Origin of the sequence: Streptomyces sp. NPDC048612, assembly GCF_043199295.1 — a bacterium.
Lineage (GTDB): Bacteria > Actinomycetota > Actinomycetes > Streptomycetales > Streptomycetaceae > Streptomyces.
In genome coordinates this window covers 1-54,471 of sequence record NZ_JBICVV010000033.1, presented here as the reverse complement: position 1 = coordinate 54,471, position 54,471 = coordinate 1, and the positions used below count along the sequence as shown (strand labels likewise).

Annotated in this window: 57 protein-coding genes (1 of these 57 only partly in view); 33 read left to right on the top strand and 24 right to left on the bottom strand. The window is 72.6% G+C overall.

Translation table 11 applies throughout. The features are described from left to right. Together ACGFN2_RS33185 and ACGFN2_RS33180 are read left to right on the top strand one after the other, a co-directional pair. Positions 1–83, top strand: the final stretch of a protein-coding gene (locus ACGFN2_RS33185; protein ID WP_176604217.1) for a helix-turn-helix domain-containing protein. The gene continues 139 nt to the left of window position 1, outside the view; only the last 83 of its 222 coding nucleotides appear in the window; its start codon lies off the left edge, out of view; the stop codon is at positions 81–83. Positions 84–196: 113 nt separating this feature from the next. After that, a complete protein-coding gene (locus ACGFN2_RS33180; RefSeq protein WP_362610236.1) occupies positions 197–976 on the top strand; it encodes an enoyl-CoA hydratase/isomerase family protein in 780 nt (259 codons plus the stop codon). Positions 977–1,045: 69 nt separating this feature from the next. On the opposite strand, the gene ACGFN2_RS33175 is transcribed toward ACGFN2_RS33180, so the two are convergent. After that, positions 1,046–1,771, bottom strand: a complete 726-nt coding sequence (locus ACGFN2_RS33175; RefSeq protein WP_362610239.1) for a hypothetical protein — start codon at positions 1,769–1,771, stop codon at positions 1,046–1,048. 220 nt (positions 1,772–1,991) lie between these two features. Between ACGFN2_RS33175 and ACGFN2_RS33170 the strand changes: the two genes are divergently transcribed. Genes ACGFN2_RS33170 through amaP form a run of 5 tightly spaced genes read left to right on the top strand, consistent with a single transcriptional unit; the run spans position 1,992 to position 4,382 of the window. Then, on the top strand, positions 1,992–2,450 hold the full coding sequence (locus tag ACGFN2_RS33170) for an Asp23/Gls24 family envelope stress response protein (protein ID WP_362610242.1): 459 nt from the start codon (positions 1,992–1,994) through the stop codon (positions 2,448–2,450). 36 nt (positions 2,451–2,486) lie between these two features. Next, positions 2,487–2,681 (top strand): hypothetical protein, encoded by a 195-nt coding sequence (locus ACGFN2_RS33165; RefSeq protein WP_362610244.1) that lies wholly within the window; start codon positions 2,487–2,489, stop codon positions 2,679–2,681. A 6-nt stretch (positions 2,682–2,687) separates the two neighbouring features. Further along, on the top strand, positions 2,688–3,080 hold the full coding sequence (locus ACGFN2_RS33160) for a hypothetical protein (RefSeq protein ID WP_362610246.1): 393 nt from the start codon (positions 2,688–2,690) through the stop codon (positions 3,078–3,080). Beyond that, the gene (locus ACGFN2_RS33155; RefSeq protein ID WP_393366485.1) at positions 3,077–3,769 is read left to right on the top strand and encodes a DUF6286 domain-containing protein; all 693 of its coding nucleotides are present in this window, start codon (positions 3,077–3,079) and stop codon (positions 3,767–3,769) included. The genes ACGFN2_RS33160 and ACGFN2_RS33155 overlap by 4 nt, the downstream gene beginning before the upstream one ends. 7 nt (positions 3,770–3,776) lie before the next feature. Then, the gene (gene amaP, locus ACGFN2_RS33150) at positions 3,777–4,382 is read left to right on the top strand and encodes an alkaline shock response membrane anchor protein AmaP (protein ID WP_362610250.1); all 606 of its coding nucleotides are present in this window, start codon (positions 3,777–3,779) and stop codon (positions 4,380–4,382) included. Between the two features lie 43 nt (positions 4,383–4,425). Here the strand turns inward: amaP and ACGFN2_RS33145 are convergent, their stop codons facing one another. The 6 genes from ACGFN2_RS33145 to ACGFN2_RS33120 form a co-directional block, all read right to left on the bottom strand. Further along, positions 4,426–5,181 (bottom strand): SDR family oxidoreductase, encoded by a 756-nt coding sequence (locus tag ACGFN2_RS33145; protein WP_362610252.1) that lies wholly within the window; start codon positions 5,179–5,181, stop codon positions 4,426–4,428. A 5-nt stretch (positions 5,182–5,186) separates the two neighbouring features. Beyond that, complete coding sequence (locus ACGFN2_RS33140) at positions 5,187–6,971, bottom strand: glycoside hydrolase family 15 protein (RefSeq protein ID WP_362610255.1); 1,785 nt, start codon at positions 6,969–6,971, stop codon at positions 5,187–5,189. A 55-nt stretch (positions 6,972–7,026) separates the two neighbouring features. Continuing rightward, positions 7,027–7,923: an SURF1 family protein gene (locus tag ACGFN2_RS33135; protein WP_393366482.1), complete on the bottom strand. Its 897-nt coding sequence runs from the start codon at positions 7,921–7,923 to the stop codon at positions 7,027–7,029. Positions 7,924–8,051: 128 nt separating this feature from the next. After that, on the bottom strand, positions 8,052–8,285 hold the full coding sequence (locus tag ACGFN2_RS33130) for a hypothetical protein (protein ID WP_006606380.1): 234 nt from the start codon (positions 8,283–8,285) through the stop codon (positions 8,052–8,054). Between the two features lie 63 nt (positions 8,286–8,348). After that, positions 8,349–9,389 carry a DEDDh family exonuclease gene (locus ACGFN2_RS33125; RefSeq protein WP_362610260.1) on the bottom strand — a complete coding sequence of 347 codons (1,041 nt, stop codon included), beginning with the start codon at positions 9,387–9,389 and terminating at the stop codon, positions 8,349–8,351. 536 nt (positions 9,390–9,925) lie between these two features. Then, entirely contained in the window at positions 9,926–10,561 is a 636-nt protein-coding gene (locus ACGFN2_RS33120) for a TetR/AcrR family transcriptional regulator (RefSeq protein WP_393366480.1), read from the bottom strand. A gap of 150 nt (positions 10,562–10,711) precedes the next feature. Here ACGFN2_RS33120 and ACGFN2_RS33115 point away from each other — a divergent pair, with 150 nt between their 5' ends. The 4 genes from ACGFN2_RS33115 (at position 10,712) to ACGFN2_RS33100 (ending at position 15,049) form a co-directional block, all read left to right on the top strand. Beyond that, complete coding sequence (locus ACGFN2_RS33115) at positions 10,712–11,509, top strand: acetoacetate decarboxylase family protein (RefSeq protein WP_393366478.1); 798 nt, start codon at positions 10,712–10,714, stop codon at positions 11,507–11,509. Between the two features lie 82 nt (positions 11,510–11,591). Further along, entirely contained in the window at positions 11,592–12,485 is an 894-nt protein-coding gene (locus ACGFN2_RS33110) for an SDR family NAD(P)-dependent oxidoreductase (RefSeq protein WP_393366476.1), read from the top strand. A 12-nt stretch (positions 12,486–12,497) separates the two neighbouring features. After that, positions 12,498–13,823, top strand: coding sequence for an amidohydrolase family protein (locus tag ACGFN2_RS33105; RefSeq protein ID WP_393366474.1), 1,326 nt, complete (start codon positions 12,498–12,500; stop codon positions 13,821–13,823). After that, positions 13,820–15,049, top strand: coding sequence for an amidohydrolase family protein (locus tag ACGFN2_RS33100; protein WP_362610270.1), 1,230 nt, complete (start codon positions 13,820–13,822; stop codon positions 15,047–15,049). The genes ACGFN2_RS33105 and ACGFN2_RS33100 overlap by 4 nt, the downstream gene beginning before the upstream one ends. Positions 15,050–15,256: 207 nt before the next feature. Here the strand turns inward: ACGFN2_RS33100 and ACGFN2_RS33095 are convergent, their stop codons facing one another. Beyond that, positions 15,257–15,961, bottom strand: coding sequence for a Type 1 glutamine amidotransferase-like domain-containing protein (locus tag ACGFN2_RS33095; RefSeq protein ID WP_393366471.1), 705 nt, complete (start codon positions 15,959–15,961; stop codon positions 15,257–15,259). A 128-nt stretch (positions 15,962–16,089) separates the two neighbouring features. On the opposite strand from ACGFN2_RS33095, the gene ACGFN2_RS33090 reads away from it, so the two are divergent. The 3 genes from ACGFN2_RS33090 to ACGFN2_RS33080 all read left to right on the top strand — a co-directional run bounded on the left by ACGFN2_RS33090 (position 16,090) and on the right by ACGFN2_RS33080 (position 19,412). Then, complete coding sequence (locus ACGFN2_RS33090) at positions 16,090–17,031, top strand: sterol desaturase family protein (protein ID WP_393366469.1); 942 nt, start codon at positions 16,090–16,092, stop codon at positions 17,029–17,031. Further along, complete coding sequence (locus ACGFN2_RS33085) at positions 17,028–17,735, top strand: lysoplasmalogenase (RefSeq protein WP_393366467.1); 708 nt, start codon at positions 17,028–17,030, stop codon at positions 17,733–17,735. The genes ACGFN2_RS33090 and ACGFN2_RS33085 overlap by 4 nt, the downstream gene beginning before the upstream one ends. Before the next feature lie 96 nt (positions 17,736–17,831). Next, positions 17,832–19,412: a TIGR03086 family metal-binding protein gene (locus tag ACGFN2_RS33080; protein WP_393366466.1), complete on the top strand. Its 1,581-nt coding sequence runs from the start codon at positions 17,832–17,834 to the stop codon at positions 19,410–19,412. Between the two features lie 89 nt (positions 19,413–19,501). Here the strand turns inward: ACGFN2_RS33080 and ACGFN2_RS33075 are convergent, their stop codons facing one another. Both ACGFN2_RS33075 and ACGFN2_RS33070 read right to left on the bottom strand, forming a co-directional pair. Further along, complete coding sequence (locus tag ACGFN2_RS33075; RefSeq protein WP_393366464.1) at positions 19,502–21,016, bottom strand: S8 family serine peptidase; 1,515 nt, start codon at positions 21,014–21,016, stop codon at positions 19,502–19,504. A 158-nt stretch (positions 21,017–21,174) separates the two neighbouring features. Then, entirely contained in the window at positions 21,175–21,372 is a 198-nt protein-coding gene (locus ACGFN2_RS33070) for a hypothetical protein (RefSeq protein ID WP_393366462.1), read from the bottom strand. Between the two features lie 220 nt (positions 21,373–21,592). Between ACGFN2_RS33070 and ACGFN2_RS33065 the strand changes: the two genes are divergently transcribed. The 3 genes from ACGFN2_RS33065 (at position 21,593) to moaA (ending at position 24,765) form a co-directional block, all read left to right on the top strand. Continuing rightward, complete coding sequence (locus tag ACGFN2_RS33065) at positions 21,593–21,958, top strand: DUF485 domain-containing protein (protein ID WP_362610910.1); 366 nt, start codon at positions 21,593–21,595, stop codon at positions 21,956–21,958. Further along, complete coding sequence (locus ACGFN2_RS33060; RefSeq protein WP_393366457.1) at positions 21,955–23,592, top strand: cation acetate symporter; 1,638 nt, start codon at positions 21,955–21,957, stop codon at positions 23,590–23,592. The genes ACGFN2_RS33065 and ACGFN2_RS33060 overlap by 4 nt, the downstream gene beginning before the upstream one ends. A gap of 183 nt (positions 23,593–23,775) precedes the next feature. Beyond that, a complete protein-coding gene (moaA, locus tag ACGFN2_RS33055; RefSeq protein ID WP_393366455.1) occupies positions 23,776–24,765 on the top strand; it encodes a GTP 3',8-cyclase MoaA in 990 nt (329 codons plus the stop codon). A 12-nt stretch (positions 24,766–24,777) separates the two neighbouring features. Here moaA and ACGFN2_RS33050 read toward each other — a convergent pair whose 3' ends face one another. Together ACGFN2_RS33050 and ACGFN2_RS33045 are read right to left on the bottom strand one after the other, a co-directional pair. Beyond that, positions 24,778–25,023, bottom strand: coding sequence for a hypothetical protein (locus ACGFN2_RS33050; RefSeq protein WP_362610916.1), 246 nt, complete (start codon positions 25,021–25,023; stop codon positions 24,778–24,780). 239 nt (positions 25,024–25,262) lie between these two features. After that, entirely contained in the window at positions 25,263–25,637 is a 375-nt protein-coding gene (locus ACGFN2_RS33045) for a DUF3099 domain-containing protein (protein ID WP_362610919.1), read from the bottom strand. A gap of 222 nt (positions 25,638–25,859) precedes the next feature. On the opposite strand from ACGFN2_RS33045, the gene ACGFN2_RS33040 reads away from it, so the two are divergent. Then, positions 25,860–26,138: a GlsB/YeaQ/YmgE family stress response membrane protein gene (locus tag ACGFN2_RS33040; protein ID WP_362610921.1), complete on the top strand. Its 279-nt coding sequence runs from the start codon at positions 25,860–25,862 to the stop codon at positions 26,136–26,138. A 57-nt stretch (positions 26,139–26,195) separates the two neighbouring features. Here ACGFN2_RS33040 and tyrS read toward each other — a convergent pair whose 3' ends face one another. From tyrS to ACGFN2_RS33025, 3 genes are all read right to left on the bottom strand, one after another. After that, on the bottom strand, positions 26,196–27,599 hold the full coding sequence (gene tyrS, locus ACGFN2_RS33035) for a tyrosine--tRNA ligase (RefSeq protein ID WP_362610924.1): 1,404 nt from the start codon (positions 27,597–27,599) through the stop codon (positions 26,196–26,198). Between the two features lie 156 nt (positions 27,600–27,755). Next, complete coding sequence (locus ACGFN2_RS33030; protein ID WP_362610926.1) at positions 27,756–29,207, bottom strand: metallopeptidase TldD-related protein; 1,452 nt, start codon at positions 29,205–29,207, stop codon at positions 27,756–27,758. Further along, a complete protein-coding gene (locus ACGFN2_RS33025) occupies positions 29,204–30,733 on the bottom strand; it encodes a TldD/PmbA family protein (RefSeq protein ID WP_393366452.1) in 1,530 nt (509 codons plus the stop codon). Before ACGFN2_RS33025 ends, ACGFN2_RS33030 begins: the two co-directional genes overlap by 4 nt. A 250-nt stretch (positions 30,734–30,983) precedes the next feature. On the opposite strand from ACGFN2_RS33025, the gene fabG reads away from it, so the two are divergent. Both fabG and fabI read left to right on the top strand, forming a co-directional pair. Then, positions 30,984–31,688, top strand: a complete 705-nt coding sequence (gene fabG / locus ACGFN2_RS33020) for a 3-oxoacyl-[acyl-carrier-protein] reductase (protein WP_393366450.1) — start codon at positions 30,984–30,986, stop codon at positions 31,686–31,688. Between the two features lie 5 nt (positions 31,689–31,693). After that, entirely contained in the window at positions 31,694–32,464 is a 771-nt protein-coding gene (gene fabI, locus ACGFN2_RS33015) for an enoyl-ACP reductase FabI (protein WP_088797049.1), read from the top strand. 99 nt (positions 32,465–32,563) lie between these two features. Here the strand turns inward: fabI and ACGFN2_RS33010 are convergent, their stop codons facing one another. Next, complete coding sequence (locus ACGFN2_RS33010) at positions 32,564–33,247, bottom strand: FadR/GntR family transcriptional regulator (RefSeq protein ID WP_362610934.1); 684 nt, start codon at positions 33,245–33,247, stop codon at positions 32,564–32,566. A 144-nt stretch (positions 33,248–33,391) separates the two neighbouring features. Between ACGFN2_RS33010 and ACGFN2_RS33005 the strand changes: the two genes are divergently transcribed. The 4 genes from ACGFN2_RS33005 to ACGFN2_RS32990 all read left to right on the top strand — a co-directional run bounded on the left by ACGFN2_RS33005 (position 33,392) and on the right by ACGFN2_RS32990 (position 35,858). Then, positions 33,392–34,714, top strand: coding sequence for a CynX/NimT family MFS transporter (locus ACGFN2_RS33005; protein WP_393366447.1), 1,323 nt, complete (start codon positions 33,392–33,394; stop codon positions 34,712–34,714). Positions 34,715–34,730: 16 nt separating this feature from the next. Then, entirely contained in the window at positions 34,731–34,847 is a 117-nt protein-coding gene (locus tag ACGFN2_RS33000) for an SGM_5486 family transporter-associated protein (protein WP_362610938.1), read from the top strand. 195 nt (positions 34,848–35,042) lie between these two features. Further along, the gene (locus ACGFN2_RS32995; RefSeq protein WP_362610940.1) at positions 35,043–35,255 is read left to right on the top strand and encodes a hypothetical protein; all 213 of its coding nucleotides are present in this window, start codon (positions 35,043–35,045) and stop codon (positions 35,253–35,255) included. A gap of 84 nt (positions 35,256–35,339) precedes the next feature. Beyond that, the gene (locus ACGFN2_RS32990; RefSeq protein ID WP_362610943.1) at positions 35,340–35,858 is read left to right on the top strand and encodes a histidine phosphatase family protein; all 519 of its coding nucleotides are present in this window, start codon (positions 35,340–35,342) and stop codon (positions 35,856–35,858) included. Between the two features lie 158 nt (positions 35,859–36,016). On the opposite strand, the gene serB is transcribed toward ACGFN2_RS32990, so the two are convergent. Continuing rightward, positions 36,017–37,261 carry a phosphoserine phosphatase SerB gene (serB, locus tag ACGFN2_RS32985; RefSeq protein ID WP_393366444.1) on the bottom strand — a complete coding sequence of 415 codons (1,245 nt, stop codon included), beginning with the start codon at positions 37,259–37,261 and terminating at the stop codon, positions 36,017–36,019. A gap of 546 nt (positions 37,262–37,807) precedes the next feature. On the opposite strand from serB, the gene ACGFN2_RS32980 reads away from it, so the two are divergent. Beyond that, the gene (locus ACGFN2_RS32980) at positions 37,808–40,393 is read left to right on the top strand and encodes an FHA domain-containing protein (RefSeq protein WP_362610949.1); all 2,586 of its coding nucleotides are present in this window, start codon (positions 37,808–37,810) and stop codon (positions 40,391–40,393) included. 96 nt (positions 40,394–40,489) lie between these two features. On the opposite strand, the gene ACGFN2_RS32975 is transcribed toward ACGFN2_RS32980, so the two are convergent. From ACGFN2_RS32975 to ACGFN2_RS32965, 3 genes are all read right to left on the bottom strand, one after another. After that, complete coding sequence (locus ACGFN2_RS32975) at positions 40,490–41,248, bottom strand: transglycosylase SLT domain-containing protein (protein ID WP_362610951.1); 759 nt, start codon at positions 41,246–41,248, stop codon at positions 40,490–40,492. A 480-nt stretch (positions 41,249–41,728) separates the two neighbouring features. After that, positions 41,729–42,874 carry an S-adenosylmethionine:tRNA ribosyltransferase-isomerase gene (locus tag ACGFN2_RS32970; RefSeq protein WP_393366441.1) on the bottom strand — a complete coding sequence of 382 codons (1,146 nt, stop codon included), beginning with the start codon at positions 42,872–42,874 and terminating at the stop codon, positions 41,729–41,731. After that, positions 42,871–43,746: an SDR family NAD(P)-dependent oxidoreductase gene (locus tag ACGFN2_RS32965; RefSeq protein ID WP_393366439.1), complete on the bottom strand. Its 876-nt coding sequence runs from the start codon at positions 43,744–43,746 to the stop codon at positions 42,871–42,873. Before ACGFN2_RS32965 ends, ACGFN2_RS32970 begins: the two co-directional genes overlap by 4 nt. A gap of 186 nt (positions 43,747–43,932) precedes the next feature. On the opposite strand from ACGFN2_RS32965, the gene ACGFN2_RS32960 reads away from it, so the two are divergent. From ACGFN2_RS32960 to ACGFN2_RS32950, 3 genes are all read left to right on the top strand, one after another. Next, entirely contained in the window at positions 43,933–45,090 is a 1,158-nt protein-coding gene (locus tag ACGFN2_RS32960; protein WP_393366437.1) for a GAF domain-containing sensor histidine kinase, read from the top strand. Beyond that, positions 45,083–45,805 (top strand): response regulator transcription factor, encoded by a 723-nt coding sequence (locus ACGFN2_RS32955; RefSeq protein ID WP_362610961.1) that lies wholly within the window; start codon positions 45,083–45,085, stop codon positions 45,803–45,805. Before ACGFN2_RS32960 ends, ACGFN2_RS32955 begins: the two co-directional genes overlap by 8 nt. A 247-nt stretch (positions 45,806–46,052) precedes the next feature. Next, complete coding sequence (locus ACGFN2_RS32950) at positions 46,053–46,295, top strand: chaplin (protein WP_362610963.1); 243 nt, start codon at positions 46,053–46,055, stop codon at positions 46,293–46,295. A gap of 251 nt (positions 46,296–46,546) precedes the next feature. Here the strand turns inward: ACGFN2_RS32950 and ACGFN2_RS32945 are convergent, their stop codons facing one another. Further along, entirely contained in the window at positions 46,547–47,362 is an 816-nt protein-coding gene (locus tag ACGFN2_RS32945; RefSeq protein WP_362610966.1) for a hypothetical protein, read from the bottom strand. Positions 47,363–47,452: 90 nt separating this feature from the next. Here ACGFN2_RS32945 and ACGFN2_RS32940 point away from each other — a divergent pair, with 90 nt between their 5' ends. The 4 genes from ACGFN2_RS32940 (at position 47,453) to ACGFN2_RS32925 (ending at position 50,686) form a co-directional block, all read left to right on the top strand. Beyond that, positions 47,453–48,265, top strand: coding sequence for an ABC transporter ATP-binding protein (locus ACGFN2_RS32940; RefSeq protein WP_159490236.1), 813 nt, complete (start codon positions 47,453–47,455; stop codon positions 48,263–48,265). Positions 48,266–48,384: 119 nt separating this feature from the next. Continuing rightward, a complete protein-coding gene (locus ACGFN2_RS32935) occupies positions 48,385–48,798 on the top strand; it encodes an NfeD family protein (protein WP_362610981.1) in 414 nt (137 codons plus the stop codon). A gap of 101 nt (positions 48,799–48,899) precedes the next feature. Further along, a complete protein-coding gene (locus ACGFN2_RS32930; protein ID WP_085927205.1) occupies positions 48,900–49,835 on the top strand; it encodes an SPFH domain-containing protein in 936 nt (311 codons plus the stop codon). Positions 49,836–49,918: 83 nt separating this feature from the next. Beyond that, on the top strand, positions 49,919–50,686 hold the full coding sequence (locus tag ACGFN2_RS32925; protein WP_393366433.1) for a sulfite exporter TauE/SafE family protein: 768 nt from the start codon (positions 49,919–49,921) through the stop codon (positions 50,684–50,686). A gap of 237 nt (positions 50,687–50,923) precedes the next feature. Here the strand turns inward: ACGFN2_RS32925 and ACGFN2_RS32920 are convergent, their stop codons facing one another. From ACGFN2_RS32920 to ACGFN2_RS32910, 3 genes are all read right to left on the bottom strand, one after another. Then, positions 50,924–51,427: an HNH endonuclease gene (locus tag ACGFN2_RS32920; RefSeq protein WP_362610970.1), complete on the bottom strand. Its 504-nt coding sequence runs from the start codon at positions 51,425–51,427 to the stop codon at positions 50,924–50,926. Positions 51,428–51,817: 390 nt separating this feature from the next. Then, positions 51,818–52,357: a YbhB/YbcL family Raf kinase inhibitor-like protein gene (locus tag ACGFN2_RS32915; RefSeq protein ID WP_393366430.1), complete on the bottom strand. Its 540-nt coding sequence runs from the start codon at positions 52,355–52,357 to the stop codon at positions 51,818–51,820. Between the two features lie 42 nt (positions 52,358–52,399). Further along, the gene (locus ACGFN2_RS32910) at positions 52,400–53,182 is read right to left on the bottom strand and encodes a sporulation protein (RefSeq protein WP_362610975.1); all 783 of its coding nucleotides are present in this window, start codon (positions 53,180–53,182) and stop codon (positions 52,400–52,402) included. A gap of 169 nt (positions 53,183–53,351) precedes the next feature. Here ACGFN2_RS32910 and ACGFN2_RS32905 point away from each other — a divergent pair, with 169 nt between their 5' ends. Then, complete coding sequence (locus ACGFN2_RS32905; protein ID WP_362610976.1) at positions 53,352–54,002, top strand: DNA-3-methyladenine glycosylase; 651 nt, start codon at positions 53,352–53,354, stop codon at positions 54,000–54,002. The last annotated feature ends 469 nt before the right edge of the window (positions 54,003–54,471 follow it).

Here is a 54,471-nt window from a genome sequence, read left to right as displayed (position 1 = left end):
TGCACCGGATGCTCAGCGAATCCGGTGTGGTCCTGCGCGGTCGCGGCGGAGCCACGAGGGGCAAGAAGGCCACATCGGCCTGACGGCCGCGACTCCGGGTACAGCGGTGTCCCCCCGGTCGGCCGAGCAGTCGGCCGGGAGGTTACCGTTCAGTCACTTACGCACGCAGGTGCGGCTGGCTGACTCGGAGGCGCTCATGACTCTGCTCGACAAGGACGGCGTGCGGCTCACCGTGGACGGTGCGATCGCCACGGTGACCCTCGCCAACGCGGCCAAGCGCAACGCGCAGTCGCCGGCCATGTGGCGGGCGCTCGCCGAAGCGGGGTCGCTGCTGCCGGGAAACGTACGGATCGCGGTGCTGCGCGGTGAGGGCAAGTCCTTCTCCGCGGGCCTCGACCGTCAGGCGTTCACGCCCGAAGGCTTCGACGGCGAGCCGTCGTTCATCGATCTGGCGCGCGGCACGGACGGCGCACTGGACGCCACCATCGCCGAGTACCAGGAAGCGTTCACCTGGTGGCGGCGCAATGACCTGGTGTCCATCGCCGCCGTGCAGGGGCATGCCATCGGTGCCGGCTTCCAGCTCGCCCTCGCCTGCGATCTGCGGGTGGTCGCGCCGGACGTCCAGTTCGCCATGCGCGAGACCAGCCTGGGACTCGTACCGGACCTGACCGGTACCCACCCCCTGGTCGGGCTGGTGGGCTATGCCCGGGCGCTGGAGATCTGCGCCACCGGGCGCTTCGTGCACGCCGAGGAGGCCGAGCGGACCGGGCTCGCCAACCTCGTGGTGCCAGGGGACCAACTCGACGCCACCGTGGCCGACTTGGCGGCTGCGCTCACCGCCGCGCCGCGTGATGCCGTCATCGAGACCAAGGCCCTGCTGGCCGGTGCCGCGGGCCGTACCTACGAGGAGCAGCGCCGCGCCGAGCGGGCCGCCCAGGCGCGCCGGCTGCGCGACCTCGCGGGTGTGGGGGAGTAGCACCGCACCGTTTCACGCCTTCCCGAGCCGCCCGGCGGGTACCACCACGGTGCTTCGCCGGGCGGTTCGTCAGCTCTGCTCCACCGCCGTGACCAGCACGGCCACCGTCGAGGCCGCGGGCGGCCCGGCGGCCACCGCCCGCCGTACGGCGCAGGCGACGTCCAGCGCCCGGTGGCCGGGCGCGGTCGCCAGCTGGATCAGCGCGTGGCCCTCCGTGAGGCGCACCGGACGGGAACCGCCGAGCACCGGCGCCAGCCGGGCCACCCCCGCGACGCCCCGGGCGACCGCGGCGATGCCCGCCGCGCCCTCCTGCGTCGCACCGGTCCGCTCCTGCGCTGCGGGCGGCACGTCCCCCGGGGCAGCGGAACGGGGCGACGCGGTGTCCGCCGTGGCCTCCGCCGCCTCCAGCAGACCGCTGACCCGCAGATCGACCACGCCGACCACCAGCCCCAGCTCCCGGACCGAGGCCTCCAGCAGCGCCGCGCGCACCTCGTCGGCCAGCGTGGGCAGCGGCCGGTCGGCGACCGCGGCGAACTCCGCCTCGATCCGCAGCGGGCCGGGCGGCAGGGCACTCGGCGGCGCCGGCACCGCCGGTTCCGGGGCGTTGTCCGGGTCGGCGACGGACAGCCGCAGCGTGCCGACGCGGACCCCGGCCGGTGTTCCGGCCGCCGCCCGCAGCGCCCCGGCGGCCGCCTGCTCGGTGATCCACGAGCCGTCCGCCGGGCCGCCGAGCGGCAGCACCCGGCCGATGCCGAGCTGCGCCCGGACCGTCCGCGCCAACTGGTTCACGGCCACCGCGTCACCCCTTTCCCGGAAGGCCCACGGACCGATTCCCCGAGCGTCCCGGACCACGCCCCCAGCCTGCCGCAGACCGGCCCGTGCGGCAGGGCGGTGCGCCCGGCGGCGCCGGGTGGAGCACTCGCCTGCCGCATCCCCGGAGCGGCCCGGTGGCACCCGGCCTACTGTGGGGACCGGAGCGGGCGGACCGCTTCTCCCCGCGGAAAGGGACACGTCGATGAGCGAGAGCCAGCAGCACGCAGAGCCCAGGACGCCCGCCAAACGGGGCGGCGGCGACCCCGCGACCCGGGGGCGGACCACCATCGCCGACGGTGTCGTGGAGAAGATCGCCGGTCTCGCGGCCCGGGACGTCGTCGGCGTGCATGCCATGGGCAGCGGCCTCGCCCGTACCCTCGGCGCCGTCCGGGACAAGGTGCCCGGTGGCGGCAGGTCCGCGACCGCGACCAGGGGCGTCAAGGCCGAGGTCGGCGAGGTGCAGACCGCGCTGGACCTGGAGATCGTGGTCGACTACGGCGTCGCCATCGCCGAGGTCGCCCGGTCGGTCCGGGAGAACGTCATCTCCGCCGTGGAGCGGATGACGGGCCTGGAGGTCGTCGAGGTCAACATCGCGGTCAGCGACGTCAAGCTGCCCGACGAGGCAGACGAAGAAGAGGAATCGGAGCAGCGGCTCCAGTAACCGGACCCGTCCGGCGTGGCAGCGAAGGAGCGCACGATGAGCATGGCCGTGGCCGGTCTCTTGGCCGGTATGGCGCTGGGCTTCGCCGGGTACTTCGGTGGCTTCGGCGCCTTCGTCCTGGTGGCGGCGCTGGGCGCCGTCGGGTTCGTGGCCGGCAGGTTCCTCGACGGGGACCTGGAGGCCGGCGAGTTCTTCCGTCCGCGCGGCGGCGACCGCGACCGGCGGCGGTGAGGCCGGGTGGCGACGGTGTCCCCGGCCGCCGCCGCGACCGCCGTACCGGCGGGTGAGCGGGGCGCGACCAGAATCGCGGACCGGGTGGTGGCGAAGATCGCCGCACGGGTCGCCCGGGAGGCGCTGCGCGCGGAGTCCCCGCGCGCCCGTACCGACGCCCATGCGACGGTCACCGTGCACCGGCGCGACGACCGGCAGAACTTCGGTGAGGCGCGGCTGCGGATCGCCGTGGAGCTGGGCTACCCCTCCGACATCGGCGGACAGTGCCGGCTGGTGCGCCGTCAGGTCACCGAGCGGGTCACGGCGCTGGCGAACATGACCGTGCCCGAGGTCGCGGTGGAGGTCGAGCGGCTGCACTCCCCGCTGCTGGACCGTACGGACCGCGGGAGGGTCCGATGAGCGACGAGGACAGGGAGCCGTCCGGCACCCGGCGGCTGCCCACGCTCGACAAGACACCGGACACGGCCGACGGCTCGGACCCCGGCGCGGCGGACGGCTCGACCCCGTCCACCGCGGACCCCACGGCCACGGACTCCGCCGGCCACGACCGGGTACGCCGCTTCTGGTCGGCCCGCCGGGTACCGGCCGCCCTGGTGGCGCTGGTGCTGCTGGCCGCGGCCGGCCTGCTGCTCTACGACGCGGCCGCGGTGCGCGCCAACCGCCCCGCGATGGCCTGGCGCCGGCGGCTCGCCCGCGAACTGGCCACCCGTCACCTCGACAACCCCTGGGTCCTGGGCGCCGCCGCGGTCGCCGTGGTGCTCGGCATCTGGCTGTTCGTGGCGGCCGTGACCCCCGGACTGCGCCAGGTGCTGCCGATGCGGCCGGCGGCGCCGGACCTGCGGGCCGGGCTGGACCGGGCGGCCGCCGCGCTGGTGCTGCGCGACCGTGCCATGGAGGTCGCCGGTGTCCAGTCCGTACGGATGAAGGTCGGCCGCCGCAAGGCGAAAGCGCACGCCGTCGCGCACTTCCGTGAGCTGGACGAGGTCCGCGCCGACCTCGACACCTCGCTCGCCGAGGGACTGCGGCAGCTGGGACTGGCCCGTGAACTCCGCCTGACCGTGGACGTCCGGCGCCCGAAGAAGAGGTGAGCGAGCGATGCGCAGGGTCCGCGGAACGGTCAACCGGGTGCTGCTCGGCCTGAGTGGTGTGGTGCTGTTCGGCGCGGGCGGCCTGGTGCTGCTCGGCGGCCTCGGCCTGCCCGAGAAATGGCATCTCGGCCTGCCCGCCGGCTGGCCCTGGTCCCGCCCCGGCCAGGTGCTGCTCCCCGCACGGCAGCGCACCCGGTGGACGGACCAGGGCTGGTGGTGGCCCGTCGCCATCGCCGCGCTGGCCGTCGTCGTGCTGCTGATGCTGTGGTGGCTGCTGACCCAGCTGCGGCGCCGCCGGCTGCAGACGATCCTCGTCGACAGCGGCGACGGCGAGGGCGCCGTGCTGCGCGGCCGGGCGCTGGAGGCGGCCCTCACGGCCGAGTCGGAGGCGCTGGACGGCGTCGACGGGGCCGGTGTGCTGCTGACCGGCCGCCGGAGCGAACCGCGGGTGCGGGCCGTGCTGGCGCTCGCCCCGCACGCCGACCCGGGGACCGTCGTGCGGCGGCTGTCGGACGAGGCGGTGGCGCACGCCCGCCGCTCGGCCGGGCTCGACCGGCTGCCGGGCGAGGTCCGGCTGCGCGCGGTCAAGCACCGCCCCGAGCGGGTCAGTTAGGCCGGTACGGGCGGCGCGCCCCGGGCCCGCCGCCCGTACGGGGTCAGAACCCGCGCCGGGCCCCGCCGTCCACCGGCACCATCACCCCGGTGACGTACGACGCGGCGGGCGACAGCAGGAAGGCCGCGGTCCGGCCGAACTCCTCCGGCGTCCCGTAACGGCCCAGCGGGATCGACGCGCAGTTACGGGCGCGGGACCCCTCCGGGTCACCGGAGAGCGCGTCGAGCTGGGTCATCCGGTCGGTGGCGATCCGGCCGGGCAGCACGCCGAGGACGCGGATGCCGCGCGGGCCCAGTTCGTTGGCGAGCGACTTGGCGAAACCGGCGAGACCGGGGCGGAGCCCGTTGGAGAGGGTCAGTCCGCCGATCGGCTCGTGCACCGAGCCGGACAGCACGAAGCCGATCACCCCGCCCTCCGGCAGCTCGGCGGCGGCCGCGCGGGCCAGCCGCACCGCGCCGAGGAAGACCGACTCGAAGGCCTCCTGCCACTGGGCGTCGGTGTTGTCGGCGGCGGTGCCGGGCGCCGGGCCGCCCACGCTGATGAGCACCCCGTCCAGCCGGCCGAAGCGCTCGCGGGCCGCCGCCACCAGACGGCCGGGGGTGTCCGCGTCGGCGTTGTCGGCGGCCACTCCCAGGGCCCGTTCGCCCAGTGAGGCGGCCGCCGCGGACGCGCTCTCCTCGGTGCGTCCGGTGATCACGACATGGGCGCCGTCGGCGACCAGTTCACGGGCGGTGGCGAAGCCGAGGCCGCGGGTCGCCCCGGTGACGAGGTACGTCCGGTCAGTGAGTCCGAGATCCATGGCCCCTAGTGTGCCCGTGCCCCGTCCTGGAGGCCGAAGGCGGTCCCCACCAGGCCGATGTGGCTGAAGGCCTGCGGGAAGTTGCCCAGCTGGCGCCGGGCGGCCGGGTCGTACTCCTCGGAGAGCAGCCCCAGGTCGTTGCGCAGCCCCAGCAGCCGTTCGAACAGCTCCTGGGCCTCGGCCCGCCGGCCGCTCAGCTGGAGCGCGTCGGCGAGCCAGAACGAGCAGACCAGGAAGGTGCCTTCGCCGCCCGGCAGCCCGTCGACCGCGCTCCCCTCGGTGCTGTAACGGCGTACCAGACCGTCGTGCGACAGCTCCCGGAACACCGTGTCGATGGTGCCGAGGACCCGGGGGTCGTCGCCCGGCAGAAAGCCGACGCGGGGGATCAGCAGGGTCGCGGCGTCCAGTTCCCCGGAGCCGTAGAACTGGGTGAAGGTGCCGCGGTCGGCGTCGTAGCCCTGCTCGCACACCTCGCGGTGGACCTCGTCGCGCATCGCCCGCCAGCGGTCGACGTCCCCGCCGAACCGCGGAAACCCCTCGATCGCCCGCACCACCCGGTCGGCCGCGACCCAGGCCATGACCTTGGAGTGCACGAAGTGCCGGCGCGGCCCGCGGATCTCCCACAGCCCCTCGTCGGGGTCGCGCCAGGTGGACTCCAGGTAGTCCATCAGCGCCCGCTGGATGTTCCAGGCGTGCGGCTCGGCCGGCAGCCCGGCCGCGCGGGCGATGTGGAAGGAGTCCAGGACCTCGCCGTAGACGTCGAGCTGACGCTGTTCGACGGCGGCGTTGCCGATGCGGACGGGCGCGGAGCCGCAGTAGCCGGTCAGCCACGGCAGCTCGGCCTCCGGCAGCCGCCGCTCACCCGCCAGCCCGTACATGATCTGCAGGTCGTCGGGGGCGCCGGCCACCGCGCGCAGCAGCCAGTCCCGCCAGGCGCCGGCCTCGTCCAGATATCCGGCGGAGAGCAGGGAGTTCAGGGTGAGGCTGGCGTCGCGCAGCCAGCAGTAGCGGTAGTCCCAGTTGCGGACTCCGCCCAGCTCCTCGGGCAGCGAGGTGGTCGGGGCCGCCACGATGCCGCCGGTGGGCCCGTAGGTGAGGGCCTTGAGAGTGATCAGCGAGCGGATCACGGCCTCGCGGTAGGGCCCGGTGTAGCGGCAGCGCGCTGACCAGGCGTGCCAGTCGTCCAGGGTGTCCTGGAGCGCGGTGAACGGGTCGATCTGGGTCGGCCGGGGCTCGTGGGAGGGGTGCCAGGTCAGCACGAACGCGGCGCGCTCGCCCGCGGCGACGGTGAAGTCCGAGCGGGTGCTGAAGTCCTGGCCGTAGGTGGTGCTCCGGTCCGGGGTGCGCAGCCAGACGGAGTCCGGTCCGGCGATCGCCACCCGGCAGCCCTCGGTGGCGCGCACCCAGGGCACCACCCGCCCGTAGTCGAACCGCAGCCGCAGCACCCCGCGCATCTCGACGCTGCCGCTGAGGCCCTCGACGATCCGTACGAGGTCGGGCACCTGGTCGCGCTGCGGCATGAAGTCGGTGACCCGGACGCTGCCGGTGGGGGTCTCCCAGACGGTGTCGAGGATCAGCGAGTCGCCGCGGTAGGAGCGCTGGGCGCGGGCGTCGGGAGAGCAGGGGGCGAGGCCCCAGTGGCCGTTCTCCTTGCCGCCGAGGAGGGCGGCGAAGCAGGCGCCGGAGTCGAAGCGCGGCAGGCACAGCCAGTCGATGGACCCGTCGCGGCCGACGAGTGCGGCGGTCTGGAGATCGCCGATGAGCGCATAGTCCTCGATACGTGGGTGCACTCAGCGCCTTTTCCCGCCCGGGGGAGACGCTACGCCGTGGTGACGGCCGTCCGGGCTACGGCTTGGCCGGGGCGGGTGCCGGTGCCGCGTGGTCGCCGGCCGCCCCGGCGTCCCCGGCACCGGCGGGTTCCGTGGTCGGCCCGCCGTCCGGTTCGTCCTCCGGCGCGGCTCCGGCGGCCCCGGCTTCCTCGGCCGCCTTGGCGGCGGCCGCCCGGTCACGGCGCTCGCGGCGGACCAGGACGACCCACCCGACGGGCACCGCCGCGGCGAACAGCCACCACTGGATCGCATACGCCATGTGCGGGCCGATCGAGTCGTGGTCCGGCTCGGGGACCAGCTCCGGCTTGCCGCCGGCCGGCTCGGGGCCGGTCTGCTCGATGTAGCCGCCGAGCATCGGCCGGCCGGCCCGCTTCGCCTGCTCCGTGCTGTTGATCAGCATGACCTGGCGGGCGGGCAGGCCCTTGGTGTCCTTGATGCCGCTGGCGGCGGTGGTCTCGTCGGCCATCATCCGGCCGGTCACGGTGACCTTGCCCCGGGGGGCGGCCGGCACGTCGGGGAACTTGGTGAGGTCGTTGCCGGCCGAGATCCAGCCGCGGTTGACCAGCACGGCCCGGCCGTTGCCGAGGACCAGCGGGGTGACCACGTAGTAGCCGATGCTCTGCTCGTCGGCGGCGGTGCGCTGGCGGACCACGACCTCGTGCGCGGTGTCGTAGGTGCCGGTCGCGGTGACCGTGCGCCACATGTCGCGCCGGGGCAGCTCGCGGCCGGGGGCGGCGAGCGTGGTGACCGGAACCGGGTCGGCGGCCAGGCTGCGCGCGATCAGCTGGTTCTGCGCCACCTTGTGCTCATGGCGGTGGAGCTGCCAGTAGCCCAGCTTGATCATGACGGGGATCAGCACAAGACCCACGAGGGTGAGGATCACCCACTGCCGGGACAACAGGAAGCGGTACACGGCCTTGACGGTACCTGGGGCGCCGGGACCACCGAGCCGGGGGTCCCCGGTGGGGGCCGGGGGACGGCCCGGCGGTGGCCGCCCGCGCCCGGTGGCTCTCCGCGCCGCCCTGGTGGGCGGCTCCCGGGTCAGACCCGGTCGACGATGCCCACCCGGCCGTCCGAGCGGGCGCAGTGCGCACCGCAGTACCACTTCTGGTCGGCCTCGACGCCCTGCCCGATGATCTGGCACCGGCAGTGCTCACAGATCGGTGCCATGCGGTGGATGGCGCAGGCGAAGCAGTCGAAGACATGCACCGCGCCCTGCGCGTGCACCTCGAACGTCATGCCGTATTCGTTTCCGCAGACCTCACAACGTGCCATGCGCCACAGAGTGCGGGCGCCGCCCGTGCGCGGCGCGGTGCCGGCGGGTGTGTTGGGCGGGCTTCACCCGGACGCAGGCGCCGGGTCTGCCGGCTCGACGTCCCGCAGTAGCTGCATGAAGGCCGCCTCGTCGATCACGACCGTGCCGAACGAGGCGGCCTTGGCGGTCTTGGAAGTCCGGGAGTCGGGGTCGTTGGTCACCAGCAGGCTGGTCAGCCGGGACACGCTCGTCGCGACGTGCAGCCCCGCCTCGATCGCCCGGTCCTCCAGCAGCTCGCGGTCCACGGACGTGTCACCCGAGAAGGCGACCCGCATCCCCTGGACGAGCTGTCCGCCGGACTCGTAGCGCCCCGGGTTGGGGTACGGGCATGCCGGGCGCTTACGGGACGGCCGCCAGGACGTGGGGCGGTAGGCCGCTGCGGTGGCGCGCTCGCGGGGCGCGGGGGCGTCGGACCACTCCGTCAGCGGCTGGCAGCTCAGCAGCGGGAGCCGCAGATTCTCCTGCGCGGCCCGCCGCAGGCTGGGCCGGAACGCCTCGGCCAGCACCCGGGCGTCGTCCAGGGCGTGGTGGGCGCGCTCCTGCACCACGCCGTAATGGGCGGCGAGGGACTCCAGCTTGTGGTTGGGCAGCGGCAGCCGCAGCTCCTTGGACAGCGCGATGGTGCACAGCCGCTGCTGCACGGGCGCGGTCGCCGCGGCGCGGGCGTACTCGCGGGCGATCATCGACCAGTCGAACATCGCGTTGTGCGCGACCAGCACCCGGTCCGCCAGACGCCGGGACAGCTCCGGGACGATCTCCGGGAAGAGCGGGGCGTCGGCGAGCACGGCGCTCGTGAGCCCGTGAATCCAGACCGGCCCCGGGTCCCGCTGCGGGTTGACGAGGGTGTACCAGCGGTCCTGGACCTCGCCCTGGGCGTCGAGTTGGTACACGGCCGCCGAGATGATCCGGTCGTCGCGGGCCAGGCCCGTGGTCTCCACGTCGACCACCGCGTACCCCTGGGGATACGCGGACGGCCAGGGGGCCGGCGGCGTCTGCGGGCCCGGCTGCTGCCCGATCTTCGGCGCGATCGGGTCGGCGGCTGCTGCCATGCGGTCTTCGAGCATGGTCCCTGAGGATACGGGCCACCACTGACAGCCACCGAACCGCATGGGGGGTTGTGGGGGGTTTGCGCTTCTGGGGGTTGGGTGGGTGGGGTGGTGTGGGGGTGGTTGGAGGGCGGGGTGGGGGAGTTGACGGGGTGTTGGGGTGGGGGCCGGCGGGGGCGGAGGGTGGTTGGGGGCTGGCCTTGGCGGGGCGGCCGGCGGCTGAGGGGCGGTCTTGGCGGGGGTGGGCAACGGCGGGGGCGGACGGCGGCCGGGGGTGCTGTCCTGACCCGCCCACCCCCCGAAGGGGGGTGGGCGGCGGGGAAAAAACGCAGGTGCGCCTGCCCGAAGGGGGAATTCCGCATGCCCCAGGAAGGCGGCGAACAGCCGCCCCGGAAAGGCGGAGCAGCGGAACAACCACCTCCGGATGAACGGAACATACCGAACTCCCGGAAGGAACCGGGCAAAGCGGCCTGCCCCGGCTCAGGTGCCAGCGCTCAGGGGCCAGGCGCGCAGGCACCAGCACTCGCGAGCCGGACACTCGCGACCGTAGACGCTCACAAGCCGGCTGCCGCCCCCGCCGCCAGCAGCGACGTCACCAGCGCCTCCAGGGAGACCATGAACAGCCGCCCGGTGTCGACCGGGCCGGCCAGCGCGCGGGCCAGTGCCGGATCGTGTCCGGCGGTGGGGGAGTCCCACAGCTCGCCCTCGCTCGGGTGCTGCGCGGGGGACCGTTCCCGGTTGCGCTCGACCAGGACGAAGCCGACGACCTGGAACTGGACCGCCCGCACCGCCTCGGCGGCCGTCTCGCCGCGCAGCCCGGCGGCGTGCATCTCATGGACCAGCGCCTGCTGCGCCGGCAGGAACATCCGCTCCGTCAGGCCGCGTTCGTGCACCATCGCGATCAGCTGCGGGCGCTCGCGCAGCGCCGAGTGCAGCGCGCGGGCGACCGACACGACGCGGGCGTGCGGGGTGTCCCCGGTGGGGTGGATCTCGCCCATCTCCCGGACGGTGCGCTCGACGAGGGCGTCCAGCAGCGACTCGCGGTTGCCCACGTGCCAGTAGATGGAGGTGACGGCGGTGCCCAGTTCCGTGGCGAGGCGGCGCATGGTCAGCGCGCCGGGACCGTCCGCCCGCACCAGCCGGGCGGCGGCCGCCAGTACCTCATCGCCGGTCAGCGCGGTACGTGTCATGTTCCCCCCACTTTCCCTACCTTCCCCTCCCCACGGCCCCTCAACTCCCGTGCGTACGAGGCTCTTTACCCTTCATCCCGCTCGGTGTAACAGTGTTACAGGCGCCTCGCACGACCCCCGCAAGTCACCGACGACGAAGGGTGGTACGCCATGGCCCGCATACGCTACGGAGCGCGCAGCGCGACGGAGATCACCGCGGCACGCACCGCGAGTTCCCGGTTACCCGAGATCTGGTCCACCGGTGTCACCGCCGTGTGGGAGACCGACCCGGACGCGGTCGCCGCCGTACTGCCGCCGCCCCTCGAACCCACCGGCCGCCCCCTGGTCCGGGTCAGCATCTCCACCGTCCGGCTGACCGGATATCCCCTGGGCGCGGGCTCGGTCGCCGTCGCGGCCGCACACCGCGGCGTCGAGGGCTGGTATCCGCTCGTGATGCCGATGACCCACGAGCGGGCGCTGACCGGCGGGCGGGAGGTCTTCGGCGAACCCAAGAAGCTCGGCGAGGTCACCGTCGAGCGCGACGGCCCGGTCGTCCGCGCCGCGCTCGCCCGGCACGGCATCGCCTTCGTCGAGGTGCGCGGTGCGGTCAGCGGACCGCTGCCGGTCCCCGAGCCGGCCCGCAAGACCGACTTCTACTTCAAGTTCCTGCCCGCCGTGGACGGTTCGGGGTTCGACCTCGACCCGGTGCTGGTGCACTGCCAGCGCCACGAGAAGGTCCGTGTACTGGAGCGGATCACCGGTGATGTCGTCCTCCGCGAGTCGATGTACGACCCGGTCGCCGATCTCCCCGTCCGCACCCTCGTCGAGCTCACCCTCGGCGAGAAGACCAGCGACCAGCGGGGCCGGGTCGTCGAGCGGGTCGCCACAGCGTCCCTGCTGCCGTACATCCACCAGCGCTACGACGATCCGCAGCAGATCCTCGACGGGCCGCCCGAGGGGAGTGCCTGATGCCGAGCGCCCCCACAGGACGAGTCCGCGGTTCCCGGCCCCGGAGGCGGCCGGACCGGGCGGCAGGGAAAAGGGAGCGGGCATGGAGCTGACGGCGGGACAGGTCGCGGTCGTCACCGGCGCCGCGAGCGGTGTCGGCCTGGCCATGGCGCGCCGGTTCGCCGCGGAGGGGCTCCGGGTGGTCCTCGCGGACGTGGAGGCGGAGCCGCTGCGGGCCGCCGCCGACGAGCTGGCCGCGGACGGCGCCCGGGTGCTGGCGCACACCGTGGACGTCGGGGTGCGCGAGGAGGTCGCCGGCCTCGCCGACGCCGCGTACGAGGCCTTCGGCGCCGTCCATCTGCTGTGCAACAACGCGGGGGTGGGCTCCGGCGCCGAGGGGCGGATGTGGGAGCACGAGCCCAACGACTGGGCATGGGCGTTCGCGGTGAACGTCTGGGGCGTCTTCCACGGCATCCAGTGCTTTCTGCCCCGGATGCTGGCGGCGGGCGAACCCGGCCATGTCGTCAACACCTCCTCGGCGGACGGCGGTGTCGCGCCGCTGCCCACCGCGTCCGTCTACGCCGTCACCAAGGCGGCCGTGGTGACCATGACCGAATCGCTCCACGCCCACCTCCGGGCCGAGCACGCCCCCATCGGCGCCTCGGTGCTCTTCCCCGGCCCGCACATGCTCCGCACCGGCCTGTGGGAGTCGCACCGCAACCGGCCCGTGCGCTACGCCAAGACCCGGCCGCGCCGGACGCCGTACCGCAGCCTGGCGCAGTGGGAGGCGGCGATGCGGGAGGCCGGGCAGGAGGTCGCCTTCACCCCCGTCGAGGAGGTCGCGGCGCAGGTCGTGGACGGCGTCCGGGCCGGCCGCTTCTGGCTGCTGCCGCCCAGCGCGCACACCGACGCGCAGATCCGGGCCCGGTCCGCCTCGATGCTCGACCGCTCGGCGCCCGCCTATCTGGAGCACTTCATCCTCGACCCGGAAGACTGAGGGAGGTTCGCCATGACGGACCCACAGGACCGAACGGACCGGCCGGACAGCCGTACCGGCCCGCACGAGCCGTACCTGATCATCTCCTCCGACTGCCACGCCGGGCTCCCCACCGAGGAGTACCGCCCCTATCTGGAGGCCCGGTTCCACCGCGACTTCGACGCGTTCCTCGGCGAGCGGGACGCCCGCCGCGCGGAGGCCACCCGCCTCGGCATCCGCAACGAGGCCTTCGCCGCCCGGTGGTTCCGGGACCACGAGGAGGGCCTGCGCGGCGGCTGGGACCCGGCCCAGCGGGCGAAGGAACTCGACGGCGACGGGGTGGCGGCGGAGGTCGTCTTCCCGGACGCGGACGCCGTCGACAGCGGCACCGCGGCCCCCTTCGGCGTCGGGCTCGGCCTCTCCGGCGACCAGGACCCGGACCTCGGCATGGCGGGTGCCCAGGCGCACAACCGCTGGCTCGCCGACTTCGTCTCCGCGCACCCCGAACGGCACTGCGGTGTGGCGCTGTTACCGGTCACCGCCGACACGGACCGGGTCGTGGCCGAGATACACCGCGCCAAGGAGTCCGGCCTCGGCGCCCTGATGATCCCGTCGATGTGGGTCGACAAGGAGCCCTACCACGACCGCCGTTACGACCCGGTGTGGGCGGCGGCCGCCGAGTGTGCGATGCCGGTGCTGACCCACTCCGGGGCCGCGCCCCGCCACGAGTACGGCGACCACCTCGGGATCTACGTCTCCGAGGTGACCTGGTGGCCCGCGCGCCCCCTGTGGTTCCTGCTCTGGTCCGGGGTCTTCGAACGCCACCCGGGACTGCGGTTCGGCATCGCCGAGTCCGGCTGCTGGTGGCTGCCCAACCTCCTGTGGTTCATGGACCGCCTCTACCTGGGCGCGCACGGCGGCAAGAAGCTCTCCCCGTTCGCCGCCCTCACCCGGCCCCCGCACGAGTACCTGGACCGGCAGGTCTTCGTCTGCGCCACCAACACCAAGCGCAGGGAACTCGCCCAGCGGTACGAGACCGGCGTCGACAACATCCTCTGGGGCAGCGACTTCCCGCACCCCGAGGGCACCTGGCCCGACACCCGCGGCTGGCTGCGGAAGACCTTCCACGACATCCCGGTCGCCGAGACCCGCCGCATGCTCGGCCTGTCCGCCGCCGAGGTCTTCGGCTTCGACACCGCGCGGCTGGCCCCGCTGGCCCGCCGTATCGGCCCCACCCCGGCCGACCTGGGCCAGAGCGCCGACCAGGCGGCGGTCGAGGCCTCCTGGGCGCGCTCCCGCGAGGTGGGGCGCCACTGGCTGACCGACCACGACTTCCCGGTACTGGGGGCCGAGCGATGACCGACGACCGCTACACCGTGATCTCCGCCGACTGCCACGCCGGCGCCGACCTCCTCGACTACCGGCCGTATCTGGAGTCCCGGTACCACGACGACTTCGACGCCTGGGCCGCTTCCTACGTCAATCCGCACGAGGACCTGCTCGCCGACACCGCCGACCGCAACTGGAACTCCGCCCGCCGTCTGGCCGAGCTGGAGGCCGACGGCATCGTCGCCGAGGTGATCTTCCCCAACACCATCCCGCCGTTCTTCCCCAGCGCCTCCCTCATGGCCCCCGCGCCCACCCGCACGGAGTTCGAGCAGCGCTGGGCCGGCCTGCGCGCCCACAACCGCTGGCTCGCCGACTTCTGCGCCGAGGCTCCCGGCCGCCGGGCCGGCGTCGCCCAGATCCTCCTCCACGACGTCGACCGGGCCGTACGGGAAGTCCGCCGCACCAAGGAGGCCGGGCTCACCGGCGGCGTCATGCTCCCCGGTACGCCGCCCGGCTCCGGTCTCCCCGAACTCCACTCCAGCGGCTACGACCCGCTCTGGGCGGTCTGCGCGGAACTCGACGTCCCGGTCAACCACCACGGCGGGTCGGCCTCCCCGCCGCTCGGCGACGAGCCCGCCGCCCGCGCCGTCTTCATGGTCGAGACGACCTGGTTCTCCCACCGCGCCCTGTGGCACCTGATCTTCGGCGGCGTCTTCCGCCGCCACCCTGGCCTCCGCCTGGTCCTCACCGAGCAGGGCTCCGGCTGGATTCCCGGTGTCCTGGACATGCTGGACTACTACCACGGGCGGATGGTGGCGGCCGCGACCGAAGCCGCCACCGCCGAGGCCAAGTTCGGCGCCGGCCTGGCCGACGCCATGGGCGGCTCCCCGTCCGGCGTCTGGCGCGACCACTGCTTCGTGGGCGCCAGCTTCATGCGCCCGCACGAGGTCCCGCTCCGCCACCGCATCGGCCTCGACAAGCTCATGTGGGGCAGCGACTATCCCCACGACGAGGGCACCCACCCGCACTCCCGCGAAGCCCTCCGCCTCGCCTACGCCGGCGTCCCGGCCGACGAGACCGCCGCCATGCTCGGCACCAACGCCGCCCGCGTCTACGGCTTCGACCTCACCCACCTCGCCCCCCTGGCCGCCCGCGTGGGCCCCAGGATCACCGACATCTCCGAACCCCTCCACACCATCCCCCCGAACGCCACCAGCCCGGCGTTCGCACGGGGCGGGTCGGTACGGGTGTGGTGAGGCGCGGGCCGGGGACGGCCGGGGCTGTCCCCTAGGGCCTGTCGTCAAACTCCCGTCGTTCGCCCGAAGGGCGGCCCCGCGGCGTCTGGTGCGTGCGATCGCAAGGCGGAGGGTCGCCCCGATACTGGGTGTATCGGGGCGAACCCGACAACGCAGCGAGCGTGCGTGCCAGGCGCCGCGGGGCAGGCGGGAGTTTGACGACAGGCCCTAAGGCCCCAGCAGCCGCGCCGTCTCTGCCACCTCCCGCACCGCGCCGTCGCCGCCGGTGCTCACCCGGTGGAGGGTGGCGCCCGGTTTCCGGGTGACCACGTCCGTGAGGCGGCCGTCGGTGAACAGGGCGGCGGCGCCGTCGTCGAGGGCCCAGCCGCCGGGGAGCGCGCGGTCGTCGACCGCGGACAGGTAGCCGGGGCGGCGCTCCGGCTCGCTGTCGTAGTGGGGGCACAGGCTGCCCGGCAGCAGGCCCAGCCCGTCGGTGAGCGGTACCGGCGGGCCGAAGGAGTCGGAGAACGCGGAGGCGAACCAGCAGCAGGCCCCGGCGCTGACGCCGCACAGCAGGACCCCGGCCGCGTACGCCTCGCGCAGGACCGTGTCCAGGCCGTGGACCCGCCAGACGGCGAGCATGTTGGCGGTGTTGCCGCCGCCGACGTAGACGATGTCCTGGGCGAGGACGAAGGACCGCAGATCGGTCACGGTGCGGCGGAACAGCTCCAGGTGGCTCGGTTCGCAGTCCCGTGCCCCGAAGGCCGTGTGGAAGCCCTCGATGTAGCCCGGTGCGTCGCCGCTGGCGGTCGGCAGGAAGCAGACCTTCGGCCTGGCCCGCCCCACGGTGTCCAGCAGGTAGTCGTCCAGCAGGGCGTCGGGGTCGTCGGAGAAGCCGCCGCCGAGAAGGGCGAGGGTGGGTGCGCCGGTCATGGGCCTCTTTCCGGGCGTCGCGGGGAGCGCCGGCGGCGGACGGTGCGGCCCAGCTGACGGCATGTCTTACATACTTCTCAGTAACAACCCCTAGCGGCACCCCCGTCAACGCCTTTATGGTGCGGGACATGCCGCACCTGCCCGATGTCGTGTTGTGGTCCGTCCCGGCCTTCGTCCTGCTCACCGTCGTGGAGATGGTGAGCTACCGCCTGCATCCCGACGAGGACGCGGAGGGCTACGAGGCGAAGGACGCCGCCACCAGCGTCGGCATGGGGCTGGGCAGCCTCGTGTTCGACGCGCTGTGGAAGATACCCATCGTGGCGATCTACGCCACGGTCTACGAACTCACCCCGCTGCGGGTGCCCGTGCTGTGGTGGACGCTGCTCCTGATGCTGCTCGCACAGGACTTCTTCTACTACTGGTCGCACCGCGGCCACCACGTCATCCGCGTCCTGTGGGCCTGCCACGTGGTGCACCACTCCAGCAAGAAGTTCAACCTCACCACCGCGCTGCGGCAGCCCTGGACGACCTGGACCGTCTGGCCGTTCTACGTCCCGATGGTCGCCCTCGGCGTCCACCCGGCCGCGATCGCCTTCACCTCCGGGGCCAACCTGCTCTACCAGTTCTGGGTGCACACCGAGCGGATCGGCAAGCTGCCCCGGCCCGTCGAGTTCGTGCTCAACACCCCGTCCCACCACCGCGTCCACCACGCCTCCCAGGGCGGCTACCTGGACCGGAACTTCGGCGGAATCCTGATCGTCTGGGACCGGATGTTCGGCTCGTTCGTCGCGGAGACCGAGCGGCCCGTCTACGGACTCACCAAGAACATCGAGACCTTCAACCCGCTGCGGGTGGCCACCCACGAGTACGCCGCCATCGCACGGGACATACGGGCCGCCGACAGTTGGAGCGAGCGGGCCGGACGGGTGTTCCGCGGGCCGGGCTGGCAGCCCGCTGCGCGGATCGCAGCGGAGCAGGCCCGGCTCGCGGCGGAAGAGGCCCGGACCGCCGCCGAGGAGGCCCGCAAGGCCGCCCGGCCCGGTGCCTCGGTAGAGGAGCCGGCCACATGACCGCACGGTGGCCGCGGGCCGTATCACCCCTGCTCTGGACGTTCGCCCTGCTGAGCGTCGTGCACCTGGTGGCGCTGCTCGCGGGCGTGCTGCCCGTCGTGCAGCTCACCAAGCCCGTCCTGATGCCGCTGCTGGCCGGCTACGCGCTGGCGCGCGGCGGCCCGCCGCTGCTGTCCGCCGCGCTCCTCTTCGGCTGCGGCGGCGACACCTTCCTCCAGATCGGCGGGGACCTCGCCTTCCTGGTGGGGATGGGCTCGTTCGCCGCGGGACACATCTGCTACCTGCTGCTGTTCGCCCGGTACGGGGCGGGTCCCGCGGCCGGCCGGCGGGGGCGGGCCGTCGCGGCCGGCGCCGGGTACGCCGTCCTGCTGACCGGCACGGTGGTGCTGCTGTGGCCGGACCTCCCGGCGGACCTGCGGATTCCGGTGGCCGGCTACAGCCTGCTGCTCACCTCGATGGCCTTCGGCGCGCTCCGCGCCGGCCTGTGGGCCGCGGCCGGCGGGCTGTTGTTCCTGCTCTCCGACACCTTGATCGCGAGCGGGATCGCCCACTGGCCGCAGCTCCCGGCCCCGCAGTTCTGGATCATGCTCACCTATGTCGCGGCGCAGTGGGCACTGGCGGACGGTGTCCTGCGGTCCGTCAGCGCGGCCCCGCGGACCGCACCGGCGCGGACGCCGGAACTCCGGGCGGCGGGCACCGCGTGAACCGCCGCGCCGCGGACGGCCGCTGCCGCCGGGGCCGGACCGCCGGACGCGTCGCGGCTTGAGTCTCCCTCCGGGGGAGACCCGAGAGTGGACGGCATGAACGAGGACGGCAGCGAGCTGCTCACCATCGGCGAACTGGCGCGGCTGACCGGCGTACCGGTCAAGACGATCCGCGGCTGGTCGGACGAGGGCCTGCTGCCGCCCGCCGCCCGCACCCCCGCGGGCTACCGGCTCTACGGCCCGGACGCCCCGGCCCGCCTGGAGATCGTGCGCAGTCTGCGCGCCCTCGGCATCGGGCGGGCGGCCATCCGGTCCGTGCTGCACCGCGAGCGCACGGTCGCCGAGACGGCGGCGCAGTGGGCGGACGCGCTGGACGCGCAGATCCGCACCCTGCGGCTGCAGTCCGCGGTGCTGCGGTCGGTGGCCACGCGGGGCAGCGCAGCAGAGGAGCTGCCGTACATGACCGAACTGGCCCGGCTGTCGGCCCGCGAACGCCGCCGGATCATCGCCGACTTCGTCGAGGACGCCCTCGACGGGGTGGACGCCCCCGCCTACCGCGGCGGTCTGCTGGCCGTCACCCCCGATCTGCCCGACGACCCCACCCCCGAGCAGATCGGCGCCTGGCTCGAACTGGCCGCCCTGGTCCGCGAGCCGGAACTACGGGCGGCCCTGCGCCGCCTCGCCGAACACAGCGCACGTACGGCAGGGCCCGCCGGGCAGGAGCATGCCGGCCCGGACCCCGCCGGGCAGGAGCACGCCGCCGTGCGGGTCGCGGAGCTGATGCGGGTCCGCGGTGAGGAGGCCGTCGCGGCCGGTATCGCGCCGGACTCGCCCGCCGCCGAGCCCTTCCTCGCCGAGCTGGTCGCGGCCTGGCTCCCGACCCAGGCAGGTACCGCCGACCCGCCCACCGAGGACGTCCCCGCGGCCCGCGCCCGGCTGCTGGAGCAGCTGGAGACCGCCGCCGAGCCGCTCGTCGAGCGCTACTGGCAGCTGCTGTGCACGGTCACGGGCCGGCCCGCGCCACCCCGCTGGGACCTCGCGGGCGCCTGGACCACGGCCGCGCTGCGCGCCCATCCCCGCCCGTACGTGCTGGACCGCTCCGCGTTCGACGGCACCGACCCGGACCGGGTGCTGCGCGCCTACGCACACGTGACCCGGGACGTCGCCGCCCTGGTCGACGCCGTGCGCCCGGAGGACCTCGCGCTGCCGACCCCGTGCGCGGGGTGGACCGTACGGCAGCTGCTCGGCCACATGGTGTGGGAGAACCTGATGGCCGCGTCGGTCGCCGAGGGCGCACCGCGCGCCGACCACACCGCCGACCACCTCGGTGACGACCACCGCGCCGCCTTCGCGGACTCGGTGCGCGCGGCCCGCGCCGCCTTCACCGGCAGCGGGATGCTGCACCGTACCTTCGGCCCCTATGAGGCGCCCGGCGTGATGCTCGTCCAGCAGGTCGTGGTCGAACTCCTCGCCCACGGCTGGGACTTGGCGCGGGCCGTCGGCGCGCCCACCGGACTCGCGCCGGAGGCCGCCGAGGAGACGCTGGCCGCCGCCCGCCGGATCTACGGCGCCGCGCCGCGCACCGAGGGCAGCTCGCTCGCCCCGGAGCGCCCCGCGCCGCCCGGTGCGGGCGCCACGGACCGGCTGGCGGCCTTCCTCGGCCGCGACCCGGCCTGACCCGCCCTGGACGGACCCGGGCACGACAGGGGGGAGGGCCGGGTGCCGCTCACCCGTCCCTCCCCCAACTGCCGTGATCCGCTCCGGAGTTACTTCTTCACCGCGTCCAGCGCGTCGACGATGCCGTAGCCGAAGTGGCTGTTGACATGCTTGGTGCCGGTGCAGGTCGACTCACCCGTGGGGCAGCCGGGGTTGTCCGCCTGCTTCTTGAGGAGCCACTGGATCTCCTGCGGGCTGGACTTCGGGTGGGCGCTCTTGAGCAGCGCCGCGACACCCGCGACATGCGGGCTCGCCATGGACGTGCCGGCCAGGTAGGCCCAGTCGCCGCCCGGCATGGTGGAGAGGATGTTGCCGTTCTTGGCGGGCAGCTCGGGCACCTGCTTCGAGTCGCCGCCCGGCGCGGCCACGTCGATCTGGCCGAGTCCGTAGTTGGAGTAACCGGACTTGAGCTTCTGCACGCCGCTCGCCGCGACGGTCACCGTGCCCGGCAGCTGGGTGGGCACGTCCCAGCAGGTCTTCGGGGAGACGGTGCGCTCGACGGGCGTGGTGTCATTCGGGCTGGAGTCGTCCGTGAGCGTGGCGGCCGCCAGGTTCATGTCGGAGTTGCCCGCCGCCGCGACGTTGATCGCGCCCTTGCGCTGGGCGTAGCTCGCCGCCCGGCCGACCGCGTCGATGATGGCGGCCTGGTCCGCGTCGTCCTTGCAGTTGAACATCCACGGGTCGACGTAATAGCTGTTGTTGGTGACCTCGACACCGTGGTCGGCCGCGAAGACGAAGGCGCAGACCACGCTCTCCGCGTAGAAGAGGCTGGTCTCCGGCTCGCTGACCTTCAGGGCGGAGATCTTCACGCCCGGGGCGACCCCCGCCACGCCGGCACCGTTGCGGGCCGCGGCGATCGTGCCCGCGACATGCGTGCCGTGGTAGTCGTTGGCCGGGTCCCAGGGGCGCCAGGACCCCTTGGAGGTGTCGGCCACACCGCCCACGCAGTTGGCGGACTGCTTCGCGGAGAAGTTGGCCTTCAGATCGGGGTGGGTGTCGTCCACACCGGTGTCGATGACGGCGACGGTGACCTTCTTGCTGCCCGGGTTCACCTTCGCGGCCTTGTCGGCCTTGATGGCCGGCAGGTCCCACTGCAACGGCTCCAGCGGCTCCTTGCCGTTCGCCTTCGCCGCCTGGCCGGCCGCCTTGAGCTGGGCCTTCGGCAGGTCGACCTTCTGCGGCTTGCCGACGTCGGTGGTGCCCTGCGCCTTCAGCGGCGCGGTGCGGGTCGCGCCCGCCGACTGCACGCCCGGCACCGTCCGCACGGTGGCCGCGAACTGCGGGTCGGCCGAGTGGACGACGATCACGCCTATCTGCTCATGGGCGACCACCACCTTCCCGCCGGCCCGGGCTATCGCCTTCTTCACCTTGCCGACCGCCTGGTGGCCGGGCGTGGTGTTCACGACGTAGGAGAGCAGCGGGCCGTCGGCCGGGGCCGCGGCGGCCGGGGCGGAGTCCTGGGGCGCGGCGGTGGCCGCGTTCGGCAGGAATCCGAGCGACGCCGTCAGAGCCAGTCCGAGCGGTACGGCCAGCGCCCGCATGCGTCTGGATCGGGGATGTGCCATGGATAGATACTCCACATCATCCGTGAGACCGCCCGGGCACGGATTGCGCACGGGCAGATGCAGTGAGACGTGAAGCTATCGGCGATCACTCGCGTACAGCAATGGAAAGCGGAAAAAAGCGGGGGAAAACCTGTCAGAGGGCCGGAATTGACAGTGCGTCAGCCGTGACGCCGCAGAGCGGTGATGCTCAGCGGGGGCAGCGCGACCCGCGGGCCGTACCAGCGGCGGGCGGTCGTGGCGGTCCCCGGCCTGGGTTCCGGCGGGGCGACGGTGAGCGGTGCCGGCAGGCGGATGCTGCCGTACGGGCGCCGGCGGGGAGCGGGTGGCTGCGGGGCCTGCTGGGGCGGCGGATTCACACCGGGCTCAACGAAGCGCCCCGCGCGCGGTGGCGGCCGGTGCGGCCATTCCCCGGAATCTTCTGGGATTCAACCAACGCCCCCCTGTTGGATCGTGTGCCACGCCTCTACCATGCGTGATCCGGATCACTTATCTGAGTCTTATGGCTGGTCCGGGGTCCGCCCGAGCGGAACCCGGGCCGGCCCCCGGGAAACCCGCCCCTTCGTGTCAGGAGAGCCCGTGAGTGCCGCACCGACCCTCGACCCGGGGACGCATGAGCCGCCCGACTACCGCCAGGTGCAGTCGAGCCCGGAGTTCGACGAACTCCGGCGCGCGCACCGCTCGTTCGCCTTCCCGCTGACCGTCGCCTTCGTCCTCTGGTACCTCGGCTACGTGCTGCTGTCGAGCTACGCCGGCGGCTTCATGGCTCTCAAGGTCGCCGGCCACCTCAATGTCGCCTTCGTCCTCGGTATCGCCCAGTTCGTGACGACCTTCCTCATCGCCTGGTGGTACTCCCGGCATGCCGCCGCCAAGCTCGACCCGCGGGCCGAGGCCATCAAGTCCCGCCTGGAGGGCGTCACCCTCAGCAAGGAGGGCGACGCATGAACCTCACCCACCAGCCGCTCGTGCAGCAGCTCGCGGCCGGCGGCGCGGGCGAGCACCGCGCCCTGATCGTCACCCTCTTCGCGGTCTTCGTCGCCGCCACCCTCGGCCTCACGGTCTGGGCCGGCCGGCAGACCAAGGGCGCCGAGGACTTCTACGCCGGCGGCCGGCAGTTCACCGGCTTCCAGAACGGGCTGGCCATCTCCGGCGACTACATGTCCGCCGCCTCGTTCCTCGGCATCGCCGGCGCCATCGCCCTCTTCGGCTACGACGGCTTCCTGTACTCCATCGGCTTCCTGGTCGCCTGGCTCGTCGCACTGCTCCTGGTCGCCGAACCGCTGCGCAACTCCGGCCGGTTCACCATGGGCGACGTCCTCGCCTACCGGATGCGCCAGCGACCGGTCCGTACGGCCGCCGGCACCTCCACCATCATCGTCTCGATCTTCTACCTGCTCGCCCAGATGGCCGGCGCGGGCGCCCTGGTCACCCTGCTCCTGGGCATCACCAGCGAGGCGGGCAAGATCCTGGTCGTCGTCCTCGTCGGCATCGTGATGATCCTCTACGTCACCATCGGCGGCATGAAGGGCACCACCTGGGTGCAGATGGTCAAGGCGGTGCTGCTGATCGCCGGCACCCTGCTGATCACCTTCCTGGTGGCGCTGAAGTTCCACTTCAACCTCTCGGACCTGCTCGGCGCCGCCGCCGAGAACAGCGGCCAGGGCGCGGCCTTCCTGGAGCCCGGTCTCAAATACGGCGCCACCGCCACCTCGAAGATCGACTTCATCTCGCTGGGCCTGGCCCTCGTCCTGGGCACCGCGGGACTGCCGCACATCCTCATCCGCTTCTACACGGTCCCCACCGCCAAGGCCGCCCGGAAGTCCGTGAACTGGGCGATCGGCATCATCGGCGTCTTCTACCTGATGACCATCGCGCTGGGCTTCGGCGCCGCGGCCCTCATCAAGCCCGAGACGATCACCACCTCCAACAAGGCGGGCAACACCGCGGCCCCGCTCCTCGCCGAGGCGATCGGCGGCGGCGCCGGCTCCACCGGCGGCGCCATCCTGCTCGCCGTCATCTCGGCCGTCGCCTTCGCCACCATCCTCGCGGTGGTCGCCGGCCTCACCCTCGCCTCGTCCTCCTCGTTCGCGCACGACCTGTACGTCAACGTGCTCCGCAAGGGCCGGGCCACCGAGAAGGAGGAGGTCGGCGCCGCCCGCTGGGCGACCGTCGGCATCGGCGCGGTCGCGATCGTGCTGGGGGTCTTCGCCCGCGGACTGAACGTCGCCGGCCTGGTGGCGCTCGCCTTCGCGGTCGCCGCCTCCGCCAACCTCCCGACGCTCCTCTACAGCCTGTTCTGGAAGCGCTTCACCACCCAGGGCGCGCTGTGGTCCATCTACGGGGGCCTCGCCTCCTCCGTCTTCCTGGTGCTCTTCTCCCCGGTCGTCTCCGGCAAGGAGACCTCGATGTTCCCCGGCGCGGACTTCGACTTCTTCCCGCTGGAGAACCCGGGACTGATCTCCATCCCGCTGGGCTTCCTGCTCGGCTGGCTGGGGTCGCTGCTGTCGAAGGAGGAGCCGGACGCCCAGAAGTACGCCGAACTGGAGGTCCGCTCGCTGACCGGGACCGGCGCCCACTGAGGCGCTCCGGCTGAGCCGTCCCTCCAGGGGCCGGGCGGGGCGGCCTCGTAGAGATCTACGACGCCGCCCCGCCCACCTCGTGCTTCTCCTCCCTGCTCGCTGTCACACCCATCGCGTAGGCTCGAAGAAGTACCGATCTCCGAAGGAGACGTACCGAGCCATCACTCTCGGGGAGGGGGCCCAGTGCTCATCGACACCTTTGGCCGTGTGGCCACCGACCTGCGCGTTTCGCTCACCGACCGGTGCAACCTGCGGTGCACGTACTGCATGCCGGAAGAGGGCCTGCAGTGGCTCGCCAAGCCCGATCTGCTCACCGACGACGAGATCGTCCGGCTGATCACCCTCGCGGTGCGCGAGCTGGGCATCGACGAGGTTCGCTTCACCGGCGGTGAGCCGCTGCTCCGCCCCGGTCTGACCGGCATCGTCGCCCGCGTCGCCGCCCTCACCCCGCGCCCCCGGATGTCGCTGACCACCAACGGCATCGGCCTGGAGCGCACCGCCGCCGCCCTCCGCGACGCCGGCCTGGACCGTGTCAACGTCTCCCTCGACACCCTCCGGCCCGAGGTCTTCCAGGCCCTGACCCGCCGCAAGCGGCACGACGACGTCCTCCGCGGTCTGGAGGCGGCCCGCGCTGCCGGTCTGACCCCGGTCAAGGTCAACACCGTCCTGATGCCGGGCCTCAATGACGACGAGGCCCCCGACCTGCTGGCCTGGGCGATCGCCCACGACTACGAGCTCCGCTTCATCGAGCAGATGCCGCTGGACGCGCAGCACGGCTGGAAGCGCGACGGCATGATCACCGCAGGCGACATCCTCGCCTCGCTGCGCACCCGCTTCACGCTCACCCCCGAGGGCCAGGAGGAGCGCGGTTCCGCGCCCGCCGAGCGCTGGATCGTCGACGGCGGCCCGCACCGCGTCGGAGTGATCGCCTCGGTCACCCGCCCCTTCTGCCGGGCTTGCGACCGCACCCGCCTGACCGCCGACGGCCAGGTCCGTACGTGCCTGTTCGCCACCGAGGAGACCGACCTGCGCGGCGCCCTGCGCTCCGGGGCCCCCGATGACGAGATCGCGCGGATATGGCAGACCGCCATGTGGGGCAAGAAGGCGGGCTCCGGTCTGGACGATCCGTCGTTCCTGCAGCCGGAGCGCCCGATGTCCGCGATCGGCGGCTGAGCTGGTCCGGCCTCAGCGACCGGCGGCCGAGGCCTCCCACTCGGCCAGTGTCACGACGTCCTTCAGGAAGCCGCGCACCCCGAGGAACTGCGACAGATGCTCCCGGTGCTCCTCGCACGCCAGCCAGGTCTTGCGCCGGTCCGGCGTGTGCAGCTTCGGGTTGTTCCAGGCCAGCACCCACACCGCCGCGGCGCGGCAGCCCTTCGCGGAGCAGATGACGGCGCTGTCGGCGGAGTCCTGGGAATGGGGGGAGATCACGGCTCAACCCTACGTCCTGGGCCCGCGCCCCGGTCCGGCGATCCCGCCCTCGGGCCCTGCGGACATGACGACGCCGGGCAGCCACGGGGGGAGCCGCCCGGCGTCGGTCTGTCGCTCCGACGGGGGATGCGGAGCGCGTACGCAGTATGTCACGGGGGATGGCGCCGAGTGCACCGGAACTCCATGATTGATCTGAGCTTTTCTTGAGCTTTGCAGACCGCGCACGGACCGGGAGTTGATCAGCCGGGGTCCTGTCCCGGGGTGGAAGCGCCCGCCGCCGGACGCTCCGGAACGGACCCGTCCGGGGCGTCGGAGGTTCCCGGCGTCAGCATCGTCCTGGTCGGGCCCGCGACGAACGTCTTCGGGAGCGAAGGGACGTTCTCCCGGCCCGCGTTGGCGATGACGACCGCGATATAGGGCAGCGTCAGGCCCAGCACCAAGGTCGCGATGGCCACCGGCCGCTCGATGTTCCACAGGACGACGGTCAGCACCACGGCCACCGTCCGCACCGCCATCGAGATCACATACCGGCGCTGCCGTCCGCGCACATCCTCGGACAGCCCCTGCCGGGCTCCCGTGATCCGGAAGGTCTGGCCGCTGCTCTGCTTCCGCATCACGCTCCACCACCTGGTCAGTCATGCCGGATTCTCCCCGGTATCCGGTCGGTTCCCACGGTACGCCGCGACTGCGCCGCCTTCGAGACCGGGTCGTGCCCTCCCGCACCCGGGCCGGCCGGGCCACCGTGTGTACCCGAGGCTCCGGCGTGCGCCGTAGTCGAAGCGGGGCGACACTGACGAAACGACCGTCATCTGCACCGTGCCGCGGGAGGAGTCGACATGACGTGGTTGTGGGCCATCATCGTGGGCCTGGTGCTGGGCCTGATCGCGAAGGCCATCATCCCGGGAAAGCAGCAGATTCCGCTCTGGCTGACCGTGATCTTCGGCATGCTGGGCAGCGTGCTCGGCAACTGGGCGGCCACCGGCCTCGGCGTCAACGAGACGGGTGGCGTCGACTGGCTCCGGCACCTGCTCCAGCTGGCCGGTGCGGTCCTCGTCGTCGCTGTCGGTGACCGTCTCTGGGTCTCGATGCGGGGCCGCAAGAGACAGGCGACCTGAGAGAGGGCCCGGGCGGCCGGTGCGCGTACTCCGCGCACCGGCCGCCCGCCCGTCGTCTCAGCGGCCGTCGAGCCGGGCCAGCTTCCGGCCGGCCTTCAGGTACGCGACGCCGGCGGTGTCCGCCAGCTTCTCGGCCAGCACCTCGGCCAGCGGCCGGGCCGCGTCGGCCTCCGCCAGCACCACGGTCTGCCCGCCGCCCTCGCCCTCCACGACCAGCCGCAGCGCGTTCTGCTTGGCCAGCCGCCGCGCCGCCGAGGCGCTCGGGGTGAACTCCAGCGCCGTGGTCAGCACCGCCGCCACGGTCTCCGCACCGTGCGCCGCGACGTCGACGGACGGCAGCGACTCCACGTCGGAGAACGACTTCTTGGAGAACTGCGCCACGAAGCCGGCCCGCGCCGCCATCGCCGCGTCCAGCCCGTACAGCGCGGTCACGACCTCGCCCGCGAGGATCTTCTTGAGGTCCATCGGGTGCATCGCGCGGTCCGCGACCCGGCCCAGGACGAGCGTGATCTCCTCGTCGGTCCACTCCGTCCAGGCCTTGAGGTACGGCTCCATCAGCCGGTCCGGCACCGACATGATCTTGCCGAAGACATCGTCGGCGGACGCGTTCAGCCCGACGTAATTGCCCTTGGACTTGGACATCTTGGCGCCGGTGCCGTCCGTGCCCTCGATCAGCGGCATGGTCACCACCAGCTGCGGCCGCTGCCCGCGCAGCTCCATCAGCTTGCGGCCCATCTGCAGGTTGAGCAGCTGGTCGGAGCCGCCCAGCTCCACGTCGCACGCCAGCGCCACCGAGTCCAGGCCCTGCGCGATGGGGTACAGCAGCTCCGTCATGGTCAGCCCCGACCCGGCCGCCAGGCGGTTGCGGAAGTCCTCGCGCTGCAGCAGCTGCGAGGCCGGCACCTGGGCGAGCAGCGCCAGCAGCTCCGGGAAGGTGTACGGCGCCAGCCACTCGCTGTTCTGCCGGAAGCTGACCTTCTCGAAGTCGAAGAAGGGGCGGACCTGTTCCCGGTACGTCGCGAGGTTCTGCGCGATGTCCTCGTCGGTCAGCGGGGGGCGCTCGGCGGTACGGCCGGACGGGTCGCCGATCTTGGCGGTGAAGTCACCGATGATCAGCGTGACGTCATGGCCCAGCCGCTGGAAACGGCTCAGGATGATCAGCGGGACCGCGTGCCCGAGGTGCACATCGGTCGCCGTCGGGTCGATGCCCAGCTTGATGTGCAGGCCCTGGCCGGCCGCCCGGCGCTCCTCGATCCGCTCGGCCAGCTTCTCCACGCCCGGCAGGACCTCGACCGTACGGGCCGCGATCAGCTCGGCCTGCTCCTTGGCGGGCAGGTCCGTCAGATCCAGAGAGCGCCGGGCGCCCGTCTCCTGGAGCAGCTCCCGGACCGTGGCGTCCGAGGAGAGGTCGGCGGAGAGCAGCTGGCTGGCGCGGGCGACGGATTCGCCGAGGCGTGTCATGGCGTTCCTGATCGATCGTGGTTCCCAAACGGGAGGACAAGCGGACAGTCTATTCGCCCCGTACGACACTCCCGCGCGCTCCGCCCACGCCGCCCGCGCCGCCCGTCCGCCGGACCCGGCCCGCCGCGAGGGGCCGGGCCGGGCGCACGCCGTGCCTCACACCCCGCGGCTGACCGAACTCATGTTGAAGTCCGGCACCCGCAGCGCCGGCATCGCGGCGCGGGTGAAGTAGTCGCCCCACTCCCGCGGCAGGGTCCGCTCCGTACGGCCCGCCTCCACCGCCCGGGACAGCAGGTCCACCGGCGACTCGTTGAACCGGAAGTTGTTGACCTCGCCGACCACCTCGCCGCGCTCGACCAGGTAGACCCCGTCCCGGGTCAGCCCGGTCAGCAGCAGCGTCGCCGGGTCCACCTCGCGGATGTACCACAGGCAGGTCAGCAGCAGCGCCGGACCGTCGTGGCCGGCGGCCGCCACCATCTCGTCCAGTGAGCGCGAACCACCGCCCTCCAGAAGGAGGTTGTCGATGCCCGGTGCCACCGGCAGGCCGGTCAGCCCCGCGCTGTGCCGGGTGGTCGGCAGCCGGTGGAGCACCCCGTCACGCATCCAGTCGGTGGCCGTCAGCGGCAGCCCGTTGTCGAAGACCGAGGCGTCGTCGCCGGAGGAGTGCGCCAGGACGAACGGCGCGCACTCCAGCCCCGGCGCCCACGGGTCGCTGCGCAGCGTCAGCGGCAGCGCGCTGAGCCGCTCGCCCAGCCGGGTGCCGGCCCCGGGCCGGTCCGCCGGCCCGTCACCGCCGGCCGCCTTCGAGAAGACCGTACGGCCCTCGGCGGCGTCCCGGGCCCCGGACGACCACATCTGGTAGATCAGCAGGTCGGCGACGGCGGTCGGCGGCAGCAGCGTCTCGTACCGCCCGGCGGGCAGCTCGACGCGCCGCTCGGCCCATGCCAGCCGCCGGGTCAGCTCGGTGTCCAGCTCCCGCGGGTCGACGTCGGTGAAGTCGCGGGTCGCCCGGCCGGCCCAGGCCGAGCGGGGCACGCCCCCGCCGGAACCCGCCGACTTGGCGTTCAGCTCCAGCGTTCCGCTGGGCTGGTCGTGCCGCAGCCGCAGCCCGGTCGAGGTGCCCAGGTACGAGGAGACGACCTCGTGGTGGGCGAAGCCGTACAGCTCCCGGCCGCCGGACCGGGCCTGCCGGAAGGACTCGCCGAGGGCCGGCGCGAACGCCGCGAACACCTCCGACGAGGTCTCGGCGGGCGCCTCGGTGAAGCCGGCGGACGCCTTCTCGCCGGCGACCAACGGCTGGGCGTCCTCGGCGGGCCCGGCCTCCCGCGCGGCCGCCTCGGCGGCCCGGACCAGCGGCTCCAGGTCGTCCGCTGTCACCGCGGAGCGCGAGACGACACCGGACGCGGTGCCCTGCCCGCCGTCCACGGTCGCCACCACCGTCAGTGTGCGCCCGCGGGTGACGCCGTTGGTGGTGAGCGCGTTGCCCGCCCAGCGCAGGTTGGCGCTGGAGTGCTCATCGGCGATGACCGCACAGCCGTCGGCACGGGAGAGCTCCAGCGCCCGCTCGACGATCTCGTGCGGGGCGTTCGTACGCGGCCTGCGGCTCATCGACCGGCCTCCTGCGTCGTGTTGAGGATGTTCACGCCTTCGAAGAGGGCGGACGGGCAGCCGTGCGAGACGGCGGCGACCTGGCCCGGCTGGGCCTTTCCGCAGTTGAAGGCGCCGCCCAGTACGTAGGTCTCCGGGCCGCCGACCGCGGTCATCGAGCCCCAGAAGTCGGTGGTGGTCGCCTGGTAGGCGACGTCCCGGACCTGCCCGCAGAGACGGCCGTCGCGGATCGCGTAGGCCCGCTGCTGGGTGAACTGGAAGTTGTACCGCTGCATGTCGATGGACCAGGAGCGGTCGCCCACGACATAGATGCCGCGCTTCACCCCGGAGATCAGCTCCTCCGTGGACGGCCCGTCCGCCGCCGGCCGCAGCGAGACGTTCGCCATCCGCTGGACCGGCACATGGCCGGGGGAGTCCGCGTACGCGCAGCCGTTGGAGCGGCCCAGGCCCGTCAACCGGGCGATCCTGCGGTCGAGTTGGTAGCCGACCAGGGTCCCGTCCCTGACCAGGTCCCAGGACTGCGCGGCCACCCCCTCGTCGTCGTAGCCGACCGTCGCGAGCCCGTGCTCGGCGGTCCGGTCGCCCGTCACGTTCATCAGGGCGGAGCCGTACGCCAGCTTCCCGAGCTGGTCGAAGGTGGCGAACGAGGTTCCCGCGTACGCCGCCTCGTAGCCCAGCGCCCGGTCCAGCTCGGTGGCGTGCCCGATCGACTCGTGGATCGTCAGCCAGAGATTGGAGGGATGCACCACCAGGTCGTACGCCCCGGCCTCGACGGTCGGTGCCCGCATCTTCTCGGCGAGGTGCTCCGGGATGCCGGCCAGTTCGCCGTCCCAGTCGTAGGAGCCGTCGGTCAGGTACTCCCAGCCGCGCCCCACCGGCGGGGCCAGGGTGCGCATCGAGTCGAAGTCGCCGCTCGCCGGGTCCACCGCGACCGCGGTGAGCTGTGGGTGCAGCCGGACCCGCTGCTGGGTGGTGCTGGTGCCCGCGGTGTCCGCGTAGAACTTGTTCTCCTGGACGGTCAGCAGCGCGGCGTCCACATGGGCCACGCCCTCGGCGGCCAGCAGCCGCGCGCTCCACTCCGCCAGCAGCCCGTTCTTGTCGGCGTCCGGGACGTCGAAGGGGTTGATCTCGTACGAGGAGACCCAGGTGCGGTCAGGGTGTGCGGGTTCGTCGGCCAGCTCCACCCTCTCGTCGGAGCCCGCCGCCTTGATCACCTTCGCGGACAGCTTCGCCATCGCCACCGCCTGCGCGGCCACCCGCGCCGCGGCGTCCATCGTCAGATCCACCCCGGACGCGAACCCCCAGGCCCCGCCGTGCACCACCCGCACCGCGTATCCCAGGTCGGTGGTGTCCGAGGCCCCGGAGGTGCGGGCGTCCCGCAGCCGCCAGGACGCGCTGCGAATCCGCTCCAGACGGAAGTCCGCGTGGTCGGCGCCCAGTGCGCGGGCGCGGGCCAGCGCGGCATCGGCCAGCGCGCGCAGCGGCAGCGCCAGGAATGTGTCGTCAACGGCATGGGGTGCAGGCAAGGAGTCCTCCCGTGGTCGGCGCCTGCATCATGCCCTGTGCCGGGCCCGCGGCCCAGAGCGCGACGGGGTGGCGGTGGCCGGTGCGACACGGGTGGCGGGGGCCGGCGCGGTGCCGGACTCCGCCGTGGTTCTGTGGAGACCCCACAGTGACCGGCGCGCGTGCCTGTCCGTGCTGGATTCCCCGGAAGGGCGCCGTGACCGATAGTTTCGTATCGAACGCAGGACGGACAGAAACGGAAAGGGTGATCTCTTGAGCCGCTCGGTTCTGGTCACCGGAGGTAACCGCGGCATCGGCCTCGCCATTGCCCGTGCCTTCGCCGAGGCAGGCGACAAGGTCGCCATCACCTACCGCTCGGGCGAGCCCCCCGCGGGATTTTTGGCCGTGAAGTGCGACATCACGGACAACGAGCAGGTCGAGCAGGCGTACAAGGAGATCGAGGAGAAGCACGGTCCGGTCGAGGTGCTGGTGGCCAACGCCGGCGTCACCCGTGACCAGCTGCTGATGCGGATGTCCGAGGAGGACTTCACCTCGGTAATGGAGACCAACCTCACCGGCACGTTCCGGGTGGTCAAGCGCGCCAACCGCGCGATGCTGCGGGCCCGCAAGGGCCGGGTCGTGCTGATCTCGTCCGTGGTGGGTCTGATGGGCGCGCCGGGCCAGGCGAACTACGCCGCCTCCAAGGCCGGGCTGGTGGGCTTCGCCCGCTCGCTCGCCCGCGAGCTGGGCAGCCGCAACATCACCGTCAACGTCGTCGCCCCCGGCTTCGTCGACACCGACATGACCCGGGTGCTCACCGATGAGCAGCGGGAGAGCATCGTGAAGCAGGTTCCGCTCGCGCGTTACGCGCAGCCCGAGGAGATCGCCGCCTCGGTCCGCTTCCTGGCCTCCGACGAGGCCGCGTACATCACCGGAGCCGTCATTCCTGTCGACGGCGGATTGGGCATGGGTCACTGATCAGCATGAGTGGAATCCTCGCAGGCAAGCGCATCCTGGTCACGGGTGTCCTGACCGAGTCGTCGATCGCGTTCCAGGCGGCCAAGGTCGCCCAGAACGAGGGCGCCGAGGTCATCCTCACCGGCTTCGGCCGGCTCTCGCTCGTGGAGCGGATCGCCAAGCGGCTGCCCAAGGAAGCACCGGTCATCGAGCTGGACGTCACCAACCAGGAGCACCTGGACGGCCTGGCCGACAAGATCCGTGAGCACCAGGGCGAGGGCGCCCGCCTCGACGGCATCGTGCACTCCATCGCCTTCGGCCCGCAGGGCGCCTTCAACTTCCTGGAGGCCGAGTGGTCGGACGTGGGCACCGCGGTGCAGGTCTCGGCGTACTCCTACAAGTCGCTGACCATGGCCTGCCTGCCGCTCATGGAGCACGGCGGCGCGGTCGTCGGCCTCACCTTCGACGCGCAGATCGCCTGGCCGAAGTACGACTGGATGGGCGTGGCCAAGGCGGCGCTGGAGAGCACCAACCGCTACCTCGCGCGTGACCTGGGCCCCAAGGGCGTCCGCTGCAACCTGGTCTCGGCCGGCCCGATCAAGTCGATGGCCGCCAAGTCCATCCCCGGCTTCGAGGAGCTGGCGGACGTGTGGAACCACCGCGCGCCGATCGGCTGGGACCTGGCCGACCCGGAGCCGGCCGGCCGGGGCGTCGTCGGCATGCTGTCCGACTTCTTCCCGCGGACTACGGGCGAGATCGTGCACGTCGACGGCGGTGTGCACATGATGGGCGCCTGACGCCCGCAGCACCTCCGTACCGCCCGTCCCGGTCCGCCGGGGCGGGCGGTACGCGTTTCACCGGTACCGCCCGCCGCCCGGAGAGTGCCGGTCCGCGGGTCAGCCGCCCTCCGGCAGGCCGAGCCGGCAACCGAAGGGGTGCGCCCCGGCCTCGGCGGCGGCCCGGTCGGCGTCGCCCGCGCGGATCGCCTCCACCAGGCGGGCGTGGTCCATGTGCGCCTCCGGCCGCAGCTCCTCGCCCACGTCGGCCCGGAGGAACTCGCGCAGCACGCCCCCGAGGTCGGCGTAGATCTCGGCCAGCACCTCGTTGTGGGAGGCCGACACGATCGCCATGTGCAAGGTCGCGTCCGCCTCCACGAAGGCCTCCGCCGCCCCGGACTCCCAGGCCCGCTCGCGCCGCTCCAGGAGGGCGTCGATCTGCCGCAGGTCCTGTGCGGTGCGGCGCTCCGCGGCGAGCCGGGCGGCCGACGCCTCCAGGGCGCTGCGCAGCTCGGCAACGTGCCGCGGCTCGGCCGCGGCGAACCGGCGGTTCATCACCCCGGCGAGTTCGCTGGTGGCCACCACATACGTGCCCGACCCCTGGCGGATGTCCAGCAGCCCGTTGTGGGCCAGCGCCCGGACGGCCTCACGGACGGTGTTGCGGGCCACCCCGAGCTGCTCGACGAGCTCCGGCTCGGTCGGGATGCGAGATCCCATCGGCCACTCACCGGACGTGATCTGGGCGCGCAGCTGCGCGATCACCTGGTCCGCCAGCGCGGACCGGCGGGGCGAGGTCAGAGGCATGGCTGCGCTCCGGGGGGAAGGGGCGGACGGACGGCGGCGGTGCGGCGCCCGCCGGACCCTGCCGGCTCCCGGCGCCACCCGGGACAGCAGAGGCTATCGGCATCGGCTGGACAGATATTCATCCCATGATTCTATGATGGGCCTATGGCAGACGACGACCTCGCGACCCTCGGCCCCGCCGCCGGGCCCCGTACGACCACTACCGACACCCCCGCCGACGGCCGGGAGCACCCGCAGCCGGAGCCCGCGCAGCCGGAGCCCGCGCAGGCCGGGCCGGCCGGTCGCGTGCCGTGGGTTCTGGTCGCCGGCCTCGTCCTCGCCGCGCTCAACCTCCGCCCGGCCATCACCAGCCTCGGCGCCCTCCTGGAGGAGGTCCGCACCGGTCTCGGCATGAGCGGCACCGTCGCCGGGCTGCTGACCTCCGTCCCCGCCCTGTGCTTCGCCGCCTTCGGCATCGCCGCGCCCCGGCTGGCCCGGCGCCGGGGGCCCGGCGTGATCGTCTGCGCCGGGATGGCCGCGATCGCCGTGGGCGTCGCGGTGCGCCCGTTCGCCGGCGGCACCGGCGGGTTCCTCGCCGCCAGCGCGCTGGCCCTGGCCGGAATCGCGGTCAGCAATGTCCTGATGCCGGTGGTCATCAAGAGCTGGTTCCCGCACCGGGTCGGCACGATGACCGGGCTCTACTCCATGGCACTGGCCCTGGGCACCTCGCTCGCCGCGGCGCTCACCGTCCCCATGACCGCGGCGCTGGGCGGCAGTTGGCGCACCGGCCTGGGGGTGTGGGCGGCGCTCGCCGCGGTCGCGGTGCTGCCCTGGCTCGTGGTGGTCCGGCAGCGCCGGGCCGCCGCCGGCGCGGCCCCGTCCGGCGCGGCCCGGCCCGTGGAGACCCCGGTACGGATCACCGCGTCCCCGACCGCCTGGGCGCTGGCCGCCTTCTTCGGCCTGCAGGCCACCGCCGCGTACATCACCATGGGCTGGATGCCGCAGATCTTCCGCGACGCCGGGGTCTCGGCGGGCACCGCGGGGGTGCTGCTGGCGGTCACCATGGCGATGGGTGTCCCGCTCTCCTTCGTCCTGCCGCGGCTCGCGACCCGGATGCGGCACCAGGGTCCGCTCGTGGCGCTGCTCGGCCTCTGCGGGCTGGCCGGCTATGCCGGACTGTGGCTGGCCCCGGCCGCCGGCGCCTGGGCCTGGGCACTGCTGATGGGCATCTCCAATTGCGCCTTCCCGCTGGCCCTGACGATGATCGGGATGCGCGCGACCAGCGCCGCCGGCGTCGTCAAGCTCTCGGCCTTCGCCCAGAGCGTCGGCTATCTGATCTCCATCCCCGGGCCGCTGCTGGTCGGCACGCTCTACCAGCACAGCGGCGGCTGGGGCCTCCCGATCGCCCTGATGGCCGGGCTCATGGTGCCGCAGGTCGCGGTGGGTGTGCTGGCCGGCCGGGACCGCCGGATCGAGGACGAGGCGTGAGTGCGACACTGGGCCCATGCCAGTGCTCGAACCGAATCCGCAGGGCGGACAGAAGAAGCTGCTCCTCGTCGTGGGCGCCATGCTCGGCGTGACCGTCGTCGTCGCGATCCTCGCGAGTGTCATCGCGCCCTAGCGGGGCCCCGGAGCCCGCGGGCTGGGGAGAGCCCCCGCGTCCCCTAGGGGGCGGACCTCAGGGGGAAGTGGGTGGTTTCCCGGGTGGGAACCGCCGCCGGTGATCCGTAACGTCGTCAGTGCACCGCGGACCGCGGTGCGCGCGCCGTGATCGGCGGTCGCGCAGCCCGTCGACGCCTTGGGGGAGGCGATCCGTATGGCAGCCGTGTTCCGCCGGTCACCCGCGGCCGAGACGTCCCGGCCGCGGACGCGGCTGCCGTGGTGGGCGCCGGCCCTGGCGGTGATCTCCTTCACGGCCCTGCTGGCGTTCGTCGCCGGTTCCCCCGCGGCGAGCGCCGCGAGTGCCCGGCAGGGCCTGGGTCCGCTGCTGGAGTTCCTGGCCGGGCTGGTGCTCGGCGGCGTCCGGTGACCGCCCGTGCCCGCGTCCCACCCGGCGGAACGAGCGCTTCAACACCCCGCGCCCCGCGCCGCCTTTCGTGCGAAGCTGGGACGCATGAGCGCCGATACACCCCGCCGGATTGTCCTCCTCCGACACGCCAAGGCCGAATGGTCGGACAGCAGCGACCATGAGCGTCCGCTCGCCGACCGCGGCCGCAAGGATGCCCCGGTCGCCGGCCGCTGGCTGGCCGGAGCCGGGATCACCCCTGATCTGACCCTGTGCTCGACGTCAGTGCGTACCCGCGAGACCTGGAAGCTCGCCGTTCATGAACTCCCGCAGCGGCCCAAGACCGTCTACGAGGAGCGGATCTACGAAGCCTCTCTCGGCGAGCTCATCGCGCTGCTCAACGAGACCTCCGACGAGGTGAACGACCTGATGCTGGTCGGCCACAACCCCGGGGTGCACGCCCTCGCCGACGCGCTCTCGGGCGACGCCGAGGGCGATCTGCTGCCGCGGATGAACCGCAGCGGCTTCCCGACCTCCTCGGTGGCCGTGCTGACCTTCACCGGCTCCTGGAAGTCGGTCGAGCACGGCGTCGGACGCCTGGTCGCGTACTGGACACCGCACGACTGATCCCGGCGCCTCCGCCCGCCCGGTGCGAGCGGGCAGCGGAGACCGGCGAGGGCCCCGGCGGAGGATTCCGCCGGGGCCCTCGCCGTGCAGGACGGGCTTCCCGTCAGGTGCGCCGGCCCGCGGTCGCGTCCGGGCCGGTGCGGCCCGGACCGGGCGGGTCATCCGACGTGGGTGTCCGCCGCCTCGACCTCTTCGCGGGTGATGCCCAGCAGATAGAGCACGGTGTCCAGGAACGGCACGTTCACGGCGGTGTGCGCCGCTTCCCGCACCACCGGCTTGGCGTTGAAGGCGACCCCGAGCCCGGCCGCGTTCAGCATGTCGAGGTCGTTGGCGCCGTCCCCGATGGCCACGGTCTGCGCGAGCGGCACCCCCGCCTGCTGCGCGAACTCCCGCAGCAGCCTGGCCTTGCCGGCCCGGTCCACGATGGCGCCGGTGACCCGGCCGGTGAGCTTGCCGTCGACGATCTCCAGGGTGTTGGCGGAGGCGAAATCCAGCCCCAGCTCCTCCTGGAGCGCATCGGTGACCTGGGTGAACCCGCCCGAGACCACGCCGACTTGGTAGCCCAGCCGCTTCAGCGTCCGTACCAGGGTGCGCGCACCGGGGGTGAGCCGCACCTCCTTGCGCACCGCCTCGACCACGGACGCGTCGAGCCCGCCGAGCAGCTCGACCCGTGCGTGCAGCGACTGCTCGAAGTCCAGCTCACCGCGCATCGCGGCGGTGGTGACCTCGGCGACCTCGGCCTCACAGCCGGCGTGCGCCGCGAACAGCTCGATGACCTCGTCCTGGATGAGCGTCGAGTCGACGTCCATGACGACCAGCCGCTGCGCCCGGCGCTGCAGCCCGGCCGCCACCACGGCGATGTCCACCCCGAGCGGTGCGGCCTCCGGCGCCAGCACCGTCCGCAGCGCCTCGGTCTCGGCTCCGGAGACCGCGAACTCGACGGCGGTCACCGGATACTTGGCGAGCCGGAAGATCCGGTCGATGTTGCCACCGGTGGACGTTATGGCGGCGGCGATCGCGGCGGCCGACTCGGCGGTGAGCGGATGCCCCAGCACGGTGACGTGCGAACGTCCGGTGCCGCGCGGACGGTTGTCACCCCGGCCGGAGATGATCTCCGCCTGGAGGTTCAGCGACTCGGCCCAGCTGTGCACGGTGGCCCGCAGGTCGCCCTCGGCGGCGCCGGTGCCCTGACTGGGGGAGGGGGCGGTGACCAGCGCGCACAGGGTGATGCGTCCCCGGGTCACCACCTGCTCGATGTCCACGACATCGACGGAGTAGGCGGCGAGGGTGTCGAAGAGACCTGCGGTGATGCCGGGCCGGTCCTTCCCGAAGATCTTGACGAGCAGGGTCGGTACGTCATCGCCCGGTACGGCGGTGGCAGGCGGGATCTGCGATGCGCTCATGGTCCCCTTACGGTAACCGCCGGGCGGACGCCTCCGTACGGGTGTCCGGGGTTCGGAACGGCGCGGCCCCGTGCCGCGCGCCCGCACCCCGTCGCTCCCGGCCCCGGCCGCCGCCGTGATCGTTATGGAGTCGTGTCCGGCCCGCCCCGGACCGTTGGCCGGGACGTCCGCGCGGCGTGCCAACGCCCTTGCCGGGCCGCGGCGTTCGGCGGACCGGCGGGACACGGCCACGACGGCCGCACCCTCGGGCGGGCATTCGTCCGCTTCATCCCATGATGCGGCCTCCCGGGCGGACGCGCAGGACGTACCCGGAGGCCCCGCGCCGCACCCGCGGCACCCGGTCCGTCCGGATCACCCGGAATCCGGTGATGCCTGCCCATCCATGGGTGCTTCCCGCGCTCCGGGAGAGTTCGGCGGCCTCGCGCGAGCCCCGCACACCCCGGTCCCGTCCCGGTTTCCGGTCGGTGGGCCGAGCCTGAAATAGTTCCTCACGATGTTCACCATCCCTAGACTTCCCATAGAGGGCGTCACTCGGGGGACTATGTAATGGGGCGTGGAGTGCCTGAACTCGTACTCGAATTGAACGGAAGGACCTGGACGCTCGACCCGTCCCGGTCCTACAACGTGGGCCGTGATCCGCAGGGCGACATGGTGCTCGACGACGCCAGGGTCTCCTGGCGGCACGCCACCGTGAGATGGGCCGGCCGCGGCTGGATCATCGAAGACCAGGGCAGCACCAACGGCACCTATGTGCAGGGCCAGCGGATTCACCAGATGGAGATCGGGCCGGGCTCGACCGTGCATCTGGGCAATGCCACCGACGGGCCCCGGGTGACGCTGTCGGCACCGGCCGCCGACGCCTTCAGCGCGCGGCCCGCGACGGCGGCGCCGCAGCAGCAGGCCGCGCAGGGCTGGCAGGCGCCCCCCGCGCACCAGCCGCCGGTCCAGCAGCCGCCCGTCCAGCAGCCGCCGGTCCAGCAGGGCTGGCAGGCGCCGCCGCAGGACCGGCAGCAGCCGTACGTCCCGCCCCAGCAGGCGCAGCAGCCGCAGCAGGCCGTGCCCCCGCAGCAGGCCCGTCCGCAGCAGGAGCGCCCCGCGCAGGGTGCGGGCGGCGGACCGGCCCACGGCGACCGCAGCCCGACCACCTTCCACCGCCTCGACACGGGCCGGGTGATGCGCATCGGCCGTGCGCTGGAGAACGAACTGGTCGTCTCCGACCTCCAGGTCTCCCGCCACCACGCCGAGTTCCGCGCCACCCCCGACGGCCGCTTCGAGATCCGCGACCTCGGCAGCCACAACGGCACCTACGTCAACGGCCAGCCGGTCACCAAGTCCGGTACGGCACTGATCGGCCCGAACGACATCATCGGCGTCGGCCACTCCACCTTCCGGCTGGTCGGCGACCGCCTGGAGGAGTTCGTCGACACCGGCGAGGTCTCCTTCTCGGCCCGCCATCTGACCGTCACCGTCGACGGCGGCAAGCAGATCCTCAAGGACGTCTCCTTCGGCGTCCCCGAGAAGTCGCTGGTCGCGGTCATCGGCCCGTCGGGCTCCGGCAAGTCCACCCTGCTCAAGGCGCTGACCGGCTACCGGCCCGCCAACCAGGGCGATGTCCTCTACGACAACCGGAACCTCTACAAGCAGTTCGCCGAACTGCGCCAGCGCATCGGCCTGGTCCCGCAGGACGACATCCTGCACAAGGAACTGACCGTCCAGAAGGCGCTGCGCTACGCCGCCAAGCTCCGCTTCCCCGGCGACACCGCGGAGTCCGAGCGCGAGGCCCGGATCGACGAGGTGCTGCGCGAGCTCAAGCTCGACATCCACAAGGACAAGCGGGTCACCTCGCTCTCCGGCGGTCAGCGCAAGCGGGTGTCGGTGGCCCTGGAGCTGCTCACCAAGCCGTCGCTGATCTTCCTGGACGAGCCGACCTCCGGACTCGACCCGGGCATGGACCGCGATGTCATGCAGCTGCTGCGCGGCCTCGCGGACGACGGCCGTACGGTCCTCGTCGTCACGCACTCGGTGGCCGAACTCGGGCTGTGCGACAAGCTCCTGGTGATGGCCCCCGGCGGTGGCGTGGCCTACTTCGGCCCGCCCGCGGAAGCGCTCAACTTCTTCCAGTACGACAGCTGGGCGGACGTCTTCTCGGCGTTCGAGAACTACCGCGACTACGACTGGATGGGGCGCTGGCGCGGCTCCCCGCACTACCAGATGTACGCGGCCGACATCGACGCCGTCGCCCCGCAGTCGGTCAACGTCCAGGTGCCGCCGGCCCGGATACAGAAGTCCCAGAGCTGGGGCTCGCAGCTGTGGACGCTGATGCGCCGCTATGTCTCGGTGCTCGCCTCCGACCGCGGCTTCCTGGGACTGATGCTGATCCTGCCCGCGGTGCTCGGTGTGGTCTCGATGCTGATCCCCAGCGACTTCGGTCTCGGCTACGGCCCGCCGGCCAAGCACCGCACCAACCGCGACGCGAGCACGATCATGCTCATCCTCGCGGTCGGTATGTGCTTCTCCGGCGCCGCCAACTCGGTCCGTGAGCTGATCAAGGAGCGGGTCATCTACGAGCGCGAACGGGCCACCGGCCTCTCGCGGTCGGCGTATCTGATGTCCAAGGTGATCGTGCTCGGGGTGGTCACGGCCATCCAGGGCGTGATCATCGCGGCGATCGGCTTCTCGACCCGGAACATGCCGGCCGAGGGCCTCGTGGTGGCCAAGGCCCCCGCGGTCGAGATGACGCTCGCGGTCATCGCGCTCGGCTTCACCTCGATGATGTTCGGCCTGATCATCTCCTCGCTGGTCAAGACCGCCGAGAAGACCATGCCGCTGCTGGTCATGTTCGCCATCGTCCAGGTCGTCTTCACCGGCGTGCTCTTCCAGCTGTTCGACACCCCGGGTGTCGCGCAGTTCGCCTGGCTGATGCCGTCGCGCTGGGCCATCGGCGCGATGGGCGCGACCGCCGACATGAACACGCTGCTGCCGTGGGAGCCGGGCAACCCGGACCCGCTGTGGAAGCACCAGACCGGTGTCTACGTGATGGACCTGATCATCCTGATCGCGCTGGGCATCGGCCTCGCCTTCGCCGTCGCCCGGCTGCTGCGCCGCCACGAGCCGGAGGTCATGCGCAAGTAGCGCCGTGCACCGCAGTCAACGCCCGAGGGGCGGCACCCGGAACCGGGTGCCGCCCCTCGGCGGTGTGTGCGTCCGTGGACCGCGTGAACCGTCGGCTCAGTAGGCCGAGTTGACGTTGTCCATCGAACCGTAGCGGTCGGCCGCGTAGTTGCAGGCGGCGGTGATGTTGGCGACCGGGTCGTACAGGTTCCAGGAGGTGCCCTCGACGTGGTACGTGTTGAAGGTCGGCTGGATCACCTGGAGCAGGCCCTTGGACGGGGTGCCGTTGATGGCGTTGATGTCCCAGTTGTTGATGGCCATCGGGTTACCGCTGGACTCCCGCATGATGTTGCGGTGGATGCCCTCGTAGGAACCGGGGATGCCCTTCTTGGCCATGATGTCCAGCGACTCGCGAATCCAGCCGTCCAGGTTGTCCGGGTAGACCTTGGCCTTGGGCTTGGCGGCCGGCTTCGGGGCGGCGGCGGGTATCGCGGTGCGCACCTCGGAGCGGCTGGCGGCGGCCTTCGCCGCACGCGCCTTCTCGGCCTTGGCCTTCGCCGCGGCGGCGGCCTTGGCCTTGGCGGCCTTCTCGGCGGCGGCCTTCTTGGCGACGGCCTCGGCCTTGCCCTTGGCGGCGGAGTTGTCGGCCTGCTGGGTGATCGTGGCCTGCTGCGTCTTGGCGGCGGAATCGACCGCGCTGAAGGCGACCGGCTTCACGTTCTCGGCAGTGGTGGCCTGGCTCGTGCCCTGTTCGGCGCCGGCACCGGGTACGGCGGTGAAGACCAGCGCGGCGGTACCGGCGGCGGCGACACCGGCAACGGCGAGCTTGTGCGTCCGGGTCAGGCGGTGGAGACCAGAAATGGCGTACTTAGGCATGGCGGGGACAGACCTTCCGGTGGGGGGACGCCGCACGGGCCTTGAGCGGGGCGAACGCCGAGTTCCGACCACGGCGCCGAGCGACGGGAGCCATTCTTAGCGGCCGGAAATTCCCCCGGCAAAGGTGTGACGTACGATCCGAGTTAGTGGAACCGCAAACGGAAATATTCCGTCCCGGATAGAAGAGCCCCAGCTCACGCCATATTTGTGATTCCACTACCCCGGCTCGTAAGTGACCTGCGTCCTATGCGCGGCGTCACAGTGGCAAGGGGTTTGTCTCGCCAGACGTAATTGCAAACGCACAGTCTGTATACGTCAGAATCCGGCTGCGAATCCCGCGAGGGGCTTTCCGGTCAAATCGGACACTTCGTATTCCGGGGCGGGCGGTGCGCCCGCTCGCGGGCGGGTTCCGGTCCGCCCGCACCCCGGCGGCGGCGCGGGCGAAGCCGCCCCCGCCCCCGCCGCGCCCGCCCCCGCCACTCAGTCCGGCAGCACGAGATGCAGATCGCCGAACTCGTGCCACAGATAGCGCTGCTCCACCGCCGCCGCATAGGCGTGCCGCAGCACCTCCCCGCCCGTCGTCATCGCCGAGGCCACCGCCTCCAGCATCAGGAGATGGGAAGCGGTGGGCTCGTGCAGCCCGGTGAGCAGGCCGTCCACCGCCCGCACCCCGCGCTCCGGCGTCACCACCAGATCCGTCCAGCCGGCCGCGGCCCGTACCCGCCCGTCCGCCCCGGCCGCCGACTCCAGGGCCCGTACGGCCGTGGTCCCCACCGCGACGATCCGCCCGGCCGGGGCACCCGGCGCCGCCCGCCGCCGTGCCGCCGCGCGCCGGGCCCGTGCGGCGCTCACCAGCCACGCGGTCACCGGCGGCACCACGAACCGCTCCGGATACGGCGGCTCGAACGCCTCCGCCGACGCCACCCCCGTGTGCAGCGAGACCGGCGCGAACTGCACGCCCCTGCTCACCAGCCGCGCCACCAGCTCCGCGGTGAACGGCCGCGCGGCGCTCGGCATCTCCGCGCTGCCGCCGCCGGCCGCGTCCCCGGCGAACACCGTCTGATACGCGGCCAGCGGCTGGTCCCGGTCCGTGTAGCCGTAGCGGATCGGCCGCCCGTACCGCCGCATCAGCTCCGGTACCCGCGCACCCGTCACCCGCGCCCACCACAGTCGTGCGCTCCCGGGGGCCACCGGGGCCTCCAGGAGCAGCCGTGCCCGTCCGGGCAGCCGCACCACGGTGCCCGCCGGGCCGCCCGCCCGCGGCCGGGTGCTGCCGTGCCCGTCCGGGCTGCGCAGCTCCACCGCCCAGCGGCCGGCCACCTCCCGGCCCGCCGGATGCCACCGGTCCGCCCGGGTCGAGAAGTGCACCACCACCGGCTCGCCCCGCCCCCGGCCGTCCCCGATCCGGCCGTCCACCGCCGCCGGCAGCGTCCGTGAGGTGTTCACCACCAGGACGTCCCCGGCCGCCAGCAGCTCCGGCAGCTCCGCGAAGGCGTGATGCGCGGGCTCGGCCGCGCCCCGGCTCACCAGCAGCCGTACGGCGTCCCGTCCCAGGCCGGGGCCCCGCTGCTCGGCCGGGACCCGGGCCGACAGCTCGTCCGGGACCGCCAGCAGGTCCGCGCTCACCGGGTGCTCACCCCGCCGGGTACCTCCGCCGCGGAGGCCGCCGTGTACCGCCCGCTGGGAGCGGCGCCGTCCAGCAGCCGCAGCAGCGCCGGTACCACCGTCCCGGGCAGCGGACGCCCCGACGGGTCGTCGTCCGGGACGGCGGCCGCGTACAGGTCGGTCCGCATGTCGCCCGGGTCCACCCACCACACCCGCAGCCCCGGTTCCTCCACCGCGAGCACCGCCGACTGCTGGTCCAGTGCGGCCTTCGCCGCCCCGTAGCCGCCCCAGGTCGGATAGGCCTCCACGGCCGCGTCCGAGCTGAGGGCGAGAATCGCCCCACCTGTCCCTATATAAGGGGGCGAATCGGACAATCCGGCATTTCGGGCATTCTCGGTATAAGGGCGTGAATCGTATGCCTCGCCATTCTCCCCACCGCCCCCGGAAAGACCGTTCCCCCCACGGGAAGCGACTTCCTCATACGATGACAAATAGGAGGACTGCCGCAAAAGTGGCAAAGCCTCCTGAACGAGTCCCAGGGGTGCCACCACATTCACCTCCAGCGCCGTCCGCAGCCCCTCCAGCGGATGGTCCGCCAGCCGCACCAGCGGCTCCGACCCCAGCGCACTCGCGTTGTTCACCAGCAGATCCAGCCCGCCCAGCTCCCCGGCCGCCGCCACCAGCGCCGCCCGGTGCCCGCCGTCCGTCACGTCCCCGGGCAGCGCCACCACCCGGGCCGCCCCGCGCCCGGCCTCCCGCAGCTCCCGCGCCGCCTCCGCCAGCGGTCCCGCCGACCTGGCGTCCACCACCAGATCCCAGCCCCGCCCGGCCAGCGCCATGGCGAGCGCCCGGCCCAGCCCCTTCGATGCCCCAGTGATGATCGCCACCGGCATGATCGCGTCCCCTTCCGCCCCGGACCGGGAGCCCGGCCCTCGCCCTCACCGTAGGAACGCCGCGAGCCCCCGGACGTCGGCCGCCGGACCGGCTGTGGCCAGGGCGTTCGGCCTAGGCCGCGGGGCGTAGACGGCGGCCGCCGCCGGACCGATACGCGCTGGTCGCCCCGCCGGTACGGTGAGCCCATGACCAACGGACCGGGAGCCGGCATCCCCGCGGTGAGCACCGCGATCCTGGCGATGAGCAGGCATCTGGAGGTGCGCGACGTCCTCAAGACGATCGTGGCCTCGGCCCGCGAACTGCTGGACGCCGAGTACGCCGCCCTGGGCGTGCCCGACGACCACGGCGGCTTCGCCCAGTTCGTGGTGGACGGCGTCAGCGCCGAGCAGTGGAAGGCCATCGGCCCGCTGCCCCGCCAGCACGGCATCCTCGCCGCGATGCTGCACAACGCCACCCCCGAGCGGCTCGCCGACGTCCGCGCCGACCCGCGCTTCGGCGGCTGGCCCGCGGCCCACCCCGACATGTCCGACTTCCTCGGCCTGCCGGTCGCCGACGGCGACGAGATCCTCGGCGCCCTCTTCCTCGCCAACAAGCGCTGCCCCAAGACCCCTCCTTCCCGCAGGGACGGCTGCCGCTTCACCGAGGAGGACGAGCGGCTGCTGGGGATACTCGCCCAGCACGCCGCCATCGCCCTCACCAACGCCCGCCTCTACGAACGCAGCCGTGAGCTGACCATCGCCGGGGAGCGCGCCCGGCTGGCCCACGAACTGCATGACGCGGTCGCCCAGAAGCTGTTCTCCCTCCGCCTCACCGCCCAGGCCGCCACCGCCCTGGTCGACCGTGACCCGGCCCGCGCCAAGGACGAGCTGCACCAGGTCGCCGCGCTGGCCGCGGAGGCCGCCGACGAACTGCGGGCCGCCGTCATCGAACTGCGGCCCGCGGCCCTGGACGAGGACGGCCTGGTCGCCACCCTGCGCTCCCAGGTCCAGGTCCTGGACCGGGCCCACTCCGCACGGGTCACCTTCGCGGCCCAGGGTGTCCGGGCGCTGCCCGCCGCCCAGGAGGAGGCCGCCCTCCGCGTCGCCCAGGAGGCGCTGCACAACGCCCTGCGGCACTCCGGCGCCAAGAGCGTCGAGGTGTCCCTGTCCCGCGACGGCCAGGGCGCGCTGCTGCGGATCGCCGACGACGGCTGTGGTTTCGACCCCCACGCGGTCCGCCGGGCCGGCCGGCATCTCGGCCTGGTCTCGATGCACGACCGCGCCGGCGGGGTCGGCGGAAAGCTCACCGTGGAGTCGGAGCCCGGCAAGGGCACCGCTGTCGAGATGGAGGTGCCCGGTGGCTGACATGGACAGGGACAGCGCGAGGGCCGTCCCCGGGGACGGCGGCAGGCAACGCCCGCTCCGCCGGACGACGGGCGGGAACCGGGTCATCCGCGTCCTGCTCGTCGACGATCACCAGGTGGTACGCCGCGGCCTGCGGACGTTCCTGGAGGTCCAGGAGGACATCGAGGTGGTCGGCGAGGCCTCCGACGGGACCGAGGGCATCGCGGCCGCCGAGGAACTGCACCCGGACGTGGTCCTGATGGACGTCAAGATGCCCGGCATGGACGGCATCGAGGCGCTCCGCACACTGCGCGAGCGGGACAACCCCGCCCGGGTGCTGATCGTGACCAGCTTCACCGAACAGCGCACCGTCGTTCCGGCGTTGCGCGCGGGCGCGGCCGGCTACGTCTACAAGGACATCGACCCGGAGGCGCTGGCCGGCGCCATCCGCTCCGTCCACGCCGGCCATGTCCTGCTCCAGCCGGAGGTGGCCGGCGCCCTGCTCGCCCAGGAGGAGAACAACGGCGGCCAGGGCCGCGGCACCTCCCTCACGGACCGCGAGCGCGAGGTCCTCGGCCTGATCGCCGACGGCCGCTCCAACCGCGAGATCGCCCGCGCGCTGGTGCTGTCGGAGAAGACCGTCAAGACCCATGTCTCCAACATCCTCATGAAGCTCGACCTCGCCGACCGCACTCAGGCCGCCCTCTGGGCCGTACGGCACGGCATCGGCGCCTGACCGCCGTACGGGAGCGCCGCCCCGGCCGCGGCGCCCCAGCCGCGCCGCCCCCCCCCGTACAGCCGCGGCACCCCTGTACAACCGCGGTGCGCTTGTACAACGAGAGCAACCGGAACGTCGTCTTCAGATCCGAGATTCATACTGTCGTGTAGCCGTAGCCCGTTTGGCGTATCCGTTCCCGGGCCGGGCCGTTGTCCAGTGCAGTCGTGGCGGCTGGCCACGGCAACGGCAACGAGGAGCTAGAGAAGTGAAGAACATCAAGCGCGCAATGGCCGTCACCGTGGCGGCGAGCGGTCTCGCCCTGGCGGGCGCCGGCATCGCCTCGGCGCACACCCCGCAGGCGCAGGGCGCCGCGGTGAACTCCCCGGGCATCGTCTCCGGCAACAACGTCCAGGTGCCGGTGCACGTCCCGGTGAACGCCTGCGGCATCACCGCCACCGTCATCGGTGCGCTCAACCCCACCTTCGGCACCCCCTGCCTCAACGCCTGATCCACGGCCTGCCCGCAGGGTCCGTCCGGCCCGCGCGACGCCATGGTCCGCGCGGGTCGCTCCGGACCGGCCCGTCGGCCTCCGGGCGCGCGGCCGTCCCCTCCCTCCGCCCCGTCGCTCCGGGGCAACACCAGCTCGAACCACTGAGGTTGTCCGATCCGGGACGCACCACTCCGCCTGCCCAGGGCGGTGCGTCCCCGTTCGGCAAGGGCCCCGTCGACCACACAATGGTCCGGCGGGGCCCGTCCCGTTCACCCCCGGTGCCGCTCCCGCTCCTCCACCGCGGAGTTGTAGGCCGCCACCTGCGCCCGCCGGGCCGTCCGCTCCACCGGCCGCAGCGCCTCGGTACGGGCCGCGATCTCCGACGCGCTCACCGCCGCCCCGTGCTCCCGGCCGTCCCCGCCGGCCTGCTGCGCGATGGTGAGGAGCGCCCCGACGCGCTGCGCCAGCTCCAGCACCCGCACCGCACGGGGCGGATAGCCCGGGGCCAGCACCTGCCGCCCGGCCTCCGCCCGCGCCCGGTACGCCGCCAGCGCCGCCTGTGCCACCGGACCGGCGCCCGCCACGTCCAGCCGCGAGAGCAGCGCGGTCGCCTCCTGGAGCGCCTCCGCCAGCTCCCGCTCGGCCTCGCCGAGCGACGGCACATCGGCCGGCGGCGCCTCCCGCACCGGCAGGCAGCGCCAGACCACCTCCACATGCACATCGGGCCCGGCGCCGCCCTCCGGCCCGGCCTCGTACGTCTCGGGCACCAGCCCGAGCCCGGCCCCGGAGGCGAGCACCGCCTCCTCGGCCTCCAAAGCCCGTGCGTTGAATTCCGGCGGTCCGCACAGCCCCAGTGGATGGCCGGACACCGGCAGCGCCACCCGCAGGCCGACCGCCCCCAGGGCCCGCAGGCGCCCCAGCGCGAGCGTCAGCCCGACCGGCGCCGCCTCCCCGGGCAGGCCCTCCACGCGGTGCACCGCATCGTCGTCCGCGATCCGGAGCGCGGCTTCATCAGGTGAGACAAGTCCGGCCAATAGGGCGTTTCCCCATGCCGCCAGACGTCCTGAACGAGGTTCATCGAGCATGGTCCCCAGCCTAGGGAAGAGCACCGACAACGAGTGGCGTAGGTTTGCAGGGGGGCTGCGCCTACAGGTGTACGCGACGACCGAGAAGCAATGGGAGACAACGCGCTCATGAGCGATGTGCTGGAGCTGGTGGACGTATCCGTGGTCCGCGAAGGACGGGCTCTGGTGGACCAGGTCTCCTGGTCGGTGAAGGAGGGGGAGCGCTGGGTCATCCTCGGCCCGAACGGCGCCGGCAAGACCACTCTCCTCAATCTCGCCTCCAGCTACCTCTTCCCGAGCTCCGGCTCCGCCTCGATCCTCGGCGAGCAGCTCGGCAAGGTCGACGTCTTCGACCTGCGCCCGCGCATCGGCGTCGCCGGCATCGCCCTCGCCGACAAGCTCCCGCGCAGCCAGACCGTGCTGCAGACCGTTCTCACCGCCGCCTACGGCATGACGGCCAGCTGGCAGGAGAACTACGACGACGTCGACGAGCAGCGCGCCCGCGCGTTCCTCGACCGCCTCGGCATGACCGCCTACCTCGACCGGAAGTTCGGCACCCTCTCCGAGGGCGAGCGCAAGCGCACCCTGATCGCCCGCGCGATGATGACCGACCCCGAGCTGCTCCTGCTGGACGAGCCGGCCGCCGGCCTCGACCTGGGCGGCCGCGAGGACCTGGTGCGCCGCCTCGGCCGCCTCGCCCGCGACCCGTACGCCCCCTCCATGATCATGGTCACCCACCATGTCGAGGAGATCGCCCCGGGCTTCACCCACGTCCTGATGATCCGTCAGGGCAAGGTGCTGGCCGCCGGCCCGCTCGACCTCGAACTGACCTCCAGCAACCTCTCGCACTGCTTCGGCCTCCCGCTGATCGTCGAGCGCAACGGCAACGACCGCTGGACCGCGCAGGGCCTCCCGCTGACCTGAGCATCCGTCACCCGGCTACGCCTCAGGGCGCCGTGCCACGCGCACGCGAGCCCTCCCTGACCGATCGCGCCCTGTCCCGGGCCGCCACACCGATCTACCATGAAGCCGTGGATTCATGGGTGTGGTGGCTGATCGCCGCCGTAGGACTGGGCATTCCGCTGGTCGTGACCGCGATGCCCGAATTCGGGATGCTCGCGGTCGGCGCCGTCGCCGCTGCCGTCACTGCGGGCATCGGTGGCGGCACCGTTGCGCAATTCCTCGTGTTCGCCGCCGTATCGGTCGCGCTGATCGCGGTCGTACGCCCCCTCGCCAACCGCCGTCGCGGCCAGAGCCCCCATCTCGCGTCCGGAGTCGACGCGCTGAAGGGCCGCAGCGCCACGGTCCTGGAACGGGTCGACGGCGGAGGCGGCGGCCGCATCAAACTCGCCGGAGAGGTCTGGTCCGCCCGCGCCCTCGACGGCAACCAGGTCTATGAACCCGGCCAGCAGGTCGACGTCGTCGAGATCGAAGGCGCCACCGCTCTCGTGATCTGACCCGAACACGCTGCGCGACGAGCCACGACTCTGAAAGACTGATCAACGGCAAGCCGGTCGCCGGCCGGCACGGACCAGCAACGAAGGGCACGGGAGCCGCTGTGGAACCGATCATCATCGTCCTGATCATCCTGGTGGTGCTCGTGTTCATCGCACTCATCAAAACGATCCAGGTCATCCCACAGGCCAGCGCCGCCATCGTGGAACGCTTCGGGCGCTACACCCGCACCCTCAACGCCGGCCTGAACATCGTCGTCCCGTTCATCGACTCCATCCGCAACCGCATCGACCTCCGCGAGCAGGTCGTGCCGTTCCCGCCGCAGCCGGTGATCACCCAGGACAACCTGGTCGTGAACATCGACACCGTCATCTACTACCAGGTGACCGACGCGCGCGCCGCGACCTACGAGGTCGCCAGCTACATCCAGGCCATCGAGCAGCTCACCGTCACCACGCTGCGGAACATCATCGGCGGCATGGACCTCGAACGCACCCTGACCTCCCGCGAGGAGATCAACGCGGCACTGCGCGGCGTCCTCGACGAGGCCACCGGCAAGTGGGGCATCCGCGTCAACCGCGTCGAGCTGAAGGCCATCGAGCCGCCGACCTCCATCCAGGACTCGATGGAGAAGCAGATGCGCGCCGACCGCGACAAGCGCGCCGCCATCCTCCAGGCCGAAGGTGTCCGGCAGTCCCAGATCCTCACCGCCGAGGGTGAGAAGCAGTCCTCGATCCTGCGCGCCGAGGGTGAGGCCAAGGCCGCGGCCCTGCGCGCCGAGGGCGAGGCCCAGGCGATCCGGGTGGTCTTCGAGTCCATCCACGCCGGAGACCCGGACCAGAAGCTGCTCTCCTACCAGTACCTCCAGATGCTCCCGAAGATCGCCGAAGGCGACGCCAACAAGCTCTGGATCGTGCCGAGCGAGATCGGCGACGCCCTCAAGGGCCTCGGCGGCGCCATCGGCAACTTCAACCCCGCGGGCGGCGGCTCCATCCCCAAGCCCAGCTCGCCGAACCGCGAAGCGCCGCCCATCGACTGACCCGTCCGCCCTCGTGCATGATCAGCGGTGGCCCCCCGACCTTCATGGCGGGGAGGCGACCCTGACCATGTGAGGAGAAGGACGTGTCCATCGGGGAAGCAGTCGCCGTCCTCGCCGCCGGAATCGGTGCCGGCACGATCAACACCGTCGTCGGTTCCGGCACCCTGATCACCTTCCCGGTGCTGCTCGCCTTCGGCCTGCCACCGGTCACCGCCAACGTGTCCAACACCCTTGGCCTGGTGCCCGGTTCGATCAGCGGCGCCATCGGCTACCGCCGCGAACTCGCCGGCCAGCGCCGCCGGATTCTGCGCTTCTCCGCCTTCGCGCTGATCGGCGGCCTCGGCGGCGCGATCCTGCTGCTGGCACTGCCCTCCAAGGCCTTCGACACCATCGTCCCGGTGCTGATCGCCGTCGCGCTCGTCCTCGTCGTCGCACAGCCCAGGCTCGCCGCGAGGGTCCGCGCCCGGCGCGCGCGCAACGGCACCACCGCCCACTCCGACGGCGGCCCCGCCCTGCTCCTCGGCCTGATGCTGGCCAGCGTCTACGGCGGCTACTTCGGCGCCGCGCAGGGCGTCATCTACGTCTCCCTGATGGGCGTGCTGCTCCACGAGGACCTGCAGCGGATCAACGCCCTCAAGAACGTCCTCGCGGCCGTCGTCAACGGCGTGGCCGCGGTCTTCTTCCTCTTCGTCGCCGACTTCGACTGGACCGCCGTCGCCCTGATCGCCCTCGGCTCCACCCTCGGCGGCCAGCTCGGCGCGAAGGTCGGCCGACGGCTGCCGCCCACCGCGCTGCGCGGCGTCATCGTCCTCGTCGGCCTGCTGGCCATCGTCCAACTCCTCCTGAAATAGCGGGAGCCGGACGACGGCCGAGGGCCTGTCGTCAAACTCCCGTCGTTGGCCCGAAGGGCGGCCCCGCGGTGTCTGGTGCGTGCGATCGCAAGGCGGAGGGTCGCCCCGATACTGGGTGTATCGGGGCGAACCCGACAACGCGGCGAGCGTGCGTGCCTGGGGGCACCTCCCAGCGGTAGCTGGGGGAGCGCCGCGGGGCAGGCGGGAGTTTGACGACAGGCCCTCGGAGCGTGGGCGCTACGCCGGCACCGCCAGCCACTCCGGCAGGGCGTCCCGCACCGACACCCCCAGCGTCGACAGCAGCGCGTCCGCCGGCGTCGGCTCGAACGGCCGCCGCAGCAGCGCCATCCCCGCCTGCTCGGGCGTACGGTCCGCCTTGCGGTGGTTGTCCTCCGCACACGAGGCGACGGTGTTCAGCCAGGTGTCCCCACCGCCGTGCGACCGCGGCACGACATGGTCCACGGTCGTCGCCCGCCGCCCGCAGTACGCGCAGCGGTGCTGGTCACGCACCAGCACCCCCCGCCGCGACCACGGCGCCCGTTGTCGGAACGGCACCCGGACATATCTGCTCAGTCTGATCACCTGCGGCACCGGCAGCTCCACCGAAGCGGCACGGATGCGCAGCCCCGGGTGAGCGTGTTCGACGACGGCCTTGTCCTGCATCACCAGCACCACGGCCCGCCGCAGCGACACCGTCGACAACGGCTCGAAGCTCGCATTGAGCACCAGCGTCTCGCGCATCCCGCCCACCTCCCGGACCCGCTCCGCCCCCGCGGCGAAGCTGCTCCACTGTGCAGCGGCAGGTATTCCCCGAACAACGCAATTTCCGCACGCCACAAGGGAAATGGAGGACGATCGGCGGATGAAGAAGAGGTGCTCGGGCAGCGGCTCACACGGCGCGGACATGCGTGCGCTCCGGGTCTCGCCCCCGTGATACACACGAGACCCGGAGCGAACGGCGGCCGGCGAGGACACCCGCTCGAACGCGGGCTCCGGCGAGCAACGGACGACACACCTGCGCCCCGACACTCCCGCCACTGCGGTACCAGCTGCCCGACGCCCTGATGAAGGGCGGCGGCACGGACACCACTGTGCGTGGGGGAGCGCCGGGGCGCAACGGAATTACGGCGCTCAGCCCGCCGCGGGAATCTCGTACTCGGCGATCAGCTGCGCCCGCCCGAGGGCGTGGAACCGCAGATTGAAGCCCACCACCGCCGGCGAGGCGTCGGCGTCCGGACCGAGCTTCTCCTGGTCCACCGCGTACACCGTGAACACATAGCGGTGCGGACCGTCCCCGGGCGGCGGCGCCGCGCCCCCGAAGTCCCGCGTCCCGTAGTCGTTACGGACATGCACGGCGCCCTCGGGCAGCCCCTTCATCTCCCCGGACCCGGCACCGGTCGGCAGCTCCGTCACCGACGCCGGGATGTCGAACAGCGTCCAGTGCCAGAATCCGCTGCCCGTCGGGGCATCCGGGTCGTAGCAGGTGACGGCGTAGCTCTTCGTCCCCGCCGGCGCGCCCTCCCACCGCAGCTGCGGCGAACGGTTCCCCTCGGCGAAGACCTGCTCCGGCCGCAGCGTCCCGCCCGGCTCCACCTCCTCGCTCAGCACCGTGAACTCCGGCACCGGCGGATGGAAATCGTGCGGGAGCGGCCGCCGCTTCAGCTCGGACACTGCAACACCTCCTGGTCGCTTGCTGACACCTGTCCGGCCAGGTTAGAGCCAGTTCCGCTTACCGCCGACCTCGGCCAGCCACTGGTTGAGGTATCCCGCCCAGTCGGTCCCCTGGTAGTCGTTCAGACCGACCGTGAACGACCGGAAGGTGTCCGAGCCCTCGCTGAACAGCCCCGGCTTCTTGTCCATCTCCAGGACGACGTCCATCTCCCGGTCGTCCGCCACGAACGACAGCTCGACCTGGTTGAGCCCGCGGTACTGCTGCGGCGCGTGGAACTCGATCTCCTGGTAGAACGGCAGCTGCTGCCGCGTCCCCCGGATGTGACCCTGCTCCAGGTCAGCGGCCTTGAAGCGGAACCCGAGCCGCCCGAACGCGTCCAGGATCGCCTGCTGCGCCGGCAGCGGGTGCACGTTCACCGGGTCCAGGTCACTGGAGTCCACCGCACGGGCGATCGCCAGCTCCGTCGTCACCCCGACGCTCATCCCGTGCAGATGCGTCCCCAGGAACGTGGTGATCGGCGTCTCCCACGGAATCTCCAGGCCGAACGGCACGGTGTGCGCCGCCCCCTCCTGCACGGTGAACTCGCCGCCCAGCTGGACCTTGGTGAACTCGACGTTCCGCTTGTACTCCTCCTCGCCGCTCTCGACCTCGACGCGCGCCTGGAGCCCGACCGACAGCCCCTGGATCTCCTGAGCCACCGACCCGCCCTGAATCCGCACCTCGCCCTGCACGACCCCGCCCGGGACGACGTTCTCCTCGAAGAGCACCGTCTCCACCGACGCGCCTCCGGCCCCCAGGCTCGCCAGCAGCTTCTTGAATCCCATGGTCGTCCTCCCCAGGCGGCATGCCTGTGCTCTGTGTAGCGCGCCGAGATCTCGGCTTGATTCCTACGAACGCGAAACCGCGCAAGCCGGTTCCACGGCCACACCTTCCCAACCCCGGCGCTTCCATGGCCAGCCGCCTGCCCGAACGGCTGCACTACGCTCGGTCCGCATGACCGACGTACCGGAACGAATGCCGCTCACCCGCGACTTCTTCGACCGCCCGGTCGTGGAGGTGGCCCCCGATCTCCTGGGCCGCACCCTCCTCCGCAACACCCCCGACGGGCCGATCACCCTCCGGCTCACCGAGGTCGAGGCCTACGACGGCGAGACCGACCCCGGCTCCCACGCCTACCGCGGCCGCACCGCGCGCAACGCCGCCATGTTCGGCCCGCCCGGCCATGCGTACGTCTACTTCATCTACGGGATGTGGTTCAGCCTCAACGTGGTCTGCGGCCCCGAGAACAAGGCGAGCGGTGTCCTCTTGCGCGCCGGCGAGATCCTCACCGGCATCCCCTTGGCCGCCGGTCGCCGCCCCAAGGCCCGCAACAGCAACGAGCTGGCCAAGGGCCCGGCCCGCCTGGCCACCGCCCTCGACATCGACCGCACCCTCGACTCCACCGACCTGTGCACCGGCGGCGCCGCCCCCCTCTCCCTGCTCCCCGGTCAACCGCCGCCCCCCGAGCGGGTACGCAACGGCCCGCGCACCGGCGTCGGCGGAGACGGCGCCGACCACCCCTGGCGCTACTGGATCGCCGACGACCCCACCGTCAGCCCCTACCGCCGCCACGTCCCCCGGCGACGCACCACCAGCGCTCCTTGACTCTGCCCCGCGGACCGCCTAACGTAGCCCGAGCCGCTGGAGACGGGCAGCGCTATCTGCGCAGACCGCCAGGCGGCACAACCAACTACTCTCAACGATTCCCTCACGGGTCTTCTTTCGCGTTGCCGAAATTCGACCCCGCCGACTCGATTATGAGTCGCCAGGGAAAGCCGCTAAAGTAGTAACCACGCCGAAAGGGCAGCAGTAAAAAACTGCTCCGAGGCGGAACTCCGACGGAAATCGGAACCGGAATCGAAGCGAAACCGGATCTGTTAAAGTCGGAAAGGCCGAAAAGCGAAAGCGAAGCGGCCGCCCCGCTCCGACAGGGGCCAGAGACGGAAACGGATCTGGTAGAGTCGGAACCGCGAAGAAGCCGAAAGGCGGAAACGCACCGGCGAAAATCAGGCCCGCAAGGATCTGATAGAGTCGGAAACGCAAGACCGAAGGGAAGCGCCCGGAGAGCCTGGTG

Excerpts from the sequence above, each read along its gene's own strand:
- ACGFN2_RS33180 (WP_362610236.1), top strand. The coding sequence starts at position 197 with ATGACTCTGCTCGACAAGGACGGCGTGCGGCTCACCGTGGACGGTGCG.
- ACGFN2_RS33170 (WP_362610242.1), top strand. The coding sequence starts at position 1,992 with ATGAGCGAGAGCCAGCAGCACGCAGAGCCCAGGACGCCCGCCAAACGG.
- ACGFN2_RS33165 (WP_362610244.1), top strand. The coding sequence starts at position 2,487 with ATGAGCATGGCCGTGGCCGGTCTCTTGGCCGGTATGGCGCTGGGCTTC.
- ACGFN2_RS33155 (WP_393366485.1), top strand. The coding sequence starts at position 3,077 with ATGAGCGACGAGGACAGGGAGCCGTCCGGCACCCGGCGGCTGCCCACG.
- amaP (WP_362610250.1), top strand. The coding sequence starts at position 3,777 with ATGCGCAGGGTCCGCGGAACGGTCAACCGGGTGCTGCTCGGCCTGAGT.
- ACGFN2_RS33145 (WP_362610252.1), bottom strand. The coding sequence starts at position 5,181 with ATGGATCTCGGACTCACTGACCGGACGTACCTCGTCACCGGGGCGACC.
- ACGFN2_RS33130 (WP_006606380.1), bottom strand. The coding sequence starts at position 8,285 with ATGGCACGTTGTGAGGTCTGCGGAAACGAATACGGCATGACGTTCGAG.
- ACGFN2_RS33125 (WP_362610260.1), bottom strand. The coding sequence starts at position 9,389 with ATGCTCGAAGACCGCATGGCAGCAGCCGCCGACCCGATCGCGCCGAAG.
- ACGFN2_RS33120 (WP_393366480.1), bottom strand. The coding sequence starts at position 10,561 with ATGACACGTACCGCGCTGACCGGCGATGAGGTACTGGCGGCCGCCGCC.
- ACGFN2_RS33115 (WP_393366478.1), top strand. The coding sequence starts at position 10,712 with ATGGCCCGCATACGCTACGGAGCGCGCAGCGCGACGGAGATCACCGCG.
- ACGFN2_RS33110 (WP_393366476.1), top strand. The coding sequence starts at position 11,592 with ATGGAGCTGACGGCGGGACAGGTCGCGGTCGTCACCGGCGCCGCGAGC.
- ACGFN2_RS33105 (WP_393366474.1), top strand. The coding sequence starts at position 12,498 with ATGACGGACCCACAGGACCGAACGGACCGGCCGGACAGCCGTACCGGC.
- ACGFN2_RS33100 (WP_362610270.1), top strand. The coding sequence starts at position 13,820 with ATGACCGACGACCGCTACACCGTGATCTCCGCCGACTGCCACGCCGGC.
- ACGFN2_RS33095 (WP_393366471.1), bottom strand. The coding sequence starts at position 15,961 with ATGACCGGCGCACCCACCCTCGCCCTTCTCGGCGGCGGCTTCTCCGAC.
- ACGFN2_RS33090 (WP_393366469.1), top strand. The coding sequence starts at position 16,090 with ATGCCGCACCTGCCCGATGTCGTGTTGTGGTCCGTCCCGGCCTTCGTC.
- ACGFN2_RS33085 (WP_393366467.1), top strand. The coding sequence starts at position 17,028 with ATGACCGCACGGTGGCCGCGGGCCGTATCACCCCTGCTCTGGACGTTC.
- ACGFN2_RS33080 (WP_393366466.1), top strand. The coding sequence starts at position 17,832 with ATGAACGAGGACGGCAGCGAGCTGCTCACCATCGGCGAACTGGCGCGG.
- ACGFN2_RS33075 (WP_393366464.1), bottom strand. The coding sequence starts at position 21,016 with ATGGCACATCCCCGATCCAGACGCATGCGGGCGCTGGCCGTACCGCTC.
- ACGFN2_RS33060 (WP_393366457.1), top strand. The coding sequence starts at position 21,955 with ATGAACCTCACCCACCAGCCGCTCGTGCAGCAGCTCGCGGCCGGCGGC.
- ACGFN2_RS33045 (WP_362610919.1), bottom strand. The coding sequence starts at position 25,637 with ATGCGGAAGCAGAGCAGCGGCCAGACCTTCCGGATCACGGGAGCCCGG.
- ACGFN2_RS33040 (WP_362610921.1), top strand. The coding sequence starts at position 25,860 with ATGACGTGGTTGTGGGCCATCATCGTGGGCCTGGTGCTGGGCCTGATC.
- tyrS (WP_362610924.1), bottom strand. The coding sequence starts at position 27,599 with ATGACACGCCTCGGCGAATCCGTCGCCCGCGCCAGCCAGCTGCTCTCC.
- ACGFN2_RS33030 (WP_362610926.1), bottom strand. The coding sequence starts at position 29,207 with ATGAGCCGCAGGCCGCGTACGAACGCCCCGCACGAGATCGTCGAGCGG.
- fabI (WP_088797049.1), top strand. The coding sequence starts at position 31,694 with ATGAGTGGAATCCTCGCAGGCAAGCGCATCCTGGTCACGGGTGTCCTG.
- ACGFN2_RS33010 (WP_362610934.1), bottom strand. The coding sequence starts at position 33,247 with ATGCCTCTGACCTCGCCCCGCCGGTCCGCGCTGGCGGACCAGGTGATC.
- ACGFN2_RS33005 (WP_393366447.1), top strand. The coding sequence starts at position 33,392 with ATGGCAGACGACGACCTCGCGACCCTCGGCCCCGCCGCCGGGCCCCGT.
- ACGFN2_RS33000 (WP_362610938.1), top strand. The coding sequence starts at position 34,731 with ATGCCAGTGCTCGAACCGAATCCGCAGGGCGGACAGAAGAAGCTGCTC.
- ACGFN2_RS32995 (WP_362610940.1), top strand. The coding sequence starts at position 35,043 with ATGGCAGCCGTGTTCCGCCGGTCACCCGCGGCCGAGACGTCCCGGCCG.
- ACGFN2_RS32990 (WP_362610943.1), top strand. The coding sequence starts at position 35,340 with ATGAGCGCCGATACACCCCGCCGGATTGTCCTCCTCCGACACGCCAAG.
- serB (WP_393366444.1), bottom strand. The coding sequence starts at position 37,261 with ATGAGCGCATCGCAGATCCCGCCTGCCACCGCCGTACCGGGCGATGAC.
- ACGFN2_RS32980 (WP_362610949.1), top strand. The coding sequence starts at position 37,808 with ATGGGGCGTGGAGTGCCTGAACTCGTACTCGAATTGAACGGAAGGACC.
- ACGFN2_RS32975 (WP_362610951.1), bottom strand. The coding sequence starts at position 41,248 with ATGCCTAAGTACGCCATTTCTGGTCTCCACCGCCTGACCCGGACGCAC.
- ACGFN2_RS32965 (WP_393366439.1), bottom strand. The coding sequence starts at position 43,746 with ATGCCGGTGGCGATCATCACTGGGGCATCGAAGGGGCTGGGCCGGGCG.
- ACGFN2_RS32960 (WP_393366437.1), top strand. The coding sequence starts at position 43,933 with ATGACCAACGGACCGGGAGCCGGCATCCCCGCGGTGAGCACCGCGATC.
- ACGFN2_RS32945 (WP_362610966.1), bottom strand. The coding sequence starts at position 47,362 with ATGCTCGATGAACCTCGTTCAGGACGTCTGGCGGCATGGGGAAACGCC.
- ACGFN2_RS32940 (WP_159490236.1), top strand. The coding sequence starts at position 47,453 with ATGGGAGACAACGCGCTCATGAGCGATGTGCTGGAGCTGGTGGACGTA.
- ACGFN2_RS32920 (WP_362610970.1), bottom strand. The coding sequence starts at position 51,427 with ATGCGCGAGACGCTGGTGCTCAATGCGAGCTTCGAGCCGTTGTCGACG.
- ACGFN2_RS32910 (WP_362610975.1), bottom strand. The coding sequence starts at position 53,182 with ATGGGATTCAAGAAGCTGCTGGCGAGCCTGGGGGCCGGAGGCGCGTCG.
- ACGFN2_RS32905 (WP_362610976.1), top strand. The coding sequence starts at position 53,352 with ATGACCGACGTACCGGAACGAATGCCGCTCACCCGCGACTTCTTCGAC.